Below are 56416 nucleotides of genomic sequence, written 5' to 3'. Positions count from 1 at the left end.
TTCGTTTCGCTGTTCACCCGCCTGCCGGCTATCCAGGACGGCATGGGCATCGACAAGGCAATGCTGGGACTGGCGCTGCTCGGCGCACCTGCAGGCACATTTCTGGCACTGCCGATCGCCGGCCGCGTGACGACTGCACTTACGCCGCGGGTCACGGCTCCGCTGATGCTGGCGATCGCCGCGCTGATCACGCCGATCCTGACGATCGTGCCGGCCTGGGCATTCTTCCTGTGCTTCCTGCTGTTCGGCTTCTTTCGCACCATACTCGACGTCTCGGCAAACATGATCGCGACCGGCATCGAGAGCCGCACCGGCCGCAAGGTCCTGTCGCGCAGCCACGGCTTCTGGTCGATCGGCCTGCTGGTCGGCTCGCTCGTCTCCGGTTTTCTGGCCGCACGTGGCGTATCGCCGTTCGAGCAGCAGTCGGGCGCGGCGCTGGTCGTCGTCGTCGCCTGCCTCGTGGTGCTCAGGATCGCGCCCGTCGAGCCGCGGACGGCGGATCAGGCGGGCACCCGCCGCCAGGTGTTCGTCATGCCGGACCGGATGATCATCCTGATCTGCCTCATGGTCTTCGGCATCGGCATCAGCGAAGGGGCGATCTACGACTGGGGCATCTTCTACCTGCGCGAAGTGCTGCAGGCCGATGCCGCGACCGCCGGCGTCCTCTATGCCGGCTTCACTGTCGGCATGGGCGCCACGCGACTGGTTGGCGACAGGCTGCGCGAGATGTTCAGCGCGGCGACGCTGGTGCGCGGTTCCGCCGCCTGCGTCGCTCTCGGGATCATCCTGCTGCTGCTCGCCAGCAATCTTGTCATCGCTGCGCTGGCTCTGTTTGCCATCGGCTGCGGCGTGGCTCTCGGCTTTCCGCTCGCGGTCGCCACGACGATCGAGCGCGGGCAGGGGTCGGTCGCCGACAATCTCGCCGCCCTGGCGCTGACCCTGCTGCTTGCCAATATCGGCGTTCCGCCGCTGCTCGGCTTCGTTGCCGAGCATGCGAGCCTGTCGATCAGCTTTGCGGTCCTCTTGCCGTTCCTCTGGCTGAGCTTCATCATGGCGCCTGTTGCGCAGGGGCGCATTCCACGGTTTCTCATGGCAACGAAGGCGCGTGGCGGGCAGCCGCGGCACGTCGCCAGCGAGACCGCGGCGAATGGGGAAAACGACGTTTCGGCCCCGGTTTCGCCACAAGAAGTGGCGAGGGGTTGAGGCTTGCCGCATCAGAGACTACGAGAGGGTGACCTTGGACAGTTTGAAACCAGGTGGAACCGTGATCGACCCCTACAAGACGCTGGGCGTAGCGCGTGAAGCGGATGGCGCCGCCATCAAGTCGGCCTACCGCACACGTGCCAAGACGTCCCATCCCGATGCCGGCGGCGACGTCGACGCGTTCTCCAAGCTGACAGCCTGCTACGAGCTGCTGCTCGATCCGGTTCGGCGCAAGATCTACGACGACACCGGCTATGACCCGCAGCTGACCGACGCCAAGGATCTTGAAGGGATGCTGGTGCTCGATGCGCTGGTAAACGAGATCATTCTCGACGAGCGGCAGCCCGGCAGTTTCGATCCGGTCGCCGCGATGCGCCGCAAGCTGACCGACCAGGTGGTCAACACGCGCTTTCACATTCTCGAGCTGGAGCGCCATCGCGGCCGTATCCGCAACCATATGGACCGCATGGGCAGACGTCCGGACAGCGACGTGCTGGGGCGGATGCTGTCGGCGCGCTGCAATGCGATCGCCGACGCCATCGGCAAGGCCGAGGCCGAGATCGAGGTCATCGAGCAGGCCTATACGATGCTTGAAGGCTATTCCTACGAGCTCGATCTCGAGACGCCGAAGGCTGCCGAATAGACATCGTGTGACTGGGGAAGGTTCGGGATGACCCCGGGCCGGATAGGTGGGAAGCTCGCCTGCCAATTCGTCGGCCATGGGCAGAAAGCGAAAAAATGCCCATGTTCTCCATCCCTATCGCGTCCGCTTGACACGGCCCGGGCTCGCAATTCGCACCACCAAGAGACGGAAAGTGTTCCTCAATTTCCAAGCCGCGGGCCTTTCGCACCGACCGACAGCTAAGCGTCAGTGGCCGAGCCCGTGCGGCACGTCCTCGAACTGCTGGTCTTCCTCGGTCTTTGCCAGGCGAAGAACATAGTCCTCGGCGGCATCGGCCAAGGACAGGGCAATTTCCGCCGACCCGAGACCCTGCCTCCGCAAGCCCTCGATCATTTCCAGCATTGCCGCCTCGACCTTGAAGCGGCAGCGGATGCTGGGTTCAGCTGCGTCGTCTGCTGCAATATAGCGTTGCGCCATGAGCCTGTGCTCCTCGAATAGACGTGAGCATGCCACATGTTTTTCGCCGATCAAGAAGATGATTAAAGAACGGTTAACGACCGCGCTGGATGCGCCGATCTGGGACATCCCGGCTTGCCTCACGCCGTTCGACATCAGAACCCGTTTCAGGTCGATGCACTACTGCGTGGCTCCGATACCCGGGCCTCTCTGCGTGTGAACGGCGCGTTGATTCTCGCTCTGATAGTCACGATGCGGAACCAAATCCATCACACCAGCATTAACCGTGCAGACAAGAAGGAGGAATGAACATGAGCTACAGCCCCAATGATCGTGGTCCGGACATCCCGCCGACCAGAGGCCGCACGCGTTCAACCGGACTCTGGGTTGGTCTTGCTGCTCTCCTGCTGATCGGTGGTTTTGTCTGGATGCAGGCCGGCACCTCGCCGACCGATCCGACGACGACGTCCTCGACAACCGACACCACGACGCCGGCAGTCCCCGCGGCTCCGCAGAACAACATGGCGCCGCAGACCGGTAACGGCACGACGCAGCCGTCGACGGCCACCCCGTCGCAGCCGTAAGTCTTCCACGTTTTGCCTGACGCCTCTCCCTGTTTCGCAGGGGGAGGCGGTTTCACTGCTGTCTCTGGCCACGCGCAATTCTCGCCCATAGTGCGCAATTTTCGCCGAAAGGCTGAAAGCTGCCCGCATCGGTAGTTTTGCTTCACATGTTCCTAACCCTATCTGCGATGATCGTTGGCGAGAGCGTCAATCCACCCTTGGCGTTTCAAAGCGGGGCAGCATATTAACCCCCATAAGCGATTTGTAAGCTTGCCGACGGCATGATGCCTCGGGACTGCATCCGCATCGACGCATCCACTGGGACGGGTCGGGCTGCACTACACAATTTTATCATTATCGACCATCGGCGTTCGCGGATCAGGATCCTCGGCGGCAGGAGCAATGCACATGATCATGCAGGACGAAGTCGCGCGCCTTGCCGCCTTGCGGAACCTGAAGCTTCTCGACACGATGCCGAGTGAGAGTTTCGACCGGATAACGCGCATGGTGGCCCGGGTCTTTGGGCTGCCGATCTCGGCAATCTCGCTGACAGATACGGACCGCCAGTGGTTCAAGTCGAAGGTCGGCGTCGAGCACAACGAGATACCGCGTTTCAAGGCGCCGTGCGCCATGGTGGCGGAAACGGGCCAGCTGCTGGTCATCCCCGATTTTCAAGAGGACGCGTATTTCCGCGACAGCCCCCTCGGTGAAGCCGGCATTCGCTTCTATGCCGGCGCGCCGCTCGTCACGCGCGACGGCTTTGGACTAGGTGCTCTGTGCATTCTCGGTGAGGAACCGCGCGAGATTTCCGATCAGGAGGTGAACGCACTGGTCGATCTTGCGGCAATGGTGATGGATCAGATCGAGCTGCATCATGCGGTGGGCCGCATCGAAGCGTCGAGTGGACTGCCCAATCGCTTCCAGCTGCTCAACGACCTGGCCGACCTGATGAAGCACGCGGACGGTTCGCCGCAGATCATCAGCCTGCTCGATCTGGCGCAAACGGCACAGTTCGACCGTCTGTCACGCGTGCTTGGCCCGAGCCACATGGATGAGACGATCCGCAGCGTCACCCGGATCCTGGCAAAACACGTCGGCCCGGACGGGGCGGCCTACCATATCGGACCGACGCAGTTCGTGTTCATGGCACCCAAGCCGGTGGCGCTTAACACTTATGCAAAACAGCTCGACCGGCGTCTGCGCGAGATCGAGAACCGCAACGATTTCCACATGACCATGACGCCGTCGATCGGCGTCATGGAGTTCGATCCGCGCGCAATGCAGGGGGAGGACGTGCTGCGGTCGCTGCAGAGCGCCCTTCAGGATGCCCGTGACGCCGACAACGGCATCGGGCTGTTTTCCGCCACCACCGATCTTCGCCACCGCCGCGATTTCCGTCTCCTGCAGGACCTGCCTGCGGCGCTTGAAGCCGACGACCAGCTGTTCCTGGTTTTCCAGCCGCGCATGGAGGTCGAGACGGGCGCGGTCAGGGTCGCCGAAGTGCTGCTGCGCTGGCAGCATCCGACGCTCGGATTGATCTCGCCGGCGGAATTCATCCCGATCGTCGAAGCCTCGACCCTTGCCCGGCAGTTGACCGACTGGGTGCTGCGCGAGTCTTTCCGTCACCTGAGCGCCTGGCGCAAGCGCGGCATCGACCTCAACCTCTCCATCAACATTTCCGCCTTGAACCTTCAGGAGAAAGACTTTTTCGAGCGGCTGTTGGCGAAGTTCGAACGCTACGGGATCGTCCCCAGCGACATCGAGCTGGAGTTGACGGAGACGGCGGTGATGAAGGAGACCGAACGCAGCTTTGATTTGCTGCGGCAGATCACCGGCACAGGCACAAGGCTTGCCATCGACGATTTCGGCACCGGCTACAGCAGCCTTGCCTACATGCAGAAGCTGCCGGCGGACGTTGTGAAGATCGATCGATCGTTCATCAGCGACATGGTCAACGGCGATCGGGAGCGGGTCCTCGTGCGCTCGATGATCAACCTGTCGCACAGCCTCGGCTACCGGGTGGTGGCGGAAGGGGTCGAGTCGCTGGAGATGGCGGATCTACTGCAGGCGCAGGGCTGCGACGAAATCCAGGGCTTCTGGCTTTCGCGACCGATGCGGGCACCGGCACTGATGGATTGGCTGGCGGAACGCGACGGGCAGAGACTTCGCCTCGCTTGACGCTTCGTGCGCGGGGGCTCCGCGACCCATTCAAGCGTTTGTGATCACGGCACGCTTCGAATAACTTGAATACGTTCATCAGGAAAAGTTAGCGTCTCCTCCGTCAGCCGCCGGGACAGGCGCGCGACGTGCCAAGGAGGGCTCCCGATGACCAATCTGATCACCCGCCGCGTTACGCTCGGTCTTGCCGCATCGCTGCTTGCCGCCACGACACTCGCCGGTCCAGCCAGCGCGCAGGATGCCGAGGGCATCGTCGTCTACAATGCGCAGCACGAAAGCCTGACGCGCGAATGGATCGAGGCTTTTACCAAGGAGACCGGCATCAAGGTCACCTTGCGCCAGGGCAGCGACATGCAGTTCGCCAACCAGATCGTCCAGGAAGCCGAAGCCTCTCCGGCTGACGTCTTCCTCACCGAAAATTCGCCGGCCATGACGCTCGTCGACCGCGCCGGCCTGTTCGCGCCGGTGGACAAGGAGACGCTTGATCTGGTGCCGGCCGAATACCGCCCGGCCGACGGCATGTGGACCGGCATCGCGGCGCGCACCACGGTGTTTGCCTATGACAAGCGCAAGCTGACCGAAGACAAGCTGCCGAAATCGATGGTCGATCTTGCCGATCCGGCCTGGAAGGGCCGCTGGGGTGCAGCACCGGCCGGCGCCGATTTCCAGGCGATCGTCAGTGCCCTGCTGCAGTTGAAGGGCGAGGAGGCGACCGCCAGCTGGCTGAAGGGCCTGAAGGACAACGCCACCGGCTACAAGGGTAACAGCATCGCCATGAAGGCGGTCAATGCGGGCGAGATCGAAGGCGCGATCATTTACCACTACTACTGGTTCGGCGATCAGGCCAAGACCGGCGAGAACAGCAAGAATGTCGGCCTGCACTACTTCAGGAACCAGGATCCAGGCGCGTTCGTCAGCATTTCAGGTGGCGGCGTGCTGAAGGCGACCCAGCACATGAAGGAGGCGCAGGCCTTCCTGAAGTTCATTGCCGGCAAGGGTGGCCAGGACATCCTGAAGAACGGCACCTCCTTCGAATACGCCGTGAATGGCGGTTCCAACCCGAAGCTCGTACCGCTCGAGGATCTCGACGCACCGAAAGTCGACGCTTCGCAGCTGAACAGCAAGAAGGTCGTCGAGCTGATGACCGCTGCCGGCTTGATCTGAGTGAGCGCTTGCGGGCGCACGCGGTTCGCCGCCTCGGGACGCTTGCGCCGTCTGCGGGAAAATCCTAGGGGATGACGGAGACAGGCGCCGCCCATTGCGGCGCTTCGTGTTCTTCTCCGCGATGAAAAGGCGTCCGCCTTGCTGCAGGACAACAGATCTCCCGTGACCGGCCCACTTGCCAGACCCACATCGACAACCGCGGGCCGTACAAGGTTTCCGCGTCCTCGCATGCCGCATGCCGGGGTGACAGCGGTCGCAACGCTCGTCGCCCTGATCAGCCTCGTGCCGCTCGGTTTTGTCGCCTGGATCACCTGGGATGTCGGCTGGCAGACGGTCGAGAGCCTGGTCTTCCGGCCGCGCGTCGGCGAGCTGCTGGTCAACACCGTCCTGCTTGAGGTTCTCACCGTTCCGCTGTCCATCGTGCTCGCGGTAACGCTCGCCTGGCTGACCGAGCGGACGGATATTCCCGGCGCGCGTCTCTGGTCGTGGCTTGCGGTGGCGCCGCTTGCCGTGCCGGCCTTCGTCCACAGCTATGCCTGGGTGAGCCTCATCCCCGGCATGCGCGGCCTGCAGAGCGGCGTCTTCGTCTCGGTGCTCGCCTACTATCCGTTCCTCTATCTGCCGGTTGCCGCAGCGCTGCGGCGTCTCGATCCGGCCATCGAGGATGCCGCCGCTTCGCTCGGCCTCAATCCCCTTCAGGTGTTCCTGCGGGCCGTGTTGCCGCAGTTGCGCCTGGCGATCTGCGGCGGATCTCTGCTGATCGGACTGCATCTTCTGTCGGAATACGGTCTCTACGTGATGATCCGCTTCGACACATTCGCCACCGCCATCGTCGACCAGTTCCAGTCGGCCTATAACAGCCCGGCCGCCAACATGTTGGGCGGCGTGCTGGTCGGCTGCTGCCTGTTCCTGCTCGGCTTCGAGATCCTTGTGCGGGGCAGCGAGCGCTATGCACGGGTCGGCGCCGGATCGGCGCGACCGGCCGACCGCCGCCGGCTGGGAAAGCTTGCCCCGCTCGCCATCCTGCTGCCGGTCCTGCTTGCGGCGCTGACGCTCGGCGTGCCGCTGGTGACGCTCGGTCGCTGGCTGTCGATCGGCGGGGCGGCGATCTGGCGGTTCGATGCCGTCGGCACGGCGTTTGCCCAGACGGTGGTGCTCGCGGTTGCCGGAGGACTGGTGACGACGCTTGCCGCCGTGCCGATGGCATGGCTGTCGATCCGCGCGCCGGGGCGACTGCAGCGCATCCTCGAAGCCTGCCACTACTATGTCGGCTCTCTGCCGGGCGTCGTCGTGGCGCTGGCGCTGGTCACCATCACCGTGCGCCTGGCGCTGCCGCTCTACCAGACCTTCGCGACGCTGACCGTCGCCTATGTGCTGCTCTTCCTGCCGCGCGCCATGGTCGGCCTGCGCGCCAGCATCGCCCAGGCGCCGGTGGAGCTGGAACGGGCGGCAATGGCGCTCGGCCGCACGCCGGGGCAGGCGGTCCGCGAGGTAACCATGCGGCTGGCGGCCCCCGGCTTTGCGGCAAGCGTGGCGCTGGTGGCACTCGGCATTACCAACGAATTGACGGCGACACTGATGCTGTCGCCAAACGGCGTGCAGACGCTTGCCACGCGCTTCTGGTCGCTGACCAGCGAGATCGACTATGTGGCGGCCGCACCTTACGCGGTGATGATGATCGTCCTGTCGCTGCCGCTTACGCTCATTCTCTACAGCCAATCGAAACGGACTTCCGGCCAATGACGCTGCTCGTGCTTCAGGATCTCGTCAAGCAATACGGACCGGTGAGGGCGGTGGACCGTATCTCGCTGAGCGTGCCCCGGGGAAGCCGCACGGCGATCGTCGGGCCGTCGGGATCAGGCAAGACGACGCTGCTGCGGCTGATCGCCGGCTTCGAGCGCCCCGATGCCGGCACGATCACGCTTCATGGCGATGCGCTGGCAGACGGACCGGATGCGGTGCCGGCCCACAAACGCGGCATCGGCATCGTGTCGCAGGACGGGGCGCTGTTTCCGCATCTGAGCGTCGCCGAGAATATCGGCTTCGGAATCGAGCGGGGTAGGGACGGTGGCGGTGTTCTGCGCGAACAGTTGATCGCCGAACTTCTCGACATGGTGGAACTGGACCGGGCGATGCTGACGCGCCGTCCGCACGAGCTTTCCGGCGGCCAGCAGCAGCGGGTCGCATTGGCGCGGGCGCTGGCCCGCAAACCGCAACTGATGCTGCTCGACGAACCATTCTCGGCGCTCGATACGGGCCTGCGCGAAACGATGCGCAAGGCGGTGGCGCGCGTGCTGCAGACGGCAGGCATCACCGCAATTCTCGTCACCCACGACCAGAGCGAGGCACTGTCATTCGCCGACCAGGTCGCCGTGCTGCGCCAGGGCCGGCTGGTTCAGGCCGGACCGCCGCAACGGCTCTACCGGCAGCCCCACGACCGTGAAACGGCGGTATTTCTCGGCGACGCCGTGCTGCTGTCGGCAAGGATGGAGGGCAATTTCGCGCAGTGCGTGCTGGGGAAGATACCGGTCGACCCCGAGAACCTGGCGGGTCGAGCGCAAACAGGGCTTCTCGAGATCCTCCTCAGGCCCGAGCAGATCCGCATCATCTTGGGCGATGATGCCTCGGGGGCAGGGGCAGAGACCCAGGCAAGCGGGCGGGTGACCGAGCTGGAATTCGGTGGCGCCTTCTCGACTGTCGTCGTCGAACTGGATGAGACCGACGCCGAGCCGATCGTCCTCCGCACATCGAGCCTTGATCTTCCGCACGCCGGCGATCGGGTGCGGCTGGCGGTTACCGGCACCGCGCATGTTTTTGCGCCGTGAGGCGCCATGGAGGCCTTGTCTGCTGCGCGCAGGAGGACGGCCCGCCGCCTACCGGCCATCCAAGCCAAGCCTAATAGAAGGTCCGCCGAAACGGCAGGATCGCTGCGCCCATGGCGGCCGCGTCGCTGGGGATCTCCGACACAATGAGCTTCGGTCCACCCCGATGGGCGCCATACCGGGGTCTGTCGAAGATCTTCGTCCGCTCGATCAGCATAGCGGCCAGTCCGGCCGGGATCTGACCGCCAAACACGATTGCTTGAGGATCAAGTGTGGCGCGGATGGCATTGACGAGGCGAATATAGGCCGGCGTCACGTCTTCCACCCAGTCCAATACGCCTGGCCAGTCCCGATCGAAATGGCGGCGCATATAGTGGATCGACGGCACGTCGACGCCATTGAGGTTCAGGCGGTCGATCAGGTGTTGCAACGCAGGTCGCCGCTCGGTCTCGACCTCGTCATACATGCCTGAGAACTCGCCGGCATTGCCATTGCCGCCCTGCAGCAGGTCGCCGTCGATAATCACGCCGCCGCCGAAGCCGTAGTTGAAGCTAAGATAGGCAAAATGCCGAATGAAGCGGCCGATTCCGAACATCGACTCGGCGATGGCGGCAGATTTTCCCGCATTGATGACCCAGGTCGGCCGGTCAAACAGGTCGGTGATGATCGGACCAAGTTCGATCATCGACCATTCGTGCAGGGGCAGCGGCGCATTATGGCGCGTCCCATCGACATGGTAACCGGCTATCGCAAAGCCGACGCCGAAGAACGCCTCTTCGGGAAGGCCGTTCTGCCGCTGCAGGTCGAGGACCTGCTGCTTCACCAGTTGAAGCGCCTGATCCATCGTCGTCTCGCGCAGTGGCACTTCCCGCTCGCCAAGGACCCTGCCGGCGAGATCGATGAGGCAGATGCCGATGATGTCGGTGTTGACCGAGATGCCGCCGGCATAGGCATGCGCACCGTTCAGCTGCAGCATCGGGCTCGGCTGGCCGCGCCCCAGTCCGGGCTTTGCCGAGCCCAGCAAGATGACGTTGCGATCGGCCAGTTGATCGAGGATCCGGTGAACCGACTGCTGGGTAAGATCCGTGTGGGCGGTGATCTCGGAGCGGGAGATGCCAGGATTTCGCCAGATCAGCTGTAGCAGCCGACGCTCGTTGGAGGAAACGACCGTCGTCTCGTTCGCCCGACGAAAGCGAGAGGCGATCAGGGCCTCCGGTACATATCTGACAGGCACGCTCAAATCCACAGGAAGAGTGTAATCGCGAGATGTCTCCATCTGCAGGCCCATCCAGATTAAGCGCGGATAGTAGGGATATCAACCCTCGAATACCGTCACGGAGATGTTACACGTAAAGCGTAGTAAGCCGTTGTCAGGATCGAGCGGGGCTCGGTCTATCTCGGAGGCAAGGGCGACGATGAACAGGTTCACACTGGCAGCTGTGGCTGCCGTTATGGCGGGTGCGGGCTCCGCACAGGCTACCAATTTCGAATTCTGGTATGGCAATACCGGCCCGGTCGAGACTGCGATCAAGGCCCAGTGCGATGCCTTCAACAGCGCGCAGAGCGAGCACAAGGTCACTTGCGTCGGCCAGGGCTCCTACGAAGTTTCGATGCAGAAGGCGATCGCCGCCTACCGCGCCAAGAACCATCCGGTCCTCATCCAGTTCTTCGACGCAGGCACGCTCGACCTGATGCTGTCGGATGCCGTTGAGCCGGTTCAGGATCTGATGCCCGACGTCAAGTGGGACAACTATATCGCCGGCGCTCGCGCCTATTACGAAACCTCCACCGGCAAGCTGTTTGCCCAGCCCTACAACTCCTCGACGCTGCTGTTCTATACGAACAAGACCGAGCTGGAAAAAGCCGGGATCATGCAGACCCCGACGACCTGGGAAGAGGTCATCGATGCCGCCACCAAGCTGAAGGCTGCGGGACACGCGTGCCCGTTCGTCACCGATGGCGACACCTGGCGCGTCCTCGAGCAGTTCTCCGCCCGCCATGGCCTGCCGATCGCAACCAAGCACAACGGCTATGATGGGCTTGATGCGGAATACCTCATCAACACGACGTTTGCCGCCAAGCATCTCGCCAACCTCGTCGAGTGGCGCAAGGAAGGGCTGGTTCGCCTGGCTGCCGACACCAAGGCCGGCAACTACACCGCCGCCTTCAACGCCGGCGAATGCGCGATGATGGAACAGTCCTCCGGTTCCTACGCCGCGGCTTCCAAGGCATTCGACGGCAAGTACCAGCTGACCGTCTCGATGGCCCCGATGTACAAGGGCTTCGAGCGCCACAACACCTTTGTCGGCGGTGCTTCCATCTATGTCATGAAGGGCCACGACAAGGCCGAGATAGAAGCCGCGAAGGCTTTCCTCGACTTCCTTCGCAAGCCGGAACAGCAGATGTTCTTCACGGCGAACACCGGCTACGTGCCGGTAACGACCGATGTTCTGGATGTCATCGCCAAGAGCGACGAGGCGAATTCGCCCAAATATGCGACCGCCAAGGTCGGTGTCGACTCGATGAACCAGCCCGCGACGCCGGACACCCGTGGCATCCGCCTCGGCTTCTACGTGCAGTTCCGCGAAGTCTTCATGGAAGAAACCCAGAAGGCGTTTGCCGGCCAGCAGACCATGCAGATGGCGCTCGACAACACCAAGAAGCGTGGTGACCAGCTGCTGCGCCGCTTCGAGCAGACCTACAAGGGCAAGAAGCTTCCCTGATCGGTCTCAAGGCCCTCCCAGCATGGGGCGGCTCGCTGCCCCATGCCATCCTTCTGTTCCGGAGCTTCCTCCATGTCGTCGGAATCGTCCCTGTTCGGTCATCGCTGGCTGCCGCTTCTCCTGGTGGCACCGCTGATGCTGTTGATCCTGCTGTTCTTCTACGTGCCCGTCTTCCAGGCCTTCTACTGGTCGTTCTTCCTGGAGCAGCCGTTTGGCGGCGGCTCGGAATTCGTCGGCCTGCAGAATTTTCAGCGGGTACTGACCGATCCCGAATTCTGGGCTGCCACTGGCCGCACCGTCATTTTCATGCTGACGGCCTCTTCGCTCGCAGTCATCGTTCCGCTGATGCTGGCGATTGCCGCCGATCGCAAGATCGGCCTCTCCTATGCCGCGCGCAACGTGCTCGTCTGGCCGAAAGGTGTCGCCGGTGCCTCGATCGGTGTCGTCTTCGCCTTCATCTTCAATCCCTTCGTCGGGCTGATGGCGCCGCTCAACGCGCTGTTTCCCGGCCTCTGGAATCCCGGAATCGATGGCACGGATGCCTTCATCACGCTGGTTGGTGCGCATGTCTGGAGCGGCATACCGTTCAACTTCGTCATCCTGCTGGCCGGACTGCGCTCGATCCCTCACACGATGTACCAGGCAGCCGCGATGGACGGCGCCGGCCCGTGGCGGCGCATTATTGACGTGCAGCTGCCGCTGATCATGCCGCACCTGTTCCTGACCTTCGTCCTGGAATTCACCGAGAGCATCACCTCGGTCTTCGCACTGATCGACACCATTACCGGCGGTGGTCCGGGCGGTGCGACCACGCTGCTCGTCTACAAGATCTATGTCGACGGCTTCCGCGGCTTCGATCTTTCCGGCGCTTCAACCCAGACGGCCATCCTGATGGTCTTCGTCCTTCTTCTTGCGGCCTGCCAGTTCTTCTTCCTTGGCCGGCGCATCAATTACGAGCGCTGAGACATGGTCGAGAACGCCCGATCCATCAACATCGCGGCCGGCATCCTGCTCGCCATCGGCATCCTCTATATCGTCGGGCCGCTCTACCTGACGCTGTCGACCGCCTCGCAATCCTACGAATACATGCTGCGCAACGGGCTGGCCTGGCTTCCGGGCACGGAGCTTCTCGCCAACATGAGCAAGGTCATCCATGACACGCGCATCCCGGTGCAGATGCTCAACAGTCTGATCGTCGCCTTCTCGAACGCCCTTGCGACCTGCGTGCTGTCGTTCCTGTCGGCCTATGCGATCGTCTATTTTCGCATCCGCTGGGCAGGCATTGCCTTCGCTCTGATCCTCGCAACCATCATGCTGCCGCTCGATATCCGCGTCATCACCACCTATCAGGTCGCATCGAACGTCTTCTCGCCGCTGAACGCGGTTCTGGATTTCACCGGTCTCAACGGCCTGATCGAGGCGGTCTTCGGCTCACCCGTCCATCTCGAACTGAGCGTGCTCGATACGCATTTCGGTCTGGTCGCGCCTCTGGTGGCACATGGCACCGGCACCTTCCTGTTCCGCCAGTTTTTCCTGACGTTGCCGAAGGATCTGTTCAAGGCAGCACGCATGGACGGGGCAGGGCCGATCCGCTTCCTCTTCGACATTCTCCTGCCGCTTGCGCGCACCAGCTTTGCCTCGCTTTTCGTGCTGACCTTCCTCAGTGGCTGGACGCAATATCTCTGGCCGCTGGTCGGCGCCTCGACACCGGACATGCAGACTGCCGTGGTCGGCCTTGCCCGTCTGGTGCCGGATGCGGACGGCCAGGTGCCGGACTTTCCGATGATCATGGCCGGCGCCGTGCTCGTCTCCCTTGTCCCCTTGACGATGATCGCGCTTTTGCAGCGCTTTCTCGTCCAGGGCCTCGTTCTCTCGGAGAAATGATCCCATGACCGCTATCGACACAGCCATTCGCGCCGCTGCGGCCGAGATCGAGCTCATCGGCGTCACCAAGTCGTATGATGCCAAGACCGTCATCATCCCGCCCATCGACGTCTCGCTGCGCCCCGGAGAGTTCACCGTCGTGCTCGGCCCGTCCGGTTGCGGCAAGTCGACGCTTCTGCAGATGATCGCCGGTCTGGAAAGGGTTTCTGGTGGCAAGATCATGATCGGCGGCCGTGAGGTGCAGGATCTGGAGCCGAAACATCGCGGTTGCGCCATGGTGTTCCAGAATTACGCGCTCTATCCGCATATGACCGTTGCGGAGAACATGGCCTACAGCCTGAAGGTCGCCGGCGTCTCCAAGCCCGAGCGGACGGAACGCGTCGGCACCGTCGCCAGGATGCTGGGGCTTGCCGATTTCCTCGCCCGCAAGCCGAGCCAGCTGTCGGGCGGCCAGCGCCAGCGCGTCGCGATCGGCCGCGCCATCATCCGTGAACCTGGCGTGTTGCTGTTCGATGAACCGCTGTCCAACCTCGATGCGCAACTGCGCCACGACATGCGCGTGGAGCTCTCCGAGCTGCATCGGCGCATTGGTGCGACCAGCGTCTTCGTTACCCACGATCAGGTGGAAGCGATGACGCTTGCCGACCGCATCCTCATCCTCAACAAGGGGCACATCGAGCAGTTCGATACGCCGAAGGCGATCTACCACAATCCGGCTTCCGTCTTCGTTGCCAAGTTCATCGGCTCGCCGCCGATGAACGTTCTGCAGGTCACGGGCGATGGGTCCACTCTGCGGCTTGCCGATGGGCAGATCGTCGGAGACTGCGCCCGCAAGGGTGAGTTCCAGCTCGGGATCCGCCCGGAAGATATCACCGTCGGCGCTGGGGGGTCGATCAAGGCTGAGGTCCGATACCGCGAAGATCTCGGCTCTCACGAGATCCTCGAGACGACGATCGCCGGGCAGAACCTGCGGATCGCCATGCCCTTCGGCGTCGAGATCGACGCGAGCCAGACGCTGTCGCTGTCCTTCCCGCAGGCGCGCCTGCATCTCTTCGACGGTGATACGGGCCGCGCCATCCCAAAGGCCTTTGCCGAGGTGCGGTCGGCATCGGTGCGAGAATACCAGTGACCTACAGGGAGTTCATTGCCGACCGGACGCGCGATTGCGCCGTGGTTGCGCATCGGGGGATCTGGCGAAAGGCGCCGGAAAACAGCTTGCCCGCAATCGAGCACGCAATATCCGCAGGCTACGATGTCGTGGAGATCGACATTCGCCGCTCCGCCGATGGTGGTCTCTTCCTTCTGCATGACGAGACGCTGGAGCGGATGGCCGATCTCGATCAGAGGCCGGAGGCGCTGGCGTCCGCCGAGCTTGCCGCCCTGCGTCTGCGTGACCGCGATGGGGGCGATGCCAATCGCTTGACGCTGGAAAGACTGCCGAGCCTCGCCGAGGTGTTCGAGCTGACCCGCGGGCGCATCTTCCTGCATCTCGATGTCAAGGAACGCCAGGTGATCCCTGATGTGATCGCTCTTGCCAAGGCAATGGGTGTCGACGGCGAGGTCGACCTCTGGTCATCGCTGAAAAGCAGCGACGACCTTTCCTGGATCCGCGAGACGATCCTGCCGCATGACGTGCTGTTCCTGGCCAAGACCCGGCTTAACGTTCCGGATGCGGCACGGCAGCTGGACCTGCTGCAGGAATTATCGCCCGCCGTCTGCGAGATCTACTTCGATAGGCTCGAGGAGCTGGAAGCGCTCCAGCCGATCACCCGAAACACCGGCATGGCCCTTTGGGTCAACACCCTCGATAGCGTCGCCTGTGCCGGCTTCACCGACACCGCAGCACTTGCCGATCCGGAAGCGGTCTGGGGGCGGCTGATCGATGCCGGCATCTCGGTCATCCAGACCGACGAGGCGGCGGCTCTCGCATCCTATCTCACGGCCCGCCGCACCTGACTACGCTGTAAGGAATACGCAAAGTGACGCACTACGTGGACTATATCTCCGACCGCAACCGCGACCCCGCCATCGTCGCCCACCGGGGCGCATGGCATGGGGCACCGGAAAACAGCCTGGCTGCCATCGAGCGTGCCATCGCGGTTGGCGCCAATGTCGTGGAACTTGACATTCGCAAGAGCGCCGATGGCGAACTCTTCATCATGCATGACGAGACGCTGCTGCGGGTGGCGGCCATCGATCGCGATGCAGAGACGTTGACGATGGCCGAGCTGCAGGCGATTGCGCTTCGCGAGGATGACGGCGGCGAGCACCGGGCGGCGACGGATCAGCGGATCCCGACCCTGAAGCAGGCACTGGAGATCATCCGCGGCCGGATCTTCGCCGACCTCGACCTGAAGGACCGCGACCTGTTTTCAGAAGTTGCCGCCTGCGCGCGCGAGATGGGTGCTGCGTCCTATGTCGACCTGAAGACGACGGTGATGACCCGCGAGGATCTGGATTGGGTCCGCGCCCAGAACATCGACGGCGTGCCGTTCATGGCGATGGCGAAGTTCACGGCGCGCGAGTTCGACAACACCATGTCCCTGCTCGGAGAGATCAGGCCGTTCATGTGCGAGATGCGCTTCGATCATCTCGATACGATCGCCCTCAACCGTCAGCGGTTCCTCGATGCCGACATGGCGCTCTGGATCAACACGCTCGACCAGGTCGGCAGCGGCGAATGGCGGGATGACAAGGCGCTGACCGATCCCGACAGCATCTGGGGCCGGTTGATGGATGCAGGCATCAGCGTCTTCCAGACCGACAGGCCGGAGGAATTGAAGGCCTATATCAAGGCCCGCCGCACATGAAGGCCGTCAGCGACGAGCTCCTCGCCAGCCTGATGAACGATATGCGCGCGGTGGCGCAGGCTGAAATCCTGCCGCGCTTTCGCGCCATCACCGCCGATGCCATCCGTGCCAAGACGGCGGCCGACGACATTGTCACCGACGCCGACATTGCAGCCGAGCGTGTGCTGGGCCAGCGGCTGGAAGGACGGCTTCCGGGCATCGTGATCGTCGGTGAAGAAGCCGTCTCCGACGATGCCTCGATCCTGTCGCGTCTCAAGGAGGCGGATCTGGCGGCTGTCATCGACCCCATCGACGGCACCTGGCATTTCGCCCACGGCACGCCGATGTTCGGCAGCATTCTCGCCATCGTCGCGGGCGGAAAAACCATTGCCGGCATAATCCATTACCCGGTCCTCGGCGATTTCCTCGTGGCCCGGCCGGGCCAGGGTGCATGGCACGTCGCGGCCGATGGAGGAGCAATGCGCCTTGCCGTAGCGGCGCCGATGCCGATTGCCGAAATGCACGGTTTCATCCCGTTGCACATGTTCAAGCCGGAACGACGCGCCGAACTGGCGCCGCGCGTTTTGAAGTTCCTGCGTGTCACGACATGGCGCTGTTCGGCGTGGGAATATCGGATGCTGGCGTCAGGCGCGATGAGCTTTGGTCTCAACGAAAGCCTGAAGCCCTGGGATCATGCCGCCGGAGTGCTGATCCACACGGAAGCGGGTGGTTATGCATCAACGCTGACCGGCGACGCCTACAGACCGACCCTTGAGAATGGCCATCTGCTGGTCGCGCCGGATAAAATTTCCTGGAAAGCCGTGCATGAAGCGCTGTCTGTCGATTGAGACCGTGGCCTGATCGAAGTCAACGAGGATCCTCGTGGGGTTCAGAAAGTCATTCCTTGGCCGGAGCGCGCCTTCTTGCACGCAGCCACGGGCTCGCTACGGCGGCCAGGGTTGCCATTATGGCAAGGCCGCAAAGCACGGCCTTCGACGTCGTGTTCATGGTCCCCTCGATCAGCATCGCGTGGACCGAGCCGCTAACCACGACGAGACTGACGAGGCTTGTGTGGCCGACGCGCCAGGAACTCGGCGAAAGGCGACGCCGCAGCAAAGACAGTAGCGCGGCTGCAAACAGCGCCCACATGGCGGCCACCCCCCACACGGAAAACGGCGTCGGCGAGCGCAACAGGAGCGCGTCGATGATGTCGGGAGGGCTGGTGATCCACAGGCCAGCGACGTGGACGACAACGGCCGCGACCAAGACCACGCCTACTCTTTGGTGAACGCGGCGGCTCCGAATGAGATGCAGACCCGGCAGCCAGCCGAGCGCGAGCAGGGGCTGCACCAGCAGGAGAGACAGAGCAAAGACGCCCGCAAAGCCGGAGGCTATATAGACCGGGTCGCGCCAGGCCAGATATTCGCTCGTCGCGGCGTGGCTGAGCGGCAAGACGAGCGCCAGCGCGAGGCCGGTCCAGATCAGCACTGCGCGGGCCATGCGCATCAAGTCGGGTCAGACCGGCTGCAGGATGAAATGCGCCTCCAGGCTCGTCACCTTCGGACTTGGCAGCAAGGGGCGGAGGAACACGGTGTCGTATTCACCGCTGTCATAGGCGAGGTGCGCATGTGCTTGACCGAGCGCCGGCACTATCTGCGGCATTTCGAGCCGAAACGCGCCATTGGCGTCGGTCAGGGTAGCGCCGTGGCTGCGCAAGTCGCGTTCGCTGCCTTCGGTCGTATGGGCCCAGATCTGAATGCGCCGACCCAGTAGCGGCGCGCCGTCTCCGGCGCGGCGCACTGTGCCCGACATCCAGAAGCCGCCGCTGCCGATACGCTCGACGATCTTGGCGCCGGGCATGTAATTGTTGGCGCCGCCGCGCATCGTCGGCGTCGCGGCGAGATCTGCGGCGCGTGCAGGCATTGCAAGGCCCGTATACCCGGCGAGCGCGAAAGCGCCGCCCGTGGCAAGCAAGGCTCGGCGTTCGAAATCGATGTCAGACATACTGATCTCCTTCTCGAGTTCAGCGATGAACTGCGTTCAAACCTACCGCTTTTTCGGCTGGCGACCAATCGTGGCGGCGAACACAACACGGCACGGTTTCGTGATGGGAGGGCGGTCGCGCTCGCCTCCCGAGGCGCGTTCAACGATGCAGGGCTGCAGGGGAAATGGCTCGCTGGCGTGGAACCGAAACCTCCAATGCGAATTGACAGCATGTTGTCCAATAGACGTCAGGTTGTCATGATTTCCGAAGACGCACAGAAAAATGTCCGCCAGCTCGTGCTCGCCGTGTTCGAGACGAACGGCCGGCTGGTGGACGCGGGCAATGCGCTCGTCCAGCCACTGGGGCTGACCACCGCATGGTGGCAGGTGCTTGGCGCGCTCGGCTACTCGCCGGTGCCGCTGCCCGTTGCCCACATCGCACGCAACATGGGGCTGACCCGGCAGGCAGTTCAGCGTGTCGCCGACCTGCTCGTCGAACGGGGCTTCGTCCGGTTTGAACCCAACCCGCATCATCGACGCGCAAAGCTTGTCGTCCTGACCCCTGCGGGCCGCGCAGCACTCAGCCAGACTGAAGCCGCAGTGCTTCCGCTCGATAGCCGGATCCTCGATCGGATCGGCAGCGAGCGTCTCGCCGCCGCCATCGCGGTTCTGAGGGACCTGAACGACGTCATCGACGAAACCTTCAGCGCGGCAGACGCCGACCCGTCCAGTCCACAGAGAGAGGAACGACATGACCATGGCACCCAAGTCTGACGGTTTCGACACCGACGTCATCATCATCGGCGCCGGACCGATCGGCCTCACCACAGCCTGTGCCCTTGCCCATCACGGCATTGCATTTCGTCTATTCGAGCAGAGGCGTCACCCGAAGCCGCACTCGCGTGCCAACAATCTGTGGTCACGACCGCAGGAGTTGCTGGCGAGCATCGGCGTCCGCGACGCACTTGCCGAGAAGTCCTATCGCATCACGCAGGTAAACACGCTTCTGAACGGACGCCCAGTGAACCCGGTCAAAATCGCCGACGTGAAAAGCCCTTATGGACCTGTTCTCTACAGCGGTCAGGATGTGATCGAGACCACGCTATCGCAACAGATCGAAAAGGCAGGTGGCAAGGTTGAGCGCGGCCGCAAGGTGGTTGGCTTCGAACAGGATGCGGAGGGCGTTCTGGTGACGATCGCGACCGTCAGCGACGATGATGACCATCATCTGGAAGGGACGACTGAGCGATTGCGATGCCGCTACCTCATCGGCGCCGATGGCCATGCGGGCTTTGTGCGGAAGGAGCTGGGGCTCGATTTCGAGCTCGAGAAACTGCCTCACGTGATCAACCGGCAGCTCGATGCCAAGCTGAGCTGGCGCCGCTCGACAGACTTCGACCATTTGTGGTTCTTCTACTACCACCGCGGCTTTTGTGGCGTGCTGCCGGTCTGGGAAGGCTATCATCGTCTGTTCTTGCTGTCCGACGACACGCGTATTCCCGACCGTGACCTGACGCTCGAAGAGATGCAGGCGATCGCGCGGGAGGTGACAGGCGATGTGTCTCTGACCCTCACCGACCCGGTCTGGCTGACCCACAGCCGCTTCCAGCATGGCGCTGCAGAGCACTACTCCAAGGGACGGGTGTTCCTCGTCGGCGACGCCGGTCACGAGTCGCTGCCGGCCGGCGGACAAGGCATGAATTCCGGCCTCCACGATGCGGTCGGCATCGCCTGGCGGCTGGCCATGGCGCTGAACGGCCGCGGTGCGCCGACCCTGCTGGATTCCTACGGTGCCGAACGTGGTGGCGAGCATCGCCGGCTCGACGGACAGCAGGTCCGCGGCTTCGAGAACAGCGTGTATCGCGGAACCATCAAGGATGCGGCCTTCGATCTCGCCGCGCGCTTCCTGCCGGACATCGGCGCGCTGATCCAGGGCAGCGACGATCTTCAACAATTGTCCGTGGCCTATCCGGAGAGCCCGCTGAACGAGGATCATCTGACCGGTCTTGCGGATCTGGTCGGGCAGGCCGCGCCGAAGGCGGGTGATCGGGCACCGGATGCCAAGCTCATTGCGCCGGATGGAAGCTCGACGACTTTGTTCGACCATCTCTACAATCCCGACGGCCACAGTTGGGGCTGGACGCTTCTGGCCTTCGATGGGCGAGACGCCGATGCCATCAGCGCACTGCGGGCTGCCTGCGGAGAGGTGCAGGACTGGCACTTCGTGCGCCCCAGGTTGGTGCTCGGAGCGGCCATGGCGATCGAACACGACCCGGCTTCTCTGTCAGACCTCGATAACGAAGCACACTCCGCCTACGGCCTCAGCGCTGCTGTGCTGGTTCTGATCCGGCCGGACGGGCACATAGCCTATCGCGGGACTGCAGATCGGCCCGACAGCTTGCGTGCATATTGCGAGAAGGTGTTCGGCCCGGCGGCTGCACCGATGTGATTCTGGGCGAGCGGAGCTGCGAGGTGAAGGAGGGCGCCGGCTCTGGGACGGCGCCCTCCGCGACCGCCCTCAGGCGGCCTGATCTGCACGAAGCGTACTTATCAGAATGCCGGCGGTCTCGACGGACGAGCCGGGGTTCTGGCCGGTGATCAGCAGGCCGTCCTGGAGCGCGTAGGAGGACCAGTCCGCGCCGCTGGAATAGACGCCGCCGTTCTGCTTCAGCATGTCCTCGACGAGGAAAGGCACGACGTTTGTCAGGCCGACGCCGTCTTCTTCCGTGTTCTTGAAGCCGGTGACTTGCTTGCCCTGAACCAGAGGGCTTCCGTCGACCGCCTTGACGTGGCGCAAGACGCCCGGGGCGTGGCAGACGAAGGCGACCGGCTTGCCCGATCGGTACAGGGCTTCGATAAGCGCGATCGAGGTCTTGTCTTCCGCCAGATCCCAGAGAGGACCATGGCCGCCGGGATAGAAGACACCGTCAAAATCCTCAGGCGAAATCGAAGCGAGCGGCACGGTTGAAGCGAGCACAGCCTGTGCTGCCGGATCGGCATGAAAGCGCCGCGTCTGCTCCGTCTGAAAGCCTGGCTCGTCGCTCTTCGGGTCGAGCGGCGGCTGCCCACCCTTCGGCGATGCGACGGTGACATGGGCGCCGGCTTCGAGGAAGGCGTAGTACGGGGCGGCAAACTCCTCCAGCCAGAAGCCGGTCTTGCGGCCCGTGTCTCCAAGCTGGTCATGCGAGGTGAGAACCATCAGGATGTTCATTTGGCTGATCCTTTCGATCTGTCCGACTGTTCGGATGAAGTGATCATGCCTGTCGGCGCTGTATTTATGAAATTTATCTTCTTGATTTCAGATATGCATTTGGCAATATGGCTCGATGAAGTACGACCTGAACCTGCTGCCTGTCTTCCTGACCATGATGGACGAGCGCAATGTCACGCGCGCGGCCGAGCGACTGGGGATGACGCAGCCGGCTCTCTCCAATGCCCTCAATCGTCTTCGCGAGACGCTGCGCGATCCGCTGTTCGTCCGCGAGCGCTACGGCATGAGGCCGACGCAGATGGCCGAAGAGCTTGCGCCGGTCGTTCGCACAGCACTTTCGAGCCTCGACGAGGCGATTGGTGGTCAGCAGACATTCGATCCCGCGCTGGCAACCCGGCAGTTCACCATCGCGCCCAACAGCTATGTCGAGTTCGTGCTGATGCCGTTGATCGTCGCGCGGCTGCGGGAGCTTGCGCCGGGGATCAGGCTGCGCCTCACGCCGTTCGGCAATGACCTGGTCGAGACGGGCGCCGTCTCAGGCGCAACCGAGATGGTGCTTGGCAGGATCGTCGATCCTCCTGACAATATGGTCGTGCAGCATCTCATGGACGATGGGCTGGCCTGCGTGGTGCGGAAGGATCATCCGGAGGTCGGTGACAGCCTGTCCCAGGAGCAGTATGAACGCATGAAGCACGTCAACGTGCTTCCGCCCGGTCGGATGCGAGTGGGCCTGTTCCAGGCACTTCAGCAGCAGGGACTGAAGCGTGACGTTGCCGTCTCGGTGACGCATTTTCTGGCCGTCCCGGAGATGGTCGCCGTCAGCGATTACTGCGCGACTTTGCCACGCCTGATCTGCCAGCGCCTGGCACGGGACGAAAGGTTGAAGGTGCTGCCGGCACCGGTCGATCTGGGTACGTTTCCGGTCGAGCTTGCCTGGCATGTCCGCTACCGCAGCGACCCGGCACATCGGTGGCTGCGCTCCTTGATCGCCGACGTGGCGAAGGAGCATGATCTTCCTCTGTCAGCGGATCAGACTTGATTGCGGCTGCACATGAGGCGGCGGCAATGAGGGCATCTAACCCAGACTTCCAGCGAAACGCTCGGCATATCTCTCCCGCTGAAACGCCTCGGCGATGAAGTCGACGAACACGCGGGTCTTTGAGGGAAGCATGGTCCGGTTGGCGTAGTAGATCGAGATAGGGCCAGCATCTGCCCACCATCCTGGCAGAAGCCGGATGAGTTCTCCTCGCTCCAGATAGGGCAGGGCGTCCGGCTTGGCGATCATCGTGACGCCAAGCCCGAGCAGCGCCGCCGCCCGCATGGCAGCGGGATCGTTGACCACCAGCGTCTGCTTAAGGTCGATCGACTGCTCAAGCCCATCGACATTGCGCATCTGGCGCTGGGTAATGCGACCGGTACGCAACGACCTCATGACGATGCCGTCGAGACCGGTCAGCCCGGCGGGATCGGCCGGTGTCGGCCGCATGCGCATGTAGGCAGGCGAGGCGACCGCGACGAGATGCGCGGGCGCAAGCGTACGCGACACGATGCCCTGGGCAAGATCGAAGCCGCCGCCGATCGCGGCGTCATAGCCTTCCGCGACCAGATCCACCGGCCGGTTCTCGAACATCCATTCCGGACGGATCAGTGGATACCGCGTCATGAACTCCGGCAGCATTGGCAAAATATAGGCTATCCCGAAGGTCGGCCCCATACTGATCTTCAACACGCCGGCTGGCTGGTGGCTGTCACTGGACGCCTCGGCCATCGCCGTCTGGAGGTTTTCCAGGCTGTCGCGAACAGAGAGCAGCAGGCGTTCCCCGGCCTCTGTCATCGTCAGGCTGCGCGTACTGCGCTGGAAGAGGCGCGTGCCAAGAGCAGCCTCCAGTGCCGCGACATTGCGGCTGACCGCGGCGGGTGTGAGACCGAGATGTCGAGCCGCGGCGGAGAACCCGCCAAGCTCGGCGCTTCGTACGAAGGAATGCAAGTTGGAAAGACTGTCCATGGGGCGCCTTCAAGCTTTGCTTGAAGGTCATACCGCGGATTCACCGCTAATCAAGAAGCAATAAACGATCCATCTTCACTCCATGAACGGAAGCGAACGGATGTCATTCAGCCCGGTGCCATCAACGGGCATGGATGCTGAAGATGGGGTCTTCGCGGAGACGCTGAAGAACCTCGCTGTCGCTTTCCTCGTCGGTCCGGACGCCGGCTACATCACCGGCGCCACGCTCACGGTCGATGGCAGTCCGCCTGGATCTTGCCCCTAACCAGAACTGAAAAGGAGAACCACCATGACAAGTATCGGTATCATCGGCGCTGGGAACATTGGCGCAGCCTTTGCAAGGGCGCTCGCACGCAACGGCATTGCAGCGACGATCGCCAACAGCCGTGGCCCGGAAAGTCTCTCCGGCCTGGCTGCTGAGCTCGCACCACACATTTCGGCCGGAACGATCCAGGCAGCAGCGCAGGCCGACATCGTCCTCATTGCCGTGCCTTGGTCGAAGCTTCAGGCCGCCCTGTCGGGTCTGCCTCATTGGGGTGGCCGGATTGTCATTGATGCGAACAACCCGATCGAGGCACCGCTGTTCAAGCCGGCGGAGCTGAATGGCCGTCTGTCGACGGAGATCGTGACCGGTCTCGTGCCTGGCGCACGCGTGGTGAAGGCCTTCAACCATCTGTCTCCGGCTCTCGTCGCGGCAGACCCGCGCGCGGAAGGCGGAGAGCGCGTGTTGTTCTATTCCGGCGATGATGCCGCGGCCAAGGCAGGCGTGGCGGCGCTGATCGGCAGGCTCGGATTTGCGGGAATTGATCTCGGCCCGATCTCGATCGGTGGAAAGCTCACCCAATTTCCCGGCGGGGCGCTGCCGGCGATCAACTTCGTGAAATTCGCCTGAAGCCCGGCGCTGGAGATCAAGCCATGACCAACGATCCAATCTCGATCGCGAATGCCTTCTTCAGTCACTGGACCGCCAACCGCATTGACGACGCACTGGCATTGCTAGCCGACGATGTCCTCTACGACAATGTGCCGTTCCCCGATATCGTAGGCCGGGAAAATGTCCGCAAGTTCCACCATGACTTCGGCGTCGGGACGTCCTTCACTGTCGACTGGACCGTGACCCACATTGCAGCAACGGGCAATGTCGTACTCAATGAGCGGGTGGATATCTTCAGGCATGCGAGCGGCGGCATGATCACGCTGCCGGTCATGGGAACGCTCACCATCGAAGACGGCTCTATCAAGGTGTGGCGCGACTACTTTGATCCGGCTGACTTCGACAGGCAGCTCGCTGGGCTGACGAGGTAACGAGCAAGCAGGCGCCGCCCATCCGGATGGATCCTTCTGTCCCGAGAGGGAGCTGAGCGCTGAATCCAAACTGCTTTCCTCTGGCTGCACATGCTCGGGTTCACGCACCCGTTCATGCACACCAAATCTATTGTTGCACTGAGCGCAATGGAATGCGGATTATCAATGCAATTGCGGCTCGGGGGTTCGACTGCGAGTATCTCCCTATCAGACGGACACAACGTCACCTGATGAACATTGCAGGAGAGGCACCATGACCGAGAATTTATACCCCCTGAGCCGCCGCACCGTCCTGCTCTCTGGAGCTGCAGCGGCCACAGCAACCGTATTTCCGACCACTTTCGCGCAAGCAGCATCCGCTGCCGCAAACTCCGATGAAGGGACCAGGACAATGGGCACGATCACGACAAACGACGGCGTTGAAATCTTCTACAAGGACTGGGGTTCGAAGGACGCTCAACCGATCATGTTCCATCATGGCTGGCCGCTTTCGTCAGACGACTGGGATGCGCAGATGCTGTTCTTCGTCGGCAAGGGTTATCGCGTCATCGCCCATGACCGTCGTGGTCACGGCCGCTCTGCCCAGGTATCGGACGGTCACGACATGGACCACTACGCTGCGGACGCCTTTGCCGTCGTCGAGGCGCTCGATCTGAGGAACGTCGTCCACATCGGCCATTCCACCGGTGGCGGCGAAGTTGCACGCTATGTTGCCAAGCACGGTCAGCCATCCGGGCGCGTCGCCAAGGCAGTCCTGGTCAGCGCCGTGCCGCCGCTGATGCTGGAGACGGCGTCCAACCCTGGTGGCCTGCCGATGGACGTTTTCGATGGTATCCGCCAAGGCGTTGCCGAGAACCGCGCGCAGTTGTTCATCGATTTCCCGACAGGCCCCTTCTATGGGTTCAATCGGCCCGATGCGAAGGTCTATCCCGGCGTCATCCAGAATTGGTGGCGGCAGGGCATGATGGGCAGCGCCAAGGCCCATTACGATGGCATCAAGGCGTTTTCCGAGACAGACCAGACGGAAGACTTGAAGGCGATCACTGTTCCGGTGCTGGTGATGCATGGCGACGACGACCAGGTTGTTCCCATCGACAATGCCGGCAAGCTGTCCGTCAAGCTCGTCCAGAACGGCACGCTGAAGGTCTATCCCGGCTATCCGCACGGCATGCTGACAACCCATGCAGATGTCTTGAATGCGGACCTGCTGACCTTCATCCAAAGCTAAACCTCCCCAAGGATGGCCGCGACAGGTGACTGTCGCGGCCACCTTTGATCCTTGCGACAACGTTTTGAGACCATGATGCAGCTGACCCGCGAGCTTGTTGCCCTGACGATCAGGGACATCCGCGACGATGGACCGGAGCCGGGCTGGACGCCGCTGTCCGACAAGGAACTGGATGCGATCGTCGAAAGTATCGAAGGCGAGGCGGGTAGCGATCCCCTGCTGATCTTCGCCTATGGTTCGCTGATCTGGAACCCGGAGTTTGAGCCGGTCGACCGGCATCGCGCCACGGCTTACGGATGGCACAGATCCTTTTCCCTCAAAATCGAGCGGTGGCGGGCAACCAGCGACGCGCCGGGCTTGATGATGGCGCTGGAGCGCGGCGGTCAATGCGACGGGATCGTGTTCGAGCTTTCGGCCGAGCGGCGGCGTCAAGATCTACGCGCGCTCGTTGCGCGCGAGATCAAATATCGGGAGGTGAAGCACATGGTGCGGTGGCTGTCCGTCCGGACCGAAAGTGGCACCCGCAGGGCTTTGACCTTCTGGGCGAGCACCAAGCGGCTCGGTCTGACCAATCCGCTGCCGGCAGAACAGGCATCCTCACTGATCGCAACGGCCTGCGGCCAGGGAGGCTCCTGCGCCGAGTATCTTCACAAGACGGTCGTCGACCTCCAGGCGGAGGGTATACGCGACCGCAATTTGTGGCGCCTGCAAGCCCTGGTCGCCGAGGACATCATCGCGCGCAAAAGGGCATGAGATCGGGCTCTGTTGATTACGCGTAGCAGGCTTTTGAAGGCCGTCTCAGTCCAGCATCACCATATGCGACGCCACCTGTTCTTCGAAGAACTTTGAGAATGAGGCAATGCGGGGCGGCAGCGCCTGGTACGGCGGATAGTAGAGCGTCAACCAGAGATCCGGCGGCGCCCAACCCTGCAGGACGTGAACCAGCCGTCCTGTCCTCAGGTGTTCCGAAATGTGAAATCCCGGCAGCATCGCGACACCGGCGCCATCGGCGGCCATGTCAGCGAGAACCTCGCCACTGTTGGCGCTAAACGCCTGGCCGGCCGGGATTGTCATGCTCGCCCCGCCATCCGACAGAACCCAGTTCTCCTGCCGGCTTTCGCCGCTATAGGCAAGGCAGTCGGCAGGCTTCAGTTCACTTGGATGCTGCATGTCGACGAACCGGCTGCCTGGTGCTGCAACGAGAATGCGCGGGACGACGCGGATCTTGCGCCAGATCGTGAACTTGTCCGATGGCTGGGAGGAGATGCGGATCGCCAGGTCATAGTCGTCATCGACAATATTCACGAGACCGTCCGACAGCGAAATCTCGAAGCTCATCTTCGGGTAGAGCTCCCGGAAGCCGGACAGGATCGGTTGCAGCACCGCCTTGCCGAACCAGGTCGGCGCGCTGATCCTCAGACGGCCCTGGTCCGCCTTGTGGGCGTTGCGGACATCCTTGCGGGCACTTTCGAGCGCCTCCACCGCCGGCTGGATCTGAGCGGCAAAAACCGCACCATCCGTCGTCAGCGATACCTGCCGTGTGGTTCGAACGAAAAGCTGAACACCGAGGTCATCCTCCAATGCCGCGATTGCGCGCGTCACGGCGGCGGCTGTCATGTTCAGTTCGCGCGCGACCTGCGCGAAATTGCGCTTCTCGGCAGCCAGCAGGAAAGTTTTCAGAACCTTGTAGTCGTTCATCTCAATTGTTTCACCGAGAGCAATTCATTCGACAGTAATATTGCAATTCTGCAGCGCGATCAACCCGGCTAAATCTCTGTCCAACGAAACGCAACGACAGCGCAGAAAGACAAGGGCCATGATCAAGGATATCAAAGGACTGCATCACATCACCTCCATGGCGTCTGATGCACGGCAGAACAACAGGTTCTTCACCGAAACGCTCGGCCTTCGCCGCGTGAAGAAGACCGTCAACTTCGACGATCCGGGCGTCTACCATCTCTATTACGGTGATGAAGACGGCACGCCCGGCACCGTCATGACCTATTTTCCCTTCCCGAACATGATGCCAAACCGTCCGGGTGTCGGCGAGGTTGGCGAGACGCAATTTGCGGTTCCCAAGGGTGCGCTTTCCTTCTGGAAGGATCGCTTTGTGGCGCAAGGCGTCGGCGGGATCGCCAGCGATACCGTGTTTGGCGCCAACCGCCTGCGGTTCAATGGTCCTGACGGCGACGGGTTCGCTCTGGTCGAAACGGCTGACGACACCCGTTCCGCCTGGACCGGCGAAGGCGTGCCCGAGGATGTTGCCATCCGCGGCTTTTCGGGAGCGCGCTTCAACCTGCACGAAACGGCTGCCACCGCAGAGCTTCTCGGCTTCATGGGGTATGAGCGGGCCGCGACGGAAGGCGATGTCACCCGGTTCATCATCCCTGGCGGCAATGGTGCCGATACGATCGACCTGGCTGCCCTGCCAAGCACGCCATTTGCCCGGCAGGGCGCCGGCTCCGTTCATCACATCGCTTTTGCCGTCGACAACCGGGAAAAGCAGCTCGAGGTGCGCAAGGCGCTGATGGATACGGGCTACCAGGTGACCCCGGTCATCGACCGCGATTACTTCTGGGCGATCTATTTCCGCACGCCGGGCGGCATCCTGTTCGAGATCGCCACCAATGAGCCCGGCTTCAATCGGGATGAAGACACGGCGCATCTCGGTGAGGCACTGAAACTGCCGAGCCGCTATGAAAACTTCCGCGATGAGATCGAGGCCAATCTCGAGCCGCTCGCTGCATAGAGAGACCCTCTAGCCCGAACGACGAACCCGTCCTTGGACACGGCTGCCTTTACTGGTCAGCCGACCGCCGGAGGCTGGTCGCCGAGCGGCACATTCCCAGGGTTTTTCCCGAATTTTCTCGCTGTAGCTCTGACGGCCGAGCGCCTGAAGGCCAGCACGCCTCAAACAATCAAGGAGATTGATCATGGACATGTCTTCATCGCACAAGGCCACCGCTGTTCTCGTTCACGGTGCATGGGCCGACGGTTCCAGCTGGCGCCGGGTCATCCGGTTGCTTTTGGAGAAGGGCATTGATGTCGTCGCTGTCCAAAACCCGACCACCTCGCTGGCCGATGACGTTGCTGCCACGCAGCTGGTGCTTGATGCAATCAAGGGACCGGTCGTGCTGGTCGGCCATAGCTGGGGCGGTACCGTCATCACGGAAGCTGGTACCGATCCGAAGGTGAAAGCCCTGGTCTACGTCGCTGCCTTCGCCCCGGACGCCGGACAATCAACCGGCGATCAGGTGGGTGCTCACGAAGCCCCTCCGGGCCTCGGCGGCGTCACCGATATCGGCAACGGCAAGCTCATGATGAGTGTCGAAAGCTGGATCAGCAACGTTGCTCAGGACCTTCCAGAAAGCGAGGCGAGACTGCTCGCGGCCGTGCAGACGCCGCTTGGCCTGCCAACCTTCAATGACAAGGTGACCCAAACGGCCTGGTCGGACAGACCGACATTCTACGTCGTCTCCAGCGACGACCGTGCGGTCAGCGTCGAGTTGCAACGTCAGCTCGCCGTCAAAATGAAGGCAAGGACAACCGAGCTTCAAGTGAGCCACATGTCGTTGCTCTCGGCTCCGGCAGCGGTGGCCGAGGTGATCTCCGACGCAGTGATGAGCGTGTCTGACGAGCGCGCCGCGGTCTGACAGCCTGCGGGTTCATCCGGTTCGTCTTCGGGTGTCGGTCGGCGGGTACGGCGCAAATGATCATCCGCCAAACTCGCCACCGCTCGAGCTGCAGACAGCTGATTTGAACAAGACCAGCAGTGCCCGTTGTGGTGAGTTTCGCAGCGATCGATCCGGAACTGACCCTCGCGAAATGGTCACTCGCAGAGATATGAACAATGCCGCGATAATTGCCAAAGTCGCAATGCAATGAGAATGAATGTTGCAATTCTACAGGGTGCAGAAGTGCTTTAGGTTTCATTTCAGCAGTCGAGACAACGTGTTGACGAGACATCGATTTCGGACCTGCCACACGCCGCCCTTCACGCGCGCCAGGACATAGTGTCCGGCTGCTCGACCAACCTGCCGCATCGACGCGGTCCAAACAGCCAGAGAGGAACTGACAATGTCCAAGCTCGAAGTCCTGACCCCCGCCAACAGCCAGCTCATTTTCATCGACCAGCAGCCGCAGATGGCATTTGGTGTCCAGTCCATCGATCGCCAGACCTTGAAGAACAACGTCGTCGGACTCGCCAAGGCTGCCAAGATCTTCAACATTCCGACGACAATCACCACTGTCGAAACCGAGAGCTTCTCCGGCAACACCTTTCCGGAACTTCTGGCAGTCTATCCGGAAAACGACATCCTCGAGCGGACCTCGATGAACTCGTGGGATGACCAGAACGTCCGTGATGCGCTCGCCAGGAATGCAGCGGCCGGCCGCAAGAAGATCGTCGTCTCCGGCCTGTGGACGGAAGTCTGCAACACGACCTTCGCGCTCTCCGCTCTGCATGACGTTCCCGACTACGAGATCTACATGGTCGCCGATGCATCCGGCGGCACGTCTTCCGATGCCCACAAATACGCGATGGATCGCATGGTGCAGGCTGGCGTCATCCCCGTCACCTGGCAGCAGGTTCTGCTCGAATGGCAGCGCGACTGGGCTCGGAAGGAAACCTACGATGCGGTTACCGCCCTGGTGAAGGAACATTCCGGCGCCTACGGCATGGGCATCGATTACGCGGTGACGCACGTCCATGGCGGCCAGGAACGCGTCACGCATGGCAAGCGCATCGGCCCGAACCCTGCAAAGTAAGCCTGATAGACCGCTCCGATCGTTCATCGGAGCGGCTTCCATCTCTCCAGGAGGTTTCTCATGAAAATCTATCTTCTGTCTCTCGGCGCCGGATTGCTGGTCGGCATCGTCTACAGCCTGCTCAATGTTCGCTCGCCGGCGCCGCCGGTCATCGCGCTTGTCGGCCTGCTGGGCATTCTCGTCGGCGAACAGATCATTCCGCTTGCCAAGTCTCTGTGGAGCAAGGAGCCTGCAACCGTTTCCTGGCTCCACCAGGTGAAGCCACATATGTTCGGCCATTTGCCGAAGGGTGCCAAGCCTGCCGAGACTGCCCGCCGCACGGAAACGAAGGCGCAGGAGCGGAGCTGATGACGACGCGTCGGACCTTCATCGGAGCAGCCTCAAGCCTGGCAATCTCCAACCTCTTCTCGCGGGCTCATGCCGCCGATCCCAACCAGACCGGAGTAGACACCATGCATCCAGATCTGATCCTCCATAACGGACGCTTCACGACCCTTGACCGCACCAGGCCGACCGCAACCGCCGTTGCCGTCAAGGACGGGCTGTTTCTGGAGGTCGGCGCCGATAGCGACATCATGGCTCTGGCAGGAGCCGACACGACGATCATCGATCTCAAGGGAAAGCGCGTTCTGCCCGGCCTGATCGACAATCATACCCACGTCATTCGCGGTGGGCTCAACTACAATATGGAGCTGCGCTGGGACGGCGTCCGCTCACTGGCAGACGCGATGGATATGCTCAAGCGGCAGGTGGCGATCACGCCGGCCCCTCAATGGGTGCGCGTCGTTGGCGGTTTCACCGAGCACCAGTTTGCCGAAAAGCGCCTGCCGACGATCGAGGAGATCAACGCGATCGCACCGGATACGCCGGTCTTCCTCCTGCACCTCTATGACCGGGCGCTGTTGAATGGCGCGGCGCTTCGAGCCGTGGGTTACACGCGCGAGACGCCCAATCCGCCCGGTGGCGAGATCACCCGCGATGCCAACGGCACTCCAACGGGTCTGCTGCTCGCCAGGCCGAACGCTGGAATTCTGTATTCGACGCTCGCGAAGGGGCCGAAGCTTCCCCTCGACTACCAGGTCAACTCGACCCGTCATTTCATGCGCGAACTGAACCGCCTGGGCGTCACTGGCGTCATCGATGCCGGCGGTGGTTTCCAGAACTATCCGGACGATTACGAAGTCATCCAGAAACTGTCCGACGATGGGCAGATGACGGTCCGGCTTGCCTACAACCTGTTCACCCAGAAACCCAAGCAGGAAAAGGAGGATTTCCTCAACTGGACGTCGTCCGTCAAATACAAGCAGGGCAACGACTATTTCCGTCACAACGGGGCAGGGGAGATGCTTGTCTTTTCCGCGGCCGACTTCGAGGACTTCCGTCAGCCTCGCCCGGAAATGGCCCCGGAAATGGAGGGCGAACTCGAGGAAGTCGTGCGGGTTCTGGCCGAGAACCGTTGGCCGTGGCGTTTGCACGCCACCTATGACGAGACGATCTCGCGTGCGCTCGACGTCTTCGAGAAGGTCAACAAGGATATTCCGCTCGAAGGCCTGAACTGGTTCTTCGATCACGCGGAAACCATCTCCGACCGTTCGATCGACCGTATTGCAGCGCTGGGCGGCGGTATCGCCACGCAGCATCGCATGGCCTATCAGGGCGAATATTTTGCCGAGCGTTACGGCCACGGCGTTGCCGAAGCCACCCCGCCAATCGCCAGGATGCTGGACAAGGGCGTCCATGTATCGGCCGGCACGGATGCCACCCGCGTGGCCTCCTACAATCCCTGGGTCTCGCTGTCCTGGATGGTGACCGGCAAGACCGTGGGCGGCATGCAGCTCTACCCACGCGCCAACTGCCTCGACCGCGAGACAGCACTGCGGATGTGGACCGAAAAGGTGACCTGGTTCTCCAACGAGGAGGGCAAGAAGGGCCGTATCGAGAAGGGCCAGTTCGCCGATCTCATCGTGCCGGACAAGGATTTCTTCTCCTGCGCGGAGGACGAAATCTCGTTCCTGACTTCGGAACTGACCATGGTCGGCGGCAAGATCGTCTTTGGAGCGGGTGACTTCAAAACGCTCGACGAAAACGACGTACCCCCGGCAATGCCTGACTGGTCGCCGGTGCGCAAGTTCGGCGGTTATGCAGCCTGGGGCGAACCGGAGGGTGCAGGTGCCCGCTCGCTGCGGCGCACGGCAATCTCGACTTGCGGCTGCGCGAGCGATTGCGGCGTGCATGGTCACGACCATGCGGGAGCCTGGACGTCGAAGCTGCCGATCGCCGATCTGAAGGGCTTCTTTGGCGCTCTCGGCTGCTCCTGCTGGGCGGTCTAGAACCCACGCCAACTCGGGCGGCTCTACCGCCCGAGTCTCTCAAAGTTACAAAAATCGCAACTATATAGCAATTATTGATGCAATTGCTGGGTGGTCGATAGCCAGCCAATATCGCTCCATCAAACACCGACGCCCGATCAGATCGGCGATCACCAAGGAGCAGATATGACCCATCCATCCGAACGATCGAATCCAGCCCTGAGTGCCCTGGCCCATGTCGTCAGCTCTCCTGCTGCGCGAACGCTCTCGCTGCTCGCTCTCTGCGCGGCATATATCCAGGGGCCGCTCACCAAGATCTTCGACTTCAATGGCGCGCTCGCCGAGATGGATCATTTTGGTCTTCACCCGGCCGCCGTCTTTGCAGTCACCGTCATCGCCTTCGAGCTTGCAGCCTCGGCGATGGTGGTTTCGGGCTTCCTGCGGTGGGCAGGCGCACTGGCGCTGGCAGGGTTTACGCTTTTCGCAACCCTTCTCGCCCTTCGCTTCTGGGAAATGGCACCCGGCATGGACCGCATGATGACGACCAACGCCTTCTTCGAACACCTCGGTCTGGCGGGCGCGTTTGTCTTCGTCGCCGCATTCGATCTCACCAAGGGGGCAGGCAAATGAGTGCGACGAAAACCTCCGGGGGCACTTTTGCCCCTCTCGCACAGCCCGTGTTCGCGGTCCTGTGGATTGCAACGGTTCTCGGCAATACCGGAAGCTTCATGCGCGATGTTGCCAGCTCCTGGCTGATGACCGACCTTTCGGCATCGCCGGCGGCGGTCGCCATGGTCCAGGCTGCGGGAACTCTTCCCATCTTCCTGCTCGCCATTCCATCCGGTGTTCTGACCGACATCCTGGATCGCCGCAAATTCCTGATCGCGGTCCAGCTCCTGCTCGCATCGGTGAGTATCTCGCTCATGGTCCTGTCTCACACCGGAATGCTGTCAGTCAGCGCCCTGATCGGCCTGACCTTCCTTGGCGGTATTGGTGCCGCGCTGATGGGACCCACCTGGCAGGCGATCGTCCCGGAACTGGTAAAGCGGGAGGATGTCAAAAGTGCCGTTGCGCTCAACTCGCTCGGCATCAATATTGCCCGCTCTATCGGACCTGCCGCCGGAGGGCTTCTTCTGGCTGCCTTCGGGGCCGGCATCACCTACGGCGCGGACGTCGCAAGCTATCTCTTCGTCATCGCCGCGCTGGTCTGGTGGCCGCGCGCCAAGAATGCCAATGATGCACTTCAAGAGAACTTCTTCGGTGCGTTCCGCGCGGGTCTCCGCTACACGCGCTCGAGCAGGCCGTTGCATGTCGTGCTTCTGCGGGCTGCAGTCTTCTTCGCATTTGCCAGTGCGGTCTGGGCTCTTCTTCCGCTCGTTGCCCGACAATTGCTCGGTGGTGATGCCAGCTTCTACGGCATCCTGCTTGGTGCGGTCGGCGCAGGCGCGATCGGCGGAGCACTCGTCATGCCAAAGCTGCGCGAACGCCTCACCTCGGACGGTCTGCTTCTCGGCGCAGCGCTGGTCACAGCGGCCGTCATGGGCATCCTCTCTCTCGCCCCGCCGAAGATCGTGGCCTTTGTCGCTCTTCTCTTCCTCGGCGGTGCCTGGATCACCGCACTGACGACGCTCAATGGTGCAGCGCAGTCGGTGCTTCCAAACTGGGTGCGCGGTCGCGGTCTTGCCGTCTATCTGACGGTCTTCAACGGCGCGATGACGGCAGGCAGCCTCGGCTGGGGTGCTGTTGGCGAAGCGGTTGGAATTCAGACGACCTTGCTCATCGGTGCATTCGGCTTGCTCATTGCAGGGTTGATCATGCACCGGGTCAAGCTTCCGGCGGGTGACGCAGACATGGTGCCGTCCAACCACTGGCCAGAGCCGCTGGTCGCCGAACCTGTTGCCCATGACCGCGGTCCGGTTCTCATCCTGATCGAGTACAGGGTCGAGAAAGAGCATCGCTCAGCCTTCCTGCGCGCGATCGACCACCTGTCTCATGAACGCCGCCGCGATGGCGCCTATGGCTGGGGTATCACCGAAGATTCCGCGGATCCGGAAAAGATCGTCGAGTGGTTCATGGTGGAATCCTGGGCCGAACACCTTCGCCAGCACAAGCGCGTCTCCAATGCCGACGCCGACCTGCAGGGCAAGGTTCTCGCCTACCACGCAGGCCCGGAAAAACCTGTCGTTCGCCATTTCCTCACGATCAACAGGCCGGGAGCGGCTTGAGCGGATGCAAAAGACAGGGCGGCTTTGGCGCCCCGGACATCATGCCGTTCGAAGCAAGCCGCGGCTCCCAGGCTAGAACTTCGCGGCTCGCCGCCATGCCGCCGGGGTCACGCCTACGAAGGATCTGAACATCCGCGTAAAATGGCTCTGGTCGGCAAAGCCGCACATGACCGCGATCTCGGCAAGCGCAGAGTCGGTTTGCGCGAGCAGTGACTTGGATCGCTCGACCCGGTGACGCAGGATCCATCGGTACGGTGGGTCACCGGTCGACTGCTTGAAGGCCCGTACGAAATAGCTCACCGAAAGTCCGCATAATGCGGCAAGGTCTTTCAGAGAGACCTCGTCAGCCGCCAGGGACACCATAGCGTCCGTGGCGCGACGGAGCTGCCATGGGGCGAGCATGCCGAGTTTTTCGCTTCTCGGGCGAAGGCCGCCGAAGGCCTGTGCAAAATGCGTATTGGCCGCGAGCATGACCTGCTCGGCGTAGATCGTGCCGATCTCATGAGGACGCTCCAGAGCAGGAAGCAGGGCGTTGCCGAGGTGCCAGACGGTTTCGTCGAACACGCCACCGAGCTTGCAGTGGAGCTGGCCGATCCTCGGACTGCCTCGTTCGTAGGCAAGCTCGTCGAGGGCTTTCTGCGAGACGACGAATATCAGGTTGTCGAAAGGACTGAGCAGGTTCGCCACGGGCTTTTCGGCGTGATTGACGATACTCGTGCTGCGGGCCGCATAGGAGCCACGGTGGACGCATTTGCCGTCCATGTAGAGCTCTCTGTGGGTCTGCTCGCGAAGTTGCAAAAGGACCGCGAACGTGGTCCCAAGGCCGTGGTCCAGAGGCGGAGGGAGGGCAGCGGGTCCGTGTCCAGGCGTGTCGCGTCTAATCCGCGAAACCAGAAGACGGGTCTTTCTGGGGCCGGCGGTCAGAAGTTGCGTGATTTCATCGGCCCTGAAGTGGCTGACAAAGCTTTGCCTGAATGCTGCGTCGGAATGCAAATCTGCCTCCCCACATCCGGATTTGGCGTCATTTCCCTGCCAAGTTCGCCCACTGTAGTTGAGGTGGACGTCAAGTAAAGCTCGGTCTCCGGGCTGATTTGAAGGTTTCTGCTGTCCTTTGTCGGATATCTCCGTCGCGACACAAAGCAGGACAGCGGAGCGTGTTTCCGACTACGGACGCCTGAAAGGTTCAAGCCTCAGAACCTCGCTCTTCTCACCATGCCAGGGCAACTGGAGGCACGATGATGAAACGACTTCTCCTGGCAACCGGCGCGTTCGCCGCGCTTTGCAGCCCCTCATGGGCCGTCGACCTGGACTTTCCGGCAACGTTCAAGGCCCAGGAAATCAAGACCAACGGCACGACGATCCACGTTCGGTCCGGCGGGAAAGGGCCTGCGGTCATCCTGATCCACGGGTATGGCGATACCGGCGACATGTGGGTGCCGCTGGCCGAGGAACTGATGCGCGACCACACGGTGATCGTTCCCGATCTCCGCGGAATGGGATTGTCGGCCGTCGCCACCGAGGGCTTCCGGAAGGTCAACCAGGCCGAAGATATCGCGGGCGTTCTCGACGCGCTCAACGTCAAGCAGGCAGATGTCGTTGGTCACGACATCGGAAACATGGTTGCCTACGCTTTCGCAAAGGCGCATCCCGATCGAACGAAACGGCTGGTTGTCATGGACGCTCCTGTCCCCGGGATCGGCCCATGGGAAGAAGTCTTGAAGAACCCGTTGCTGTGGCATTTCCGTTTCGGCGGACCTGACATGGAGCGACTGGTGGCGGGTCGGGAACGGATCTACCTCGATCGCTTCTGGAACGAGTTTTCGGCCGACCCGTCGCGGTTTACCGAAGCCTCGCGTGTCCATTATGCAGACCTCTATTCCAGGCCCGGACGTATGCATGCAGGCTTCATGCAGTTCGCCGCATTCGACCAGGACGCGATCGACAACCGGGCGGCGCTCGAAAAGGGTCGTCTGGAGATGCCGGTACTCGCGGTCGGCGGCGACCACTCCTTCGGAACAACCATGGCCTTCGTGATGCGCTTCGCCGCTGACGATGTCCGTCAGGTGGTGATCCCCGCATCCGGACACTGGCTCATGGAAGAGCAGCCTGAGGCGACCGTCGCCGCCATTCGCGCCTTCCTCGACAGGCAGCCCGCGCAGGACTGAAGCGAATGCGGTCGACCTCGGACGAGGTCGCCGCGCCCACTCAAAAGGAGCGCGCCATGACGTCACTCGCCAAACGGCGAGACCATCTTGCTGTTCTTGAGGTCATGGCAAGTGGTTGCCGTGCCACTCGTCGCGACTACTCCGTAAGATGGTGCCGAAAATTATCGACGCCGAGCCCTGGGTTTTGAGCTATTCGAATCAACAAATGTAATTTTCAAAGGGAAAATGGCGGAAGAGGTGGGATTCGAACCCACGGTACGGTCTCCCGCACGCCGGTTTTCAAGACCGGTTCCTTAAACCACTCGGACACTCTTCCGGCAGCGATACGCCGATGCGCCGCGTGTGGCTGGGTTACAGCAGGAACGCCGTGCCCGTCAACACTCGGCAGACGTTCTAGAGCCAGATCCTGGGCTCGTAGCAAGGCTGGAAGCCGTTGATTTCCGAGCGGTTGCAGCATTTTATCTGGCACCGCAGCACGATTGCCCTAGATCGGCCATGGTGGACGGGTTCGATTGCCGAGCAACCGGCCGCCGCTTTGGGTGTCCTTCCGACGATTGAAAAGCGGCAACGGAGTGTCGTGCATGGCGCAGCAGCGTAAGACGATCACCAGCGTCGTCTGGAGCATTTCCTCGAAGATCGCCATCTTCACCCTCAAATTCGTCAGCGTGCCGATCCTCGCCCGCTATCTGGAGCCGGCCGAGCTCGGCATGGTGGCGAGCGGCATGATCGTCATCACCTTCCTGCTGATGTTTGCCGGCGCCGGGCTGACCGCCGGGCTGATCCGCGACGCGACCGAGGATCCGGTCAGCGACGACACGGTGTTCTGGACCAATCTCGGCGTGTCGATCGTGCTGGGGCTTGCCGTCTACGGCTTCGCCGATCCGCTCGCGGCCCTGCTCGGGGCGCCGGAGGCGAGCTGGCTGCTGCAGGTGTTTTCGCCGCTTTTTGTGCTCTACCTCGCGCCGGACGTCGCAAGTTCGAAGCTCGCCCGGCGGATGGCTTTCGACCGCGAAGCGTTTGTCACCGTCATTGCCGAGGCGCTCGGCGCGCTCGCAGCAATCGCCGTGGTGCTTGCCGGCTACGGCATCTGGGCGCTGATCGCCCAGCTCTATGTCAGCGCGGTCTTGCGTTTCATCGGACTGTTTCTGGCTGCCGGCTACCGGCCCGGCAGGCATTTTTCGCTCCACGAGTTGAAGCGCCACATGCATTACGGCGTGCGGCTGGTGGGCGCCGATTTCGTCGGCTTCCTGTCCTTCCAGTCGCCGATCGTCATCATCACCCGCATGCTCGGCCTGCCGCAGGCCGGTACGTTCAACCTCACCAACCGGCTGTCCGACCTGCCCAACCAGATCGTTCTCACCGGCCTGATGAGCGTGCTGTTTCCCTCGTTCAGCCGGATGAACGAGGACACCGCGCGGCAGGCGGACGTGCTGTCGCGAACGACGCGGGCAACAACCCTGTTGCTCGCTCCCATGCTGTTCGGCATCTGGGCGGTGTCGGAACCGGCGATGACCGTCGTCTTCGGCGAGAAATGGGCGTTCGCGGCGCCGGTGCTCGGCCTGCTAGCGGTCGCCAAGGGCATCATGTCGCCCTGCGGCAGCTTCATTCCCTATCTGAAGGCCACCGGTCACGCCTCCGTCCTCTGGTGGTTCGGGCTCGGCCGAGCGATCACCACCATCGGCGCCATGGTGCTCGGCGCCGCCTGGGGCGATCTCGAAGGGCTTTGCATCGGGCTGTGCATCGCCAATGTCGGCGTGCTCTTCGCCTATCTGACGGTGGTGCTGAAGATCGCCGGCCTGCCGCTCGGGCAGGGCCTTCGCGATACGCTGCTGCCGCTTGGGCTCGCCGCCGCCATGGCCGTTGCCGTACGCCTGGTGCTCGTCGAGCGATGGGTGCCTGTCGATGGCGCGCTCCTGCAGCTCGGTGTCGGCGCTGCGGTCGGCGGTGTCGTCTATCTGCTGCTGATCGGCCTGACGCAGCGCCGGCTGGTGCGTGAACTGGTGCGCCGCTGAGGTGGGGGAAGATGGACCAGAACCGCGGTTCATCCGAGCGATCAAGCGCCTTTGTGGCAAGGCCCTCGCGCTGCGCGCGTTAGCAATTCGCTAACCATAACAAGGACTAATTTTACTTATCCACGATTTTGGATCGCATTTCGGCCACGATGGAGGCAAATAAGCACAGGCAATCCGGTTAACCATATCGACCGGGCAGCAGCGTTACGGGACGTGACGCATTCCGGTGCAGTCAGAGCGGCGTGGGACAGAGAGTTTGAGTTCAGAACAGGGTAAGCTCGTTATCGGGGCGAAGTGGCTGGGCGTAGCCTTCATGTGTGCCGGGATGGCCTCCTGCGCGTCGACGCAGACGGCGTCGACCAGCAAGCCGAAGTCGAAGAGCAAGGAATATTTCGCCGAGAGCGAATACGGCGTGAAGGCGAGCCCGCGGGTTGTCGCCGATGGCCGTCCTGTTCCCAAGGGTGGCGGCCGCTTCATGGTCGGCAACCCTTACGAGGTCAAAGGCAAGACCTACGTTCCGAAGGAAGATCCCCGTTACAACAAGTCCGGCCTTGCCTCCTGGTATGGTTCGGCCTTCCACGGCCGCGTGACCGCCAATGGCGAAGTCTACGACAGCGATCACCTGTCGGCAGCCCACCCGACCTTCCCGCTGCCGAGCTATGCGCGGGTCACCAATACCGATACCGGCACCTCGGTCATCGTGCGCGTCAACGATCGCGGCCCGTTCCACGAAGGCCGCATCATCGACGTGTCGAGCAAGGCCGCCGAGCTGCTCGACTTCAAGCGCATCGGCACGGCGCACGTCAACGTCCAGTATGTCGGTCGTGCGCAGATGGACGGCCGCGACATGCCGTTCCTGATGGCCTCCTATGTCCGCAAGGGCGATCGCATGCCGGGCATCCGTCCGGAAGGACAGATCGCAAGCGGCGTGATGGTCGCCTCCAACCAATCGTTCGGCGATCAGCTGCAGAGCTACGGGGACGGCGTGCCGACACCGACCGCCTATGCCGGTCGCACGCCGAGCGGTCGCAGCGACAAGCCGTCGACGGCGCGGGCGTTTGCCGCCGCAGCCCAGACGGCAGAGCTTGCCGCTCCGACCCGCAAGGCTCCCGTGGCCGCGCCACAGCCGGCGGCTCGTCCGTCCGCGACGCAGGCGGTGCGGGCACTGCCTGCCGCCGCCCCGGTTCGCCAGCCGGCGCCGGTTGCCGTGGCCTCTGCCAAACCCGTCCAGCCATCCTTCGAGCAGCAGAAGCGCCCCGGCGCCTCGACGGTGCGCAGCGCGCCGGCTCCGCAGGTTGCGCAGCAGCGGCCGCAGCCGATCCAGGTCGCCCAACCCTCGGCCCAGACCGCCTATGCCCAGCCGGCGCCGCGTGCACAGGCACCGGTCGTCATGTTCGGCAACGTCGTGCTGCGCGACGACGGCATGATGGAACAGACACCGGCCGGCGGCACGCAAAAAACCGCCAGACGGTGAGGCTGCACGGTTGCGCCTTCCAGAGGCGCTTGCTAGGCAATGGCGCATCAGCTTGACGAGTGTCTCGATGCGCCACCGGCTCCTCCATTGCAGTTTTGCCGCGCTCACCGTGCTTCTCGCGGCGACTGCGTCCCTCAAGGCTGCACCGGCCGAGACGCGGCTTGCCGATCTCAAGGCCAAGCAGATCTATCTGGTCGAGGCGAAGACCGGCACGGTGCTGCTCGCCGAAAACGAGAACCAGGCCTTTGCGCCCGCATCGCTTGCCAAGCTGATGACCATGGACCTGGTGTTCGAGGCGATCCGTCGCGGCGAAATCTCCGGTACCACCAGCTACCGTGTCTCGGAAAACGCCTGGCGTACCGGTGGCGCACCCTCCGGCACGACGACGATGTTTGCGGCGCTTAAATCCGAAGTGCCGATGGACGACCTGATCCGCGGCGTCATCGTCCAGAACGCCAACGACGCCTGCATCATCATCGCCGAGGGGATGGCGGGCTCCGAAGCGGAGTTTGCCGCGCGGATGACGGCAAAGGCCCGCGATCTCGGCATGATGCGATCAAGCTTCGGCAACGCGACCGGTCTTCCCGAACAGCCAAGCACGACGACAGCCCACGACCTCGTGCTGCTGGCCAAGCATCTCCACCAGGAGTTTCCCGAGTATTATCCGCTCTACGCGCAGCCGGATTATACCTGGAACAAGATTTTCCAGCGCAACAAGAACCCGCTGCTGTCGCTCGGCATCGGTATCGACGGCCTGGGTGCCGGCTATGCCGAGGGGCAGGGGTTTGCCGCGGTCTCGTCTGTCGAGCGCAACGGCACGCGGCTGTTCCTCGCCATGGCAGGGCTTGCCAGCGACAAGGAACGGCAGGAGGAATCGCGTCGCGTCCTCGAATGGGCGCTGTCGTCCTTCGAGACCCGCACGGTATTCGAGACAGGTGTGACAATCGGCGAGGCGGCGGTCTATGGCGGCACGCGCTCGCACGTCAACCTGTTCGCGAACGAGGCGGTGGAGGTCTACGTGCCGAGCCGCAACGGCGAACGGCTGAGCGGCCGGATCGTCTACCAGTGGCCACTGCGAGCGCCGGTTACAAAAGGGCAGGCGGTCGGCAGCCTGCAGATCTTCGAGGGCGACCGGCAATTGAAGGTCGTTCCGCTGCACGCGGCCGACGATATTGCCGCCGGCTCGCTGTTCTCCAAGGCCACCGACGCGGTGCTCGAACTGATGCTGTTCTGGCTCTAGTCACAGCTTCGCCTGTGGCCGGACAAGCGTTCGCGGTTTCGCATCGCCCTTCGATGCGCTAGACAGGGACACCACAGACAGCGAGAGAGCGGCAGCACCTTGGTCAACTCATCCGGGGCACCATCATCCGGCATTTTCATCAGCTTCGAGGGCGGCGAGGGAGCGGGCAAGTCGACGCAGATCCGCCGGCTGGCCGAAACGCTGCAGGAGCGCGGCCATACGGTGCTGGTGACGCGCGAGCCCGGCGGATCGCCGGGCGCCGAAGCCGTGCGCCACGTGCTCCTGTCGGGTGCTGCCGAAGACTATGGCGTGCGCATGGAGGCGCTGCTGTTTGCCGCGGCCCGCAACGACCATGTCGAAGAGGTCATCCGGCCGGCGCTGTCGCGCGGTTTGATCGTGCTCTGCGACCGGTTCATCGATTCCTCGCGCGTCTACCAGGGAATCACCGGCAATCTAGAGGGCGAGCTCGTCGACGCGCTTGAGCGGGTTGCGATCGACGGACTGCGGCCCGACCTTACACTGATCCTCGACCTTGCGGCGGACAAGGGACTGGCGCGCGCCCGCCGTCGCAGCGAAGACAGTGCCGCGCCCAGCGAGCCTGACCGCTTCGAGAAGGAGCGCATCGAGGTTCACGAGAAGCGCCGGCAGGCGTTTCTCGACATCGCCGCGGCGGATGCGTCCCGCTGCCGGGTGATCGATGCCGACCGCAGCGAGGATCTGGTGGCCGCCGACATCCTGTCGCAGGTGGAGACGCTTCTTCCTTCGCATGCGCCGGAAACCGCAGAATGAGCGATCAGCCCTACGGCGTCCTCGATGGCGCCATGCCGCCGCAGACCAATCCGCATCTGTTCGGGCACGGCGAGGCCGAAACCTTCCTGGCGCGCTTCTACCGTTCCGGCCGCAGCCACCATGCGATCCTGATCGAAGGGCCGGAAGGGATCGGCAAGGCGACGCTGGCCTTCCGGTTCGCCAACCATGTGCTCAGCCATCCCGACCCGGAGCAGGCGCCGGATCAGATTTCCGACCCCGATCCGGAAGCATCGGTCAGCCGGCAGATCGCCTCCGGCGCCTCGCACAACCTGCTGCACCTGACGCGGCCGGTGGACGAGAAGACCGGCCGGGCGAAGACGGCGATCACCGTCGACGAAGTGCGGCGGGCAGGGCACTTCTTCGCCCAGACCTCCGGCACCGGCAACTGGCGGATCGTCATCATCGATCCGGCCGACGACCTCAACCGCAACGCCGCCAACGCCATCCTGAAGATCCTTGAGGAGCCGCCGAAGCGATCGCTGTTCCTGGTGCTCAGCCACGCGCCGGGCAAGCTGCTGCCGACCATCCGCTCGCGCTGCCTGCCGCTGAAACTGTCGCCGCTCGGTGATCACGACCTCGCCGCCGCGCTGTCGGCACTCGGCCAGCCGCTGGACGACGGGCGCAATGCCGAAAACGTGCTGGCGATGGCCAATGGCAGCGTTGCGCAGGCGCTGAAGCTGCTGAACTACGGCGGCACCGAAATCATCACCGCCTTCGATGAACTGATGGCCTCCAGCGGCCCGACGGCCCGCAAAGCGATGCACCGGCTGGCGGACGTGCTGTCGGGCAAGGACAACGACGTGATCTTCGGCTTCTTCCTCGACTACCTGGGAGACCGCCTGATCGAGCGGGCGAGGGCTGCCGCAGTTGCCGGCGATCTGGCCGCAGCCGACCGGGCCTCGCGCCTGTCTTCGGAGATCTCCGACAGGATCAGCGTGTCGCAGGCCTACAATCTCGACCGCAAGCAGACGATCATCTCGCTCCTCGAGGACGTTGCCCGCTGAGAGACGGGCAGGGCGGCGGGAAACTTGCTGTTTCGCATCGGCGAAACTTGGTTTAAGACGCGCCCAGAGAAGAAACAGAAACGGTAATGCTGGCCGAAATGTCGACAAAGACGCCCTACTACATCACCACTGCCATCTCCTATCCGAACGGCAAGCCGCATATCGGTCACGCTTACGAGCTGATCGCCACGGACGCGCTTGCCCGCTTCCAGCGGCTTGACGGGAAGGACGTCTTCTTCCTCACCGGGACCGACGAGCACGGCCAGAAGATGCAGCAGACGGCGCGGGCGCAAGGCATCACTCCACAGGAACTCGCCGAACGGAATTCCAATGAATTCCGGGAGATGGGCCGACTTCTGAATGCATCGAATGATGATTTCATCCGCACCACGGAAGCACGCCACCATGCGACCGTGCAGGAAGTCTGGCGGCGGATGGCGGCCAACGGCGACATCTACAAGGATAGCTACGCCGGCTGGTACTCGGTCCGCGACGAGGCTTTTTACCAGGAAGAAGAGACGGAGCTGCGCGCCGACGGCGTGCGCTACGGCCCGCAGGGAACGCCTGTCGAGTGGGTCGAGGAGGAGAGCTACTTCTTCAAGCTTTCGGCCTATGAAGACCGGCTGCTGAAACTCTACGAGGACGAGCCGGATTTCATCGGCCCCAACGAGCGCCGCAACGAAGTCATGTCCTTCGTCAAGTCGGGGCTCAAGGACCTGTCGATTTCGCGCACCACGTTCGACTGGGGCATTCCGGTGCCCGACGACGCAAAGCACGTCATGTATGTCTGGGTCGACGCGCTGACCAACTACATCACCGCTACCGGCTATGTGGAAGACAAGAACGACCCGCGCGCCAAATACTGGCCGGCCGACGCCCACATCATCGGCAAGGACATCATCCGCTTCCACGCCGTCTACTGGCCGGCCTTCCTGATGTCGGCGGGCCTGCCGTTGCCCAAGCGCGTCTACGCCCACGGCTTCCTGCTCAACAAGGGCGAGAAGATGTCGAAGTCGGTCGGCAACGTCGTCGATCCGGTCGATCTCGTCGGCCATTTCGGCCTCGACCAGGTGCGCTATTTCTTCCTGCGCGAGGTCTCCTTCGGCCAGGACGGCAGCTACTCGGAAGAGGGGATCGCCACCCGCATCAATGCCGACCTCGCCAACGGCATCGGCAACCTCGCCTCGCGTTCGCTGTCGATGATCGTCAAGAACTGCGACGGCCGCATTCCGGCGCCCGGCCCGCTCACCGATGCCGACAGGGCGATGCTGGCGACCGCCGACGCGATGCTTGCCACCTGCCGCGAAGAGATGAACCGCCAGCAGATCCACAAGGCGGTGGCGGCGATCATCGGCACCGTCAACGAGGCCGACCGCTACTTTGCCGCACAGGAACCCTGGGTGCTGCGCAAGACCGACGTGCCGCGCATGGAGACGGTGCTCTATGTCACCGCCGAAGTGGTGCGCCAGATCGCAATCCTGTTCCAGCCGATCATGCCGGCATCGGCGGCAAAGCTGCTCGACCTGGTGGCGGTGGCCGAAGACGACCGTGTGTTCGCCAAGCTCGGAGAAGCCGGTCGCCTGACGCCCGGCACCGTTCTCGAAGCCCCGACGCCGGTCTTCCCGCGCTACGTCGCGCCCGACGTGGACAAGGCATAGACCCGATGCTGATCGACACGCATTGCCATCTCGACTTTGCCGAGTTCGACGCCGAGCGCGACGACCTCGTGGCGCGCGCCCATGCGGCCGGCGTCAGCCAGATGGTGACGATCTCGACGCGGGTGAAGAAGCTCGACACGCTCGTGGCGCTCACCGAACGCTATCCTTCGGTGTTCTGCTCCGTCGGAACGCATCCGAACAATGCTAACGAGGAACTCGACGTGTCGGCGGACGACCTGGTGCGGCTTGCCGAAAGCCACGACAAGATCGTCGCGATCGGCGAGGCAGGCCTCGACTATTTCTACGACACGCAGACGCCGCAAGACCAGAAGACCGGCCTTAGCCGGCACATCGAGGCAGCCCGTCGCACCGGGTTGCCGCTGGTCATCCATAGCCGCAGCGCCGACGACGACATGATGGCAATCCTGCGGGACGAGACGGGGAAGGGCGCTTTCCCGTTCATCCTGCACTGCTTTTCCGCCGGCCAGGCGCTTGCCGATACCGGCGTCGAGCTTGGCGGCTACGTGTCGTTCTCCGGCATCCTGACGTTCCCGAAATCCGAAGAGCTGCGGGCGATCGCCGCCACCGTGCCGGTGGACCGGCTGCTCGTCGAGACCGATGCTCCGTACCTGGCGCCGAAGCGCTGGCGCGGCAAGCGCAACGAGCCATCCTATGTCGTCAATACGGCCGAGGTGCTCGCCGATGTGAAAGGCGTCTCCGTGGAAGAGATGGCGCGCATCACGACGGAAAACGCCTTCCGCTGCTTTTCGAAGATGACGAGGGTCTAGGCTGGTGGTCGGTCAGCGGCTTCGCTTCACCATCCTCGGCTGTGCCTCGTCGCCCGGCGTGCCGAAGCTCGATGGCGACTGGGGCGCCTGCGATCCGGAGAACCCGCGCAACCGCCGCCGCCGCGCCGCGCTGCTCGTCCAGAGGATCGCAGATGACGGCGCTGTCACCAGCGTCGTCATCGACACCGGCCCGGATTTCCGCGAGCAGATGATATCGGCCGGCGTGCGTCGCCTCGACGGCGTGCTCTACACCCACGCGCACGCGGACCATCTGCACGGCATCGACGACATACGCGGTTATTTCCATGCGCAGCGACGGCGGATCCCGATATTCGCCGACCCGTTCACCATGGACAGGATCCGCCAGGGGTTTGGTTACTGCCTCGAAACGCCGCCCGGTGGGAATTATCCGCCGATCGTCGAGCCGCTTCTGATCAAGGACATGGACCAGCCGATCACGGTGGGCGGGACGGGGGGGAGCCTGTCGTTTACGGCGCATGCCCAGGTACACGGCGATATCATGTCGCTCGGCTTCCGCATCGGCAACGTCGCCTATTGCAGCGACGTCAGCGATTTCCCGCCGGAAAGTCTCGAACGGCTGCAGGGTCTCGACACGCTGATCATAGACGCGCTGCAATACACGACGCATCCCAGCCATCTCTCGGTGGACCAGGCGCTTGGCTGGATCGACCGGCTGAAACCCCGTCGCGCCATCCTCACGCACATGCATATTCCGCTGGATTACCAGCGGCTGATGGACGAGACACCGGCGCATGTCGAGCCGGCCTATGACGGGTTGAGCTTCGAGATCGAAGCGGACTGAGATCGTTTTCGGGCGGCTCTGTTTAAGGTATCGCTTGGATATGCGCGCTACCCTGCTCAACCGCGTCGGCGAGAACCGGCCGGACTGGGCGCCGGCCGGCTGAACGGCATCATCATGACGAGACGATCAGGTGGGGATACGGTCACCCTGGGCGTCGAAGAAATGCAGATGTTTGGACGGCATGCGGACCGAAACGTCCGGACCCGGCGCCAGGTAGGCCCGATCCGAGGTGAAGACCTTGAAGGGCAGGCCGTTCAGCGACAGATGCAGGATGATGCCGAAACCAGTCGGTTCCACCAGTTCGACCGTCGCCGCAAGGCCATCGGCGGTCAGTTCCACATGTTCGGGACGGATGCCCATGGTGATGCCGCTCTCGTCGCTGGAAACTGCCGGAAGCTGCATCTTCAAGAGCGTGCCATCGGCCAGGCGCACACCGTCCGGATCCCGCGTTCCTTCGAAAAAATTCATCCCCGGGGAGCCGATGAAGCCGGCGACGAACAGATTGGCGGGGCGGTCGTACAGTTCGAGCGGACTGCCGACCTGCTGCACCACCCCGCCATGCATGGCAACGATCCGGTCCGCCAGGGTCATCGCCTCGATCTGGTCATGGGTGACGTAGATCGAGGTGGCCTTGAGGTCACCATGCATTTTCTTGATCTCGGCGCGCATCTGTTCGCGCAGCCGGGCATCGAGGTTCGACAGCGGCTCGTCGAACAGGAAGGCCCTGGGCTGGCGCACGATGGCACGACCCATGGCGACGCGCTGGCGCTGGCCGCCGGACAGTGCCTTGGGGCGACGCTCCAGATAGGGTTCGAGCCCGAGCTTGGACGCCGCAACGGCGACGGCCGCCTCGATCTTTTCCTTCGACGCCTTTCGCAGCCGCATGCTGTAGCTCATGTTGCGGGCAACACTCATATGCGGGTAGAGCGCGTAGGACTGGAACACCATGGCGATGTCGCGATCCTTCGGATGCAACTCGTTGACGCGGCTGCCGTCGATGCGGATCTCGCCGCTGGTGACATCTTCAAGGCCGGCGATCATCCGCAGCAGGGTTGATTTGCCGCAGCCGGAGGGGCCGACCAGCACGATGAACTCGCCGTCCCTGATCTCGAGATTGACGCCATGCAGGACGCCGTAGGTGCCGTAGGATTTTCCGAGGCTGTCGATCGTGATGGATGCCATGTGACTACCCCTTGACCGCGCCGGCCGTCAGGCCCTGCACGAGATACCGTTGGATGAGCAGGAAGAAGAGGGCTGCCGGGATCAGCGCCATGACGCCGGCGGCCATCATCTGGCCGAAATCGACCGAGAATTTCGACACGAAGGTCAAGAGCCCGACCGGGAAGGTGGCAGCATTGTTGCCGTTGATCAGCATCAGCGCGAACAGGAGTTCGCTCCAGGCGGCCGTGAAGACGAAGCCGAGCGTGGCGGCGATACCGGGGAGCGTCAGCGGCAGGATGATCTGGCGAAATGCGATGAACTTGGTTGCCCCGTCGATCATCGCCGCCTCCTCCAGGTCCTTCGGGATGCCGTCGAAGAAGGACTGCATCAGGAAGGTGGCGAACGGCACGTTGAAGGCTGTGTAGACCACGACGAGGCCGGTCAGGCTGTTGGTCAGGCCGAGCGGCGTCAGGATCTTGAAGATCGGCGCCACCAGCATGACCAGCGGAAACATCTGCGTCAAAAGCATCAGCCCGACGATCCAGTATTTTGCGCGGAAGGTGAAGCGCGACAGCGCGTAGCCGGACAGGGAGGCGATGATCGTGACGACGATCGCCGTCGAGCCGGACACGATCAGGCTGTTCTTGAAGAATGTCGGGAAGGCGCTGTGCTGCAGCACGAAGGCATAGTGCTCGAATGTCGTGCGTGTCGGCCACATCCGAACGCCTTCGGAATACAGAAGGTCGTTCGGCGTCAGCGAGACCTTCAACAGCCAGAACAGCGGAAACAGCGCGAAGACGATGTAGCAGAGGATCGCCAGCCGGTGCGCGACGACCGGAAGAATGGAGCGTCTCATGGCCTCACCCCTTGTTCAACAATGTCTGCCGCAGCAGGATGATCAGCATGGAATAGGCGAGCAGCAGCACCAGCAGCACCAGCGCGACTGCCGAGGCGTAACCGAAGTCGAGCGCCTTGAACGCCTGCGTGAAGATGTAGCTGGCGACGATCTGGGTGCGATCCGCCGGCCCGCCGCCGGTCATCACGACGATCAGGTCGGCGAAATTCGCGACCCAGACGGTGCGCAGAAGCACGGTGATGGCGATGGTCGGTGCGAGAAACGGCAGCGTGATCGACAGGAAACGCTGCATCCAGTCGGCACCATCGATGGAGGCGGCCTCATAGAGGTCGCGCGGGATCGACTGCAGGGCGGCCAGAAGGGTGATCGCAAAGAACGGAATGCCCCACCAGACATTGGCGATGATCGGGCCCCACATGGCGTAATGCGGATCGGACAGGAGATTGCCCGGCTGGTCGATCAGCCCGAGCGCAAACAGCCAATGGGGCAAAGGGCCGATGACCGGGTTGAACAGCCAGGCCCAGTTGAGGCCGGCGAGGAAGGACGGCACGGCCCAGGGCAGGAAGACCAGCGCCTGCACGATGCCGCGGCCGTGGAAGGGCTTGTCCAGGAGAAGCGCCAGGATCAGCCCGAAGGTGAATTGCAGAACCACCGAGGCGCCGGTCCACCACAGCGTATTCTTCAGAGCGCCGAAAAAGGCCTTGTCCTGCGCAAGCGCGCGAAAATGGTCGAGGCCGATGAACCCGCCCGAAAACGGGTTGAGCAACTGGATGTCGCGAAAGGCGTAGGACATGCCGAGCACCAGCGGCACCAGCATGACGGTGATGATCAGGATCAGCGCCGGGGCGCTGTAGAGATAGGGTTCGGCATGATCGGCAAGCCGCGCCAGAAGGGGTTTTTGCACCCGGCGGCCATGGCTGGAAGTGATTGCGGTCGTCATTGGCAGAACAGTCCCCGTGGGCGGCATGATGGCCGTCGTCGCGGTCAGACGGACCGGCAGCGCTGGGCTGCCGGTCCGCGCGCGGCTTATTTCTTCGCCAGATGCTTCTGCTGCGCCTTGGTGAGATAGTCCGCCCACTGGTTGGCAAGGTCGGCGGCCGAGATATCGCCGAGCAGCGCCTGCTGCGACGACTTGATGGCCAGCGAATCCTTGAAGAAGGCGAATTCCTGAAGATAGGTCGGCATCACCGTCGGCACCGTGTTGGGGTCAGCCAGTTCCTCGAACCAGCCCTTGAACTGGTCGCCGGCATAGAACGGGTCCTTTTCAGCCGATGTGTAAGCGGGCAGGGCGCCGATCTTCTTGTTCCATTCGAGATTGCCCTCGCGGCCCTGAAGGGTGGCGATCAGCTTCCAGGAGAGATCCTTGTTCTCGCTCTTGGCGAACATGGACCAGCCGGCATAGCCGATGGTGGGATAGGACTTGCCGTCCGGTCCCTTGGGCAGCGGGATAACTCCAAAATCTTCCTTCTTCATGCGTTCGGCAACGGCGATGAGCGCATCCGGATCCTGGTCGAGGAAGGCGCAGGTGCCGGAGTAGAAACCGGCCACGACCTCGTTGAACCCCCAGTTGACGCTGTCCTTCGGGGCGTAGCCCTTCTTGTAGAGATCGACCATCCACTCGATGCCCTTGGACCAGCCCGGGGTGTTCATCGTCGAGGTGCCATCCTCCGTGAAATACTTGTTGTCGCCGGCCATCGAGGCGGCGAAGATCATCCAGCCGTTCAGTCCACCCGGTCCGCCGCGCATGCAATAGCCGTATTTGCCGGGAAGTTTCGAGACAGCCTCGGAGGCCTTGGTGAACTCCTCCATCGTCTTTGGCGGCGCAGCGACGCCGGCCTCTGAGAGCAGCTTCTTGTTGTAGAACATCGCCCGCAGATAGAAGCCATAGGGCAGCATATAGGCCGTGTCCTTGACGTCGCGGCCGAGTTCGAGCGCGCGGGGCGTCAGTTCCTTGGTGTTCTCCCATTTTGCCAGATAGGGTTCGAGACTTTCGAGCATGCCGTTGTTGGCGTAGAGCGACAGCCAGGTATCGGGCATTTCCATGACGTCGGGCGTATCGCCGGCCGACACCATGGTTGCGAATTTCTGGAAGGCCTCGTTCCAGGGCAGCGAGATGATCTCGACCTTGGTGCCGGGATTATCCGCCTCGAATTTCGAAACGAGCGACTGCAGGGTCTGCGTGCGTTCCGGGCTGGTGATGACTTCCACCAGCTTGAGTGTCGTATCTGCCAGTGCACTCGACGCCATCAGCGACGCCAGAAGCGCGGTTGCGATCAATGTCCTCATTGCAATTCTCCCAGTTTTTTGTTGGTTCAGGACGCGACGGCGATCGCATCCTGGAGATCGCTCCACAAAGCCTCGGTTCCCTCGAGGCCCACATGGAGGCGTACGGACCGCGCGTGAATTCCGAATTCCTGCGCGGAATTTGGCTGCGCTTTTTGCTGCAGCACGACTTCGCCCGGTACGACCAGGCTTTCATGGCCTCCCCAGCTCACACCGAGCCTGAAGAGCTTGAGATTGTTGCTGAAGGCGCGGATATCGATGCCCTCGCGAAAGACCAGCGAAAACAGGCCTGACGTGCCGTGGAGGCCGGCAGGAAGGCGGTTCGACAGGCCGGGGTGGCAGACCTGCTCGACGATGTCGAGATCCTTCAGGCGCTGGGCGATGACAAGCGCCGAGGCTTCATGCGCCTTCATGCGGATCGGCAGGGTGCGCAGGCCGCGGATCAGCAGCCAGGCGTCGAAGGGCGAAAGCTTGGCGCCGAGATAGGGATATGCCTCGGCCTTGAGGCGGGCGATCATGTCCTTCGAACCGGCAACGATGCCGGCGACGACGTCGCTGTGGCCGCCGAGATATTTCGAGGCCGAATGGATGACCAGGTCGACGCCGAGTGTGATCGGCTGCTGGAAGATCGGGCTTGCCCAGCTGTTGTCGATCATCGAGACGGCACCGTGCTTCTTCGCAAGGGCTGCAAGAGCGCCGACGTCATGGGCTTCCATCATCCAACTGGTCGGGCTTTCCATGTAGAAGATCTTGGCGCCGGGCAGGGCCTTGTCGACCGCTTCCTCATCACGGCCGTCGACATAGGTCACATCGACATTCATGCGCTTCAGGATCGTGCCGAACAGCCGGAAGGCGTCGGGATACACGTGACGCACGGCGACGATCCGGTCCCCCGGCGCAACGAAGCTTAGGACGGCAGCGGATATCGCCGCCATGCCGCTTGCAAACCCCAGCGCATCCTCGGCACCTTCGAGCTTCGCCAGCATTTCCTCAAACATGCGGACCGTCGGGTTGAGACCGCGGGTATAGATCGGCCGCACCTTTTCGCCGCGATAGGAAGACAGCATGTCGTCATAATCTGAGAAGGTGAACAGCGACGTCTGCGCGATCGGCGGCACGACGGCGCTATAGGCATTGCCCTCGTCATGCGCGACGATCAGCGAGGCAAGATCGAATGAGGAGGAGCCTTCGGTCATCGGGACATTTCCTTGATGTCTTCCTCGACGATCTCGAGGATTTTCAATGTTTCGGCGCGCGCCGTCTCGGGGTCGCCGGCGGCAATCGCATCGAACAGCGTGCGGTGGAAAGGGAAGGACCGACGCGCGAAATCGGCGCGCTCGAACGGGCTGCTCCAGAACTGCTCGAACGTCTCCCGCATCTGTTCGAGCAATTGCCGGAACAGCGGGTTGTGGGTGGCATCATAGATCGCCAGGTGGAAGGCGAGGTCTTCCGGGCCGGACGCGCCGCGGCTGTGATGCGCCTGCTCCATCAGGTCGAGCTTGGCCTCGATCTCGGCGAGATCCGCCGCCGTGCGCATCCGGGCGGCAACCATGCCGGCTTCACATTCCAGGCCGCGCCGCACCTGCAGCGTCTGCAAGAGCACGTCGCGCAGGTTCTCCGTGTCGAGCGACAGCGGCATGTGAACGGTGCGCTTTGAAATCGGTTTCAGCAGGTAATTGCCGCTGCCCTTGCGGCTGTCGATGACGCCCAGCGCCTGATAGCGGCGGATCGCCTCGCGGATGGTGGAGCGCCCGACCCCGAGCGCCGACATCAGATGCCGCTCTGCCGGCAACCGGTCTCCGGTCTTCAGGCTGGCAGCTTCGATATAGGCAGCCAACGCCTCGCCCACCCGCGCCGTCCGATCGGCGGGCGGAAGAGAAAACAGGCTAATATCGGTCGGGCGACTAAATTGGTCTGACATCCTGCCAATTAGCGACAAAGGGCACGGTCATGTCAAGATCGTCCCAAGCGCTTTGCGTCGCGGAATTTCTCAATTTGGTGGGGCGTCGCGCAATGCCTCCGGTCTTGCTCCCGATGGGTGTCCCAGTTGCTGACCGATCAGCAACCAGGCCGAAAGCAGATGCCGGCCACGCCCGCCACGCTTTCCGCGACCACTTGGATGGCACGCTTTAGCGCGGGCGATGGGGCAGGGCCGGAGACTTCAACCACCGAGTCCCTGACCTCCACCGCAAGCTGATCCGGCGCAAGACCGAGCTCCGATCGTAGTCGCGTCGAAACCGCAAGCCTCAGAGCAAGATCGCCGTTCGCCACGGCATCGCGGTCGGCCGTTATGGCCCGCAAGATATCGCGCCGGCTGATAATCCCGACCAGCTTGCCGGACTGGAGAACCGGCAACCTCTTGATCCCGTGGGTTCTGGCGAGAGCCGCAACGTCGGCGAGTGACTGTTGCGGTGAGACGGAAATGACCTCGCGCGTCATGCAGTCCGAGACGGTCGTTCCGTGCGTCCGGATGTAATTTTCGAAGAATGCGTTATCCGGATTGTCCGGGGGAGACTGCCGTCCCGCATTGAACACGCTGCGGCTGAGAAGATCGCTTTCCGTGAGCATGCCGACCACGTGATCATCGTCGCCGATCACCGGCAGACCGCTGACGTTGTGGTCCAGCATCAGCTGAATGGCATGTTTGATACTCGTGTCTGGCGACACGTAGACCGGTCTCGCCGTCATAAAATCCCGTACCAGCATCAGGCTCTCCTTTCGCACATCGCGTCAGATTGGCATGGTGATCGAGGAAGCCCTTGATCTTGCTCAACGCCCCGCCCCGAAAGTGCGGTCATTGCAAGGCTCAAGCCGATTGCCTGGTCGCGAACGGCTTTTGTGCGAACGCCTTGTCCAGCTCACTGACGATGATCAGGGACGAGGCGGCAAGCAGCATGCAGGCCCATTCCAGCAGAGAGATCGGTGCCAGTTCCAGGGTATCGCGCAGCCAGGGAACATACATGGCTGCTATGTGCACGGCTTGCGCAACGACCACGCAGCCGATGAGAGCGGGATTTCCAAGCACGGACATGCGGAAGATCGACTGCCGCTCCGAACGACAGGCGAGCGTCTGTGCGTTTTCAAACATGACGAACAGCAGCAGCAGCAGGTTCCGGGCCTGGGATAGCTCATACCCCTGCGCCAAGAGCCAGTAGAACAGGACGAAGCCGCCGACGCCGATCACCAGCATGGACTGGATGATCCGACGGATCATCAAGCGATCGAAAATCGGCTCCTTTGGCCGTCTCGGCGGACGGGAAAGCTCATCGCCCTCCGGTTTTTCGCCGGCCAGCGCGACATCCTGGATGCCGTTCGTCACGAGATTGAGCCAGAGAAGTTGCACGGGAAGCAACGGCATCGGAAGACCGAGCGGGATGGCCAGCAGGAACAGCAGCATTTCGGCTGCCCCCGTTGCTGCCAGCATGAGGATAACCTTGCGGATATTCGAATAGGCGGTGCGGCCTTCCCGAATACCGCTGACGATCGAGGCGAAATTGTCATCGGTGACGACGATGTCGGCGCTTTCCTTGGCGACTTCGGTGCCCTTGCGCCCCATGGCCACGCCAACATGGGCGTGCTTGAGGGCCGGTGCGTCGTTCACCCCGTCTCCCGTCACAGCCACGAAATGGCCGTTGCGGGCCATGGAAAGGACAATGGACAGCTTCTGCGCGGGTGCGACCCGGGCATAGATGCGCGTCCGTCGCGTCAGTTCATCCAGCTGGTTCTCGCCGGCCGCTTCCGCCTGGCGCACGGCATCACCGGTTGTCACCTGATCTGTGCCGAATTCCAGGCCTGCCTGCCTGGCGATCGCTTCGGCCGTCCGTGGATCATCGCCCGTCAGCATTGCGACCTCGACGCCAGCGGCCCACGCATCCCTGATCGCGCGGGGCACTTCCGGCCGTACCGGGTCCTGCATGCCGGCGAAGCCCAGAAACACGAGGTCGACAAGATGGTGACGCCCGAAATTCTGCTCTCCATCGCTGCGAATTTCTCCCTCTGCAAAGGCAAGAACCCGCAGCCCCCGCGCAGCCATTTCTTCCTTCTGGGCCAGGAGGCGTCCACGGTCGATCAAAACGGCATGACCCGCGACATCCATGCGATCAGCCATGTCGATCAGCGTCTCGGCCGCTCCCTTGACGAAGATGCCGACCCCTTCTCCCGCCTGGTGGAAGGAGGCCGCAAACTTCAGGTCGGGCTCGTAGGGAATGCGGGAGAGGAGAGGGTAGGCCTTTCGGACCTTGTCGTGCGTCAATCCTCCCTTGTGAGCGGCTGCCAGAAGAGCCACATCGACCGTGTCGCCAATCCCTGCCCAGCCGGCTTGATCGTTGATCAACGAGCCTTCGTTCGGCAAGGACGCCGCGCGCAACAGACGTTCGGCCCTTGCGCGCGCTTCCTCAGGGTCCATCTGCGAGCCTCTGATCTCACAGGCGTCGAGATTGGCATGTGCATCGAGAAGCAGATCCGTGCCGTCTGGGAGGCGGATATCGGTGACGGTCAATTCGTTGAGCGTCAGCGTTCCGGTCTTGTCGGTTGCGATCATGGTGCAGGAGCCAAGCGATTCGACGGCCGGCATCCGCCTTACGATGACGTTGTGCTTCGCCATGCGGCGCATGCTGATCGCCAGCGCGATCGAGATGGCGATCGGCAAACCTTCTGGAATGGCGCTGACGGCAAGACCGACAGACATCAGGAAGAGATCGTTCCA

At 62.7% G+C, this 56416-nt stretch carries 54 protein-coding genes and 1 tRNA gene (2 of these 55 running past the window's edge); 38 read left to right on the top strand and 17 right to left on the bottom strand.

Annotated features, from left to right (window positions below; genetic code table 11):
- Positions 1-1203: the 3' portion of an MFS transporter gene (locus AAIH46_RS01135; RefSeq protein WP_430303668.1), read on the top strand. 51 nt of this gene lie to the left of the window's left edge; the window shows 1203 of its 1254 coding nt (coding positions 52-1254); the start codon falls outside the window, past its left edge; the stop codon is at positions 1201-1203.
- 61 nt (positions 1204-1264) lie between these two features.
- Positions 1265-1846: a J domain-containing protein gene (locus tag AAIH46_RS01130; RefSeq protein WP_430303667.1), complete on the top strand. Its 582-nt coding sequence runs from the start codon at positions 1265-1267 to the stop codon at positions 1844-1846.
- Positions 1847-2071: 225 nt separating this feature from the next.
- On the opposite strand, the gene AAIH46_RS01125 is transcribed toward AAIH46_RS01130, so the two are convergent.
- Positions 2072-2410 carry a hypothetical protein gene (locus AAIH46_RS01125; protein WP_430303666.1) on the bottom strand — a complete coding sequence of 113 codons (339 nt, stop codon included), beginning with the start codon at positions 2408-2410 and terminating at the stop codon, positions 2072-2074.
- A gap of 182 nt (positions 2411-2592) precedes the next feature.
- Between AAIH46_RS01125 and AAIH46_RS01120 the strand changes: the two genes are divergently transcribed.
- The 5 genes from AAIH46_RS01120 (at position 2593) to AAIH46_RS01100 (ending at position 9011) form a co-directional block, all read left to right on the top strand.
- Positions 2593-2865 carry a hypothetical protein gene (locus AAIH46_RS01120; RefSeq protein ID WP_430303665.1) on the top strand — a complete coding sequence of 91 codons (273 nt, stop codon included), beginning with the start codon at positions 2593-2595 and terminating at the stop codon, positions 2863-2865.
- Positions 2866-3252: 387 nt separating this feature from the next.
- Complete coding sequence (locus tag AAIH46_RS01115) at positions 3253-5022, top strand: putative bifunctional diguanylate cyclase/phosphodiesterase (RefSeq protein WP_430303664.1); 1770 nt, start codon at positions 3253-3255, stop codon at positions 5020-5022.
- A gap of 147 nt (positions 5023-5169) precedes the next feature.
- Positions 5170-6186 (top strand): iron ABC transporter substrate-binding protein, encoded by a 1017-nt coding sequence (locus tag AAIH46_RS01110; RefSeq protein WP_430303663.1) that lies wholly within the window; start codon positions 5170-5172, stop codon positions 6184-6186.
- A 228-nt stretch (positions 6187-6414) separates the two neighbouring features.
- Positions 6415-7929, top strand: coding sequence for an ABC transporter permease (locus AAIH46_RS01105; RefSeq protein ID WP_430303662.1), 1515 nt, complete (start codon positions 6415-6417; stop codon positions 7927-7929).
- Positions 7926-9011, top strand: coding sequence for an ABC transporter ATP-binding protein (locus AAIH46_RS01100; RefSeq protein WP_430303661.1), 1086 nt, complete (start codon positions 7926-7928; stop codon positions 9009-9011). Before AAIH46_RS01105 ends, AAIH46_RS01100 begins: the two co-directional genes overlap by 4 nt.
- 70 nt (positions 9012-9081) lie before the next feature.
- Here AAIH46_RS01100 and AAIH46_RS01095 read toward each other — a convergent pair whose 3' ends face one another.
- Positions 9082-10242: an ROK family transcriptional regulator gene (locus AAIH46_RS01095; RefSeq protein WP_430303660.1), complete on the bottom strand. Its 1161-nt coding sequence runs from the start codon at positions 10240-10242 to the stop codon at positions 9082-9084.
- A 181-nt stretch (positions 10243-10423) separates the two neighbouring features.
- On the opposite strand from AAIH46_RS01095, the gene AAIH46_RS01090 reads away from it, so the two are divergent.
- The 7 genes from AAIH46_RS01090 (at position 10424) to AAIH46_RS01060 (ending at position 17252) form a co-directional block, all read left to right on the top strand.
- Positions 10424-11731: an extracellular solute-binding protein gene (locus tag AAIH46_RS01090; protein WP_430303659.1), complete on the top strand. Its 1308-nt coding sequence runs from the start codon at positions 10424-10426 to the stop codon at positions 11729-11731.
- A 72-nt stretch (positions 11732-11803) separates the two neighbouring features.
- Positions 11804-12694, top strand: coding sequence for a carbohydrate ABC transporter permease (locus tag AAIH46_RS01085; protein ID WP_430303658.1), 891 nt, complete (start codon positions 11804-11806; stop codon positions 12692-12694).
- A 3-nt stretch (positions 12695-12697) separates the two neighbouring features.
- Complete coding sequence (locus tag AAIH46_RS01080) at positions 12698-13615, top strand: ABC transporter permease subunit (protein ID WP_430303657.1); 918 nt, start codon at positions 12698-12700, stop codon at positions 13613-13615.
- Between the two features lie 4 nt (positions 13616-13619).
- The gene (locus tag AAIH46_RS01075) at positions 13620-14744 is read left to right on the top strand and encodes an ABC transporter ATP-binding protein (RefSeq protein ID WP_430303656.1); all 1125 of its coding nucleotides are present in this window, start codon (positions 13620-13622) and stop codon (positions 14742-14744) included.
- Positions 14741-15571 carry a glycerophosphodiester phosphodiesterase family protein gene (locus AAIH46_RS01070; protein ID WP_430303655.1) on the top strand — a complete coding sequence of 277 codons (831 nt, stop codon included), beginning with the start codon at positions 14741-14743 and terminating at the stop codon, positions 15569-15571. The genes AAIH46_RS01075 and AAIH46_RS01070 overlap by 4 nt, the downstream gene beginning before the upstream one ends.
- 23 nt (positions 15572-15594) lie before the next feature.
- Positions 15595-16425 (top strand): glycerophosphodiester phosphodiesterase family protein, encoded by an 831-nt coding sequence (locus AAIH46_RS01065; protein ID WP_430303654.1) that lies wholly within the window; start codon positions 15595-15597, stop codon positions 16423-16425.
- On the top strand, positions 16422-17252 hold the full coding sequence (locus AAIH46_RS01060; RefSeq protein ID WP_430303653.1) for an inositol monophosphatase family protein: 831 nt from the start codon (positions 16422-16424) through the stop codon (positions 17250-17252). The genes AAIH46_RS01065 and AAIH46_RS01060 overlap by 4 nt, the downstream gene beginning before the upstream one ends.
- 49 nt (positions 17253-17301) lie before the next feature.
- Here the strand turns inward: AAIH46_RS01060 and AAIH46_RS01055 are convergent, their stop codons facing one another.
- Positions 17302-17904 (bottom strand): ferric reductase-like transmembrane domain-containing protein, encoded by a 603-nt coding sequence (locus tag AAIH46_RS01055; protein WP_430303652.1) that lies wholly within the window; start codon positions 17902-17904, stop codon positions 17302-17304.
- Positions 17905-17919: 15 nt separating this feature from the next.
- Positions 17920-18408 (bottom strand): twin-arginine translocation pathway signal, encoded by a 489-nt coding sequence (locus tag AAIH46_RS01050; RefSeq protein WP_430303651.1) that lies wholly within the window; start codon positions 18406-18408, stop codon positions 17920-17922.
- Positions 18409-18603: 195 nt separating this feature from the next.
- On the opposite strand from AAIH46_RS01050, the gene AAIH46_RS01045 reads away from it, so the two are divergent.
- Together AAIH46_RS01045 and AAIH46_RS01040 are read left to right on the top strand one after the other, a co-directional pair.
- On the top strand, positions 18604-19161 hold the full coding sequence (locus tag AAIH46_RS01045) for a MarR family winged helix-turn-helix transcriptional regulator (protein WP_430303650.1): 558 nt from the start codon (positions 18604-18606) through the stop codon (positions 19159-19161).
- Entirely contained in the window at positions 19145-20836 is a 1692-nt protein-coding gene (locus AAIH46_RS01040) for an FAD-dependent monooxygenase (protein WP_430303649.1), read from the top strand. Before AAIH46_RS01045 ends, AAIH46_RS01040 begins: the two co-directional genes overlap by 17 nt.
- A 69-nt stretch (positions 20837-20905) precedes the next feature.
- Here AAIH46_RS01040 and AAIH46_RS01035 read toward each other — a convergent pair whose 3' ends face one another.
- Positions 20906-21598: a type 1 glutamine amidotransferase domain-containing protein gene (locus tag AAIH46_RS01035; protein ID WP_430303648.1), complete on the bottom strand. Its 693-nt coding sequence runs from the start codon at positions 21596-21598 to the stop codon at positions 20906-20908.
- Positions 21599-21713: 115 nt separating this feature from the next.
- On the opposite strand from AAIH46_RS01035, the gene AAIH46_RS01030 reads away from it, so the two are divergent.
- On the top strand, positions 21714-22637 hold the full coding sequence (locus AAIH46_RS01030) for a LysR substrate-binding domain-containing protein (protein WP_430303647.1): 924 nt from the start codon (positions 21714-21716) through the stop codon (positions 22635-22637).
- Positions 22638-22673: 36 nt separating this feature from the next.
- Here AAIH46_RS01030 and AAIH46_RS01025 read toward each other — a convergent pair whose 3' ends face one another.
- Positions 22674-23603: a LysR substrate-binding domain-containing protein gene (locus AAIH46_RS01025; RefSeq protein WP_430303646.1), complete on the bottom strand. Its 930-nt coding sequence runs from the start codon at positions 23601-23603 to the stop codon at positions 22674-22676.
- 100 nt (positions 23604-23703) lie between these two features.
- Here AAIH46_RS01025 and AAIH46_RS01020 point away from each other — a divergent pair, with 100 nt between their 5' ends.
- The 5 genes from AAIH46_RS01020 to AAIH46_RS01000 all read left to right on the top strand — a co-directional run bounded on the left by AAIH46_RS01020 (position 23704) and on the right by AAIH46_RS01000 (position 26889).
- A complete protein-coding gene (locus AAIH46_RS01020) occupies positions 23704-23868 on the top strand; it encodes a hypothetical protein (protein WP_430303645.1) in 165 nt (54 codons plus the stop codon).
- A gap of 24 nt (positions 23869-23892) precedes the next feature.
- Positions 23893-24495, top strand: coding sequence for an NADPH-dependent F420 reductase (locus AAIH46_RS01015; protein WP_430303644.1), 603 nt, complete (start codon positions 23893-23895; stop codon positions 24493-24495).
- A gap of 23 nt (positions 24496-24518) precedes the next feature.
- Positions 24519-24908: a limonene-1,2-epoxide hydrolase family protein gene (locus AAIH46_RS01010; RefSeq protein ID WP_430303643.1), complete on the top strand. Its 390-nt coding sequence runs from the start codon at positions 24519-24521 to the stop codon at positions 24906-24908.
- 391 nt (positions 24909-25299) lie between these two features.
- Positions 25300-26136, top strand: coding sequence for an alpha/beta fold hydrolase (locus tag AAIH46_RS01005; protein WP_430303641.1), 837 nt, complete (start codon positions 25300-25302; stop codon positions 26134-26136).
- 75 nt (positions 26137-26211) lie between these two features.
- On the top strand, positions 26212-26889 hold the full coding sequence (locus AAIH46_RS01000; RefSeq protein ID WP_430303640.1) for a gamma-glutamylcyclotransferase: 678 nt from the start codon (positions 26212-26214) through the stop codon (positions 26887-26889).
- 45 nt (positions 26890-26934) lie between these two features.
- Here the strand turns inward: AAIH46_RS01000 and AAIH46_RS00995 are convergent, their stop codons facing one another.
- Positions 26935-27834, bottom strand: a complete 900-nt coding sequence (locus AAIH46_RS00995; RefSeq protein ID WP_430303638.1) for a LysR substrate-binding domain-containing protein — start codon at positions 27832-27834, stop codon at positions 26935-26937.
- Between the two features lie 118 nt (positions 27835-27952).
- Between AAIH46_RS00995 and AAIH46_RS00990 the strand changes: the two genes are divergently transcribed.
- The 7 genes from AAIH46_RS00990 (at position 27953) to AAIH46_RS00960 (ending at position 35437) form a co-directional block, all read left to right on the top strand.
- Positions 27953-28885, top strand: a complete 933-nt coding sequence (locus AAIH46_RS00990) for a VOC family protein (RefSeq protein ID WP_430303637.1) — start codon at positions 27953-27955, stop codon at positions 28883-28885.
- A 184-nt stretch (positions 28886-29069) separates the two neighbouring features.
- Complete coding sequence (locus AAIH46_RS00985) at positions 29070-29789, top strand: alpha/beta fold hydrolase (protein ID WP_430303636.1); 720 nt, start codon at positions 29070-29072, stop codon at positions 29787-29789.
- Positions 29790-30213: 424 nt separating this feature from the next.
- On the top strand, positions 30214-30903 hold the full coding sequence (locus tag AAIH46_RS00980; protein ID WP_430303635.1) for a hydrolase: 690 nt from the start codon (positions 30214-30216) through the stop codon (positions 30901-30903).
- 60 nt (positions 30904-30963) lie between these two features.
- A complete protein-coding gene (locus tag AAIH46_RS00975) occupies positions 30964-31251 on the top strand; it encodes a XapX domain-containing protein (RefSeq protein WP_430303634.1) in 288 nt (95 codons plus the stop codon).
- The gene (locus AAIH46_RS00970; RefSeq protein ID WP_430303633.1) at positions 31251-33233 is read left to right on the top strand and encodes an amidohydrolase; all 1983 of its coding nucleotides are present in this window, start codon (positions 31251-31253) and stop codon (positions 33231-33233) included. Before AAIH46_RS00975 ends, AAIH46_RS00970 begins: the two co-directional genes overlap by 1 nt.
- A gap of 165 nt (positions 33234-33398) precedes the next feature.
- Positions 33399-33842, top strand: a complete 444-nt coding sequence (locus AAIH46_RS00965) for a DoxX family protein (protein WP_430304953.1) — start codon at positions 33399-33401, stop codon at positions 33840-33842.
- Positions 33839-35437 (top strand): MFS transporter, encoded by a 1599-nt coding sequence (locus AAIH46_RS00960; protein WP_430303632.1) that lies wholly within the window; start codon positions 33839-33841, stop codon positions 35435-35437. Before AAIH46_RS00965 ends, AAIH46_RS00960 begins: the two co-directional genes overlap by 4 nt.
- Positions 35438-35509: 72 nt before the next feature.
- Here the strand turns inward: AAIH46_RS00960 and AAIH46_RS00955 are convergent, their stop codons facing one another.
- Positions 35510-36199 carry a helix-turn-helix domain-containing protein gene (locus AAIH46_RS00955; RefSeq protein WP_430303631.1) on the bottom strand — a complete coding sequence of 230 codons (690 nt, stop codon included), beginning with the start codon at positions 36197-36199 and terminating at the stop codon, positions 35510-35512.
- 473 nt (positions 36200-36672) lie between these two features.
- Here AAIH46_RS00955 and AAIH46_RS00950 point away from each other — a divergent pair, with 473 nt between their 5' ends.
- Positions 36673-37602 (top strand): alpha/beta fold hydrolase, encoded by a 930-nt coding sequence (locus AAIH46_RS00950; RefSeq protein ID WP_430303630.1) that lies wholly within the window; start codon positions 36673-36675, stop codon positions 37600-37602.
- A 226-nt stretch (positions 37603-37828) separates the two neighbouring features.
- Here the strand turns inward: AAIH46_RS00950 and AAIH46_RS00945 are convergent.
- A tRNA-Ser gene (locus AAIH46_RS00945) sits at positions 37829-37918 on the bottom strand.
- 265 nt (positions 37919-38183) lie between these two features.
- Here AAIH46_RS00945 and AAIH46_RS00940 point away from each other — a divergent pair.
- From AAIH46_RS00940 to AAIH46_RS00905, 8 genes are all read left to right on the top strand, one after another.
- Positions 38184-39614, top strand: coding sequence for a lipopolysaccharide biosynthesis protein (locus AAIH46_RS00940; RefSeq protein ID WP_430303629.1), 1431 nt, complete (start codon positions 38184-38186; stop codon positions 39612-39614).
- A 313-nt stretch (positions 39615-39927) separates the two neighbouring features.
- The gene (locus AAIH46_RS00935; protein ID WP_430304952.1) at positions 39928-41088 is read left to right on the top strand and encodes a septal ring lytic transglycosylase RlpA family protein; all 1161 of its coding nucleotides are present in this window, start codon (positions 39928-39930) and stop codon (positions 41086-41088) included.
- Between the two features lie 67 nt (positions 41089-41155).
- The gene (locus AAIH46_RS00930) at positions 41156-42328 is read left to right on the top strand and encodes a D-alanyl-D-alanine carboxypeptidase family protein (protein WP_430303628.1); all 1173 of its coding nucleotides are present in this window, start codon (positions 41156-41158) and stop codon (positions 42326-42328) included.
- Between the two features lie 99 nt (positions 42329-42427).
- On the top strand, positions 42428-43117 hold the full coding sequence (tmk, locus tag AAIH46_RS00925; RefSeq protein ID WP_430303627.1) for a dTMP kinase: 690 nt from the start codon (positions 42428-42430) through the stop codon (positions 43115-43117).
- Positions 43114-44142 (top strand): DNA polymerase III subunit delta', encoded by a 1029-nt coding sequence (locus tag AAIH46_RS00920; protein ID WP_430303625.1) that lies wholly within the window; start codon positions 43114-43116, stop codon positions 44140-44142. Before tmk ends, AAIH46_RS00920 begins: the two co-directional genes overlap by 4 nt.
- Before the next feature lie 98 nt (positions 44143-44240).
- Positions 44241-45800, top strand: a complete 1560-nt coding sequence (gene metG / locus AAIH46_RS00915; RefSeq protein ID WP_430304951.1) for a methionine--tRNA ligase — start codon at positions 44241-44243, stop codon at positions 45798-45800.
- A gap of 5 nt (positions 45801-45805) precedes the next feature.
- The gene (locus tag AAIH46_RS00910; RefSeq protein WP_430303624.1) at positions 45806-46588 is read left to right on the top strand and encodes a TatD family hydrolase; all 783 of its coding nucleotides are present in this window, start codon (positions 45806-45808) and stop codon (positions 46586-46588) included.
- A 4-nt stretch (positions 46589-46592) separates the two neighbouring features.
- Positions 46593-47411 carry an MBL fold metallo-hydrolase gene (locus tag AAIH46_RS00905; protein ID WP_430303623.1) on the top strand — a complete coding sequence of 273 codons (819 nt, stop codon included), beginning with the start codon at positions 46593-46595 and terminating at the stop codon, positions 47409-47411.
- Between the two features lie 126 nt (positions 47412-47537).
- On the opposite strand, the gene AAIH46_RS00900 is transcribed toward AAIH46_RS00905, so the two are convergent.
- The 8 genes from AAIH46_RS00900 to AAIH46_RS00865 form a co-directional block, all read right to left on the bottom strand.
- Entirely contained in the window at positions 47538-48593 is a 1056-nt protein-coding gene (locus AAIH46_RS00900; RefSeq protein WP_430303622.1) for an ABC transporter ATP-binding protein, read from the bottom strand.
- Between the two features lie 4 nt (positions 48594-48597).
- Positions 48598-49428, bottom strand: a complete 831-nt coding sequence (locus AAIH46_RS00895) for a carbohydrate ABC transporter permease (protein ID WP_430303621.1) — start codon at positions 49426-49428, stop codon at positions 48598-48600.
- Positions 49429-49432: 4 nt separating this feature from the next.
- Positions 49433-50368 carry a carbohydrate ABC transporter permease gene (locus AAIH46_RS00890; protein ID WP_430303619.1) on the bottom strand — a complete coding sequence of 312 codons (936 nt, stop codon included), beginning with the start codon at positions 50366-50368 and terminating at the stop codon, positions 49433-49435.
- A gap of 86 nt (positions 50369-50454) precedes the next feature.
- Positions 50455-51714: an ABC transporter substrate-binding protein gene (locus AAIH46_RS00885; protein WP_430303618.1), complete on the bottom strand. Its 1260-nt coding sequence runs from the start codon at positions 51712-51714 to the stop codon at positions 50455-50457.
- A 26-nt stretch (positions 51715-51740) separates the two neighbouring features.
- Positions 51741-52907, bottom strand: coding sequence for a PLP-dependent transferase (locus AAIH46_RS00880; RefSeq protein ID WP_430303617.1), 1167 nt, complete (start codon positions 52905-52907; stop codon positions 51741-51743).
- Positions 52904-53632 carry a FadR/GntR family transcriptional regulator gene (locus AAIH46_RS00875; RefSeq protein ID WP_430303616.1) on the bottom strand — a complete coding sequence of 243 codons (729 nt, stop codon included), beginning with the start codon at positions 53630-53632 and terminating at the stop codon, positions 52904-52906. The genes AAIH46_RS00880 and AAIH46_RS00875 overlap by 4 nt, the downstream gene beginning before the upstream one ends.
- A gap of 137 nt (positions 53633-53769) precedes the next feature.
- The gene (locus tag AAIH46_RS00870) at positions 53770-54417 is read right to left on the bottom strand and encodes a CBS domain-containing protein (RefSeq protein ID WP_430303614.1); all 648 of its coding nucleotides are present in this window, start codon (positions 54415-54417) and stop codon (positions 53770-53772) included.
- Positions 54418-54517: 100 nt separating this feature from the next.
- A protein-coding gene (locus AAIH46_RS00865; RefSeq protein ID WP_430303613.1) for a cation-translocating P-type ATPase crosses the window boundary here: on the bottom strand, positions 54518-56416 show its 3' portion. The gene runs 780 nt beyond the window's last position; only the last 1899 of its 2679 coding nucleotides appear in the window; the start codon falls outside the window, past its right edge; the stop codon is at positions 54518-54520.

This window comes from Rhizobium sp. 0TCS1.26, from assembly GCF_050455525.1.
Classification (GTDB): domain Bacteria; phylum Pseudomonadota; class Alphaproteobacteria; order Rhizobiales; family Rhizobiaceae; genus Neorhizobium.
This window is presented reverse-complemented; position numbering and strand designations above follow the sequence as displayed.

Excerpts from the sequence above, each read along its gene's own strand:
- AAIH46_RS01125 (WP_430303666.1), bottom strand. The coding sequence starts at position 2,410 with ATGTCCCAGATCGGCGCATCCAGCGCGGTCGTTAACCGTTCTTTAATC.
- AAIH46_RS01120 (WP_430303665.1), top strand. The coding sequence starts at position 2,593 with ATGAGCTACAGCCCCAATGATCGTGGTCCGGACATCCCGCCGACCAGA.
- AAIH46_RS01115 (WP_430303664.1), top strand. The coding sequence starts at position 3,253 with ATGATCATGCAGGACGAAGTCGCGCGCCTTGCCGCCTTGCGGAACCTG.
- AAIH46_RS01110 (WP_430303663.1), top strand. The coding sequence starts at position 5,170 with ATGACCAATCTGATCACCCGCCGCGTTACGCTCGGTCTTGCCGCATCG.
- AAIH46_RS01105 (WP_430303662.1), top strand. The coding sequence starts at position 6,415 with ATGCCGCATGCCGGGGTGACAGCGGTCGCAACGCTCGTCGCCCTGATC.
- AAIH46_RS01100 (WP_430303661.1), top strand. The coding sequence starts at position 7,926 with ATGACGCTGCTCGTGCTTCAGGATCTCGTCAAGCAATACGGACCGGTG.
- AAIH46_RS01090 (WP_430303659.1), top strand. The coding sequence starts at position 10,424 with ATGAACAGGTTCACACTGGCAGCTGTGGCTGCCGTTATGGCGGGTGCG.
- AAIH46_RS01085 (WP_430303658.1), top strand. The coding sequence starts at position 11,804 with ATGTCGTCGGAATCGTCCCTGTTCGGTCATCGCTGGCTGCCGCTTCTC.
- AAIH46_RS01080 (WP_430303657.1), top strand. The coding sequence starts at position 12,698 with ATGGTCGAGAACGCCCGATCCATCAACATCGCGGCCGGCATCCTGCTC.
- AAIH46_RS01075 (WP_430303656.1), top strand. The coding sequence starts at position 13,620 with ATGACCGCTATCGACACAGCCATTCGCGCCGCTGCGGCCGAGATCGAG.
- AAIH46_RS01060 (WP_430303653.1), top strand. The coding sequence starts at position 16,422 with ATGAAGGCCGTCAGCGACGAGCTCCTCGCCAGCCTGATGAACGATATG.
- AAIH46_RS01055 (WP_430303652.1), bottom strand. The coding sequence starts at position 17,904 with ATGGCCCGCGCAGTGCTGATCTGGACCGGCCTCGCGCTGGCGCTCGTC.
- AAIH46_RS01050 (WP_430303651.1), bottom strand. The coding sequence starts at position 18,408 with ATGTCTGACATCGATTTCGAACGCCGAGCCTTGCTTGCCACGGGCGGC.
- AAIH46_RS01045 (WP_430303650.1), top strand. The coding sequence starts at position 18,604 with ATGCGAATTGACAGCATGTTGTCCAATAGACGTCAGGTTGTCATGATT.
- AAIH46_RS01040 (WP_430303649.1), top strand. The coding sequence starts at position 19,145 with ATGGCACCCAAGTCTGACGGTTTCGACACCGACGTCATCATCATCGGC.
- AAIH46_RS01035 (WP_430303648.1), bottom strand. The coding sequence starts at position 21,598 with ATGAACATCCTGATGGTTCTCACCTCGCATGACCAGCTTGGAGACACG.
- AAIH46_RS01030 (WP_430303647.1), top strand. The coding sequence starts at position 21,714 with ATGAAGTACGACCTGAACCTGCTGCCTGTCTTCCTGACCATGATGGAC.
- AAIH46_RS01025 (WP_430303646.1), bottom strand. The coding sequence starts at position 23,603 with ATGGACAGTCTTTCCAACTTGCATTCCTTCGTACGAAGCGCCGAGCTT.
- AAIH46_RS01020 (WP_430303645.1), top strand. The coding sequence starts at position 23,704 with ATGTCATTCAGCCCGGTGCCATCAACGGGCATGGATGCTGAAGATGGG.
- AAIH46_RS01015 (WP_430303644.1), top strand. The coding sequence starts at position 23,893 with ATGACAAGTATCGGTATCATCGGCGCTGGGAACATTGGCGCAGCCTTT.
- AAIH46_RS01010 (WP_430303643.1), top strand. The coding sequence starts at position 24,519 with ATGACCAACGATCCAATCTCGATCGCGAATGCCTTCTTCAGTCACTGG.
- AAIH46_RS01005 (WP_430303641.1), top strand. The coding sequence starts at position 25,300 with ATGGGCACGATCACGACAAACGACGGCGTTGAAATCTTCTACAAGGAC.
- AAIH46_RS01000 (WP_430303640.1), top strand. The coding sequence starts at position 26,212 with ATGCAGCTGACCCGCGAGCTTGTTGCCCTGACGATCAGGGACATCCGC.
- AAIH46_RS00995 (WP_430303638.1), bottom strand. The coding sequence starts at position 27,834 with ATGAACGACTACAAGGTTCTGAAAACTTTCCTGCTGGCTGCCGAGAAG.
- AAIH46_RS00990 (WP_430303637.1), top strand. The coding sequence starts at position 27,953 with ATGATCAAGGATATCAAAGGACTGCATCACATCACCTCCATGGCGTCT.
- AAIH46_RS00985 (WP_430303636.1), top strand. The coding sequence starts at position 29,070 with ATGGACATGTCTTCATCGCACAAGGCCACCGCTGTTCTCGTTCACGGT.
- AAIH46_RS00980 (WP_430303635.1), top strand. The coding sequence starts at position 30,214 with ATGTCCAAGCTCGAAGTCCTGACCCCCGCCAACAGCCAGCTCATTTTC.
- AAIH46_RS00975 (WP_430303634.1), top strand. The coding sequence starts at position 30,964 with ATGAAAATCTATCTTCTGTCTCTCGGCGCCGGATTGCTGGTCGGCATC.
- AAIH46_RS00970 (WP_430303633.1), top strand. The coding sequence starts at position 31,251 with ATGACGACGCGTCGGACCTTCATCGGAGCAGCCTCAAGCCTGGCAATC.
- AAIH46_RS00965 (WP_430304953.1), top strand. The coding sequence starts at position 33,399 with ATGACCCATCCATCCGAACGATCGAATCCAGCCCTGAGTGCCCTGGCC.
- AAIH46_RS00960 (WP_430303632.1), top strand. The coding sequence starts at position 33,839 with ATGAGTGCGACGAAAACCTCCGGGGGCACTTTTGCCCCTCTCGCACAG.
- AAIH46_RS00955 (WP_430303631.1), bottom strand. The coding sequence starts at position 36,199 with ATGGACGGCAAATGCGTCCACCGTGGCTCCTATGCGGCCCGCAGCACG.
- AAIH46_RS00950 (WP_430303630.1), top strand. The coding sequence starts at position 36,673 with ATGATGAAACGACTTCTCCTGGCAACCGGCGCGTTCGCCGCGCTTTGC.
- AAIH46_RS00940 (WP_430303629.1), top strand. The coding sequence starts at position 38,184 with ATGGCGCAGCAGCGTAAGACGATCACCAGCGTCGTCTGGAGCATTTCC.
- AAIH46_RS00935 (WP_430304952.1), top strand. The coding sequence starts at position 39,928 with ATGTGTGCCGGGATGGCCTCCTGCGCGTCGACGCAGACGGCGTCGACC.
- AAIH46_RS00930 (WP_430303628.1), top strand. The coding sequence starts at position 41,156 with ATGCGCCACCGGCTCCTCCATTGCAGTTTTGCCGCGCTCACCGTGCTT.
- AAIH46_RS00920 (WP_430303625.1), top strand. The coding sequence starts at position 43,114 with ATGAGCGATCAGCCCTACGGCGTCCTCGATGGCGCCATGCCGCCGCAG.
- metG (WP_430304951.1), top strand. The coding sequence starts at position 44,241 with ATGTCGACAAAGACGCCCTACTACATCACCACTGCCATCTCCTATCCG.
- AAIH46_RS00910 (WP_430303624.1), top strand. The coding sequence starts at position 45,806 with ATGCTGATCGACACGCATTGCCATCTCGACTTTGCCGAGTTCGACGCC.
- AAIH46_RS00900 (WP_430303622.1), bottom strand. The coding sequence starts at position 48,593 with ATGGCATCCATCACGATCGACAGCCTCGGAAAATCCTACGGCACCTAC.
- AAIH46_RS00895 (WP_430303621.1), bottom strand. The coding sequence starts at position 49,428 with ATGAGACGCTCCATTCTTCCGGTCGTCGCGCACCGGCTGGCGATCCTC.
- AAIH46_RS00890 (WP_430303619.1), bottom strand. The coding sequence starts at position 50,368 with ATGACGACCGCAATCACTTCCAGCCATGGCCGCCGGGTGCAAAAACCC.
- AAIH46_RS00885 (WP_430303618.1), bottom strand. The coding sequence starts at position 51,714 with ATGAGGACATTGATCGCAACCGCGCTTCTGGCGTCGCTGATGGCGTCG.
- AAIH46_RS00880 (WP_430303617.1), bottom strand. The coding sequence starts at position 52,907 with ATGACCGAAGGCTCCTCCTCATTCGATCTTGCCTCGCTGATCGTCGCG.
- AAIH46_RS00875 (WP_430303616.1), bottom strand. The coding sequence starts at position 53,632 with ATGTCAGACCAATTTAGTCGCCCGACCGATATTAGCCTGTTTTCTCTT.
- AAIH46_RS00870 (WP_430303614.1), bottom strand. The coding sequence starts at position 54,417 with ATGCTGGTACGGGATTTTATGACGGCGAGACCGGTCTACGTGTCGCCA.